At 38.2% G+C, this 56,533-nt stretch carries 63 protein-coding genes and 1 other annotated feature (1 of these 64 only partly in view); of the genes, 26 read left to right on the top strand and 37 right to left on the bottom strand.

All coding sequences use genetic code 11. From position 1 onward, the window contains the following. Positions 1-71: 71 nt before the first annotated feature. Positions 72-473 carry a globin gene (locus tag J2X07_RS04905; protein ID WP_310257149.1) on the top strand — a complete coding sequence of 134 codons (402 nt, stop codon included), beginning with the start codon at positions 72-74 and terminating at the stop codon, positions 471-473. A gap of 13 nt (positions 474-486) precedes the next feature. Further along, positions 487-1,365, top strand: a complete 879-nt coding sequence (locus tag J2X07_RS04900; RefSeq protein ID WP_310257147.1) for a ClpXP adapter SpxH family protein — start codon at positions 487-489, stop codon at positions 1,363-1,365. A gap of 113 nt (positions 1,366-1,478) precedes the next feature. Here the strand turns inward: J2X07_RS04900 and J2X07_RS04895 are convergent, their stop codons facing one another. After that, positions 1,479-1,973: a GNAT family N-acetyltransferase gene (locus J2X07_RS04895; RefSeq protein ID WP_310257145.1), complete on the bottom strand. Its 495-nt coding sequence runs from the start codon at positions 1,971-1,973 to the stop codon at positions 1,479-1,481. 112 nt (positions 1,974-2,085) lie between these two features. Here J2X07_RS04895 and J2X07_RS04890 point away from each other — a divergent pair, with 112 nt between their 5' ends. Then, positions 2,086-2,262, top strand: a complete 177-nt coding sequence (locus J2X07_RS04890; protein WP_310257143.1) for a hypothetical protein — start codon at positions 2,086-2,088, stop codon at positions 2,260-2,262. A gap of 202 nt (positions 2,263-2,464) precedes the next feature. Here J2X07_RS04890 and pepF read toward each other — a convergent pair whose 3' ends face one another. The 3 genes from pepF to mecA all read right to left on the bottom strand — a co-directional run bounded on the left by pepF (position 2,465) and on the right by mecA (position 6,368). Continuing rightward, positions 2,465-4,282, bottom strand: a complete 1,818-nt coding sequence (pepF, locus tag J2X07_RS04885; protein ID WP_310257141.1) for an oligoendopeptidase F — start codon at positions 4,280-4,282, stop codon at positions 2,465-2,467. A 76-nt stretch (positions 4,283-4,358) separates the two neighbouring features. Further along, on the bottom strand, positions 4,359-5,534 hold the full coding sequence (locus J2X07_RS04880) for a competence protein CoiA (protein WP_310257139.1): 1,176 nt from the start codon (positions 5,532-5,534) through the stop codon (positions 4,359-4,361). Between the two features lie 162 nt (positions 5,535-5,696). Beyond that, positions 5,697-6,368 (bottom strand): adaptor protein MecA, encoded by a 672-nt coding sequence (gene mecA, locus J2X07_RS04875; RefSeq protein ID WP_310257136.1) that lies wholly within the window; start codon positions 6,366-6,368, stop codon positions 5,697-5,699. Positions 6,369-6,691: 323 nt separating this feature from the next. Between mecA and J2X07_RS04870 the strand changes: the two genes are divergently transcribed. Continuing rightward, positions 6,692-7,360, top strand: a complete 669-nt coding sequence (locus J2X07_RS04870; protein ID WP_310257133.1) for a TerC family protein — start codon at positions 6,692-6,694, stop codon at positions 7,358-7,360. 206 nt (positions 7,361-7,566) lie between these two features. Here J2X07_RS04870 and spxA read toward each other — a convergent pair whose 3' ends face one another. From spxA to J2X07_RS04855, 3 genes are all read right to left on the bottom strand, one after another. Further along, a complete protein-coding gene (spxA, locus tag J2X07_RS04865; RefSeq protein WP_251312756.1) occupies positions 7,567-7,965 on the bottom strand; it encodes a transcriptional regulator SpxA in 399 nt (132 codons plus the stop codon). Positions 7,966-8,245: 280 nt separating this feature from the next. Next, a complete protein-coding gene (locus J2X07_RS04860) occupies positions 8,246-8,380 on the bottom strand; it encodes a hypothetical protein (protein ID WP_310257128.1) in 135 nt (44 codons plus the stop codon). Positions 8,381-8,416: 36 nt separating this feature from the next. Further along, a complete protein-coding gene (locus J2X07_RS04855; protein ID WP_310257125.1) occupies positions 8,417-9,031 on the bottom strand; it encodes a GNAT family N-acetyltransferase in 615 nt (204 codons plus the stop codon). Between the two features lie 125 nt (positions 9,032-9,156). Here J2X07_RS04855 and J2X07_RS04850 point away from each other — a divergent pair, with 125 nt between their 5' ends. From J2X07_RS04850 to J2X07_RS04840, 3 genes are all read left to right on the top strand, one after another. Further along, complete coding sequence (locus J2X07_RS04850) at positions 9,157-9,339, top strand: hypothetical protein (protein ID WP_310257123.1); 183 nt, start codon at positions 9,157-9,159, stop codon at positions 9,337-9,339. A gap of 91 nt (positions 9,340-9,430) precedes the next feature. Next, entirely contained in the window at positions 9,431-11,191 is a 1,761-nt protein-coding gene (locus J2X07_RS04845; protein ID WP_310257120.1) for a UbiD family decarboxylase, read from the top strand. Between the two features lie 106 nt (positions 11,192-11,297). After that, positions 11,298-11,837 (top strand): HD domain-containing protein, encoded by a 540-nt coding sequence (locus tag J2X07_RS04840; protein ID WP_310257117.1) that lies wholly within the window; start codon positions 11,298-11,300, stop codon positions 11,835-11,837. 23 nt (positions 11,838-11,860) lie between these two features. Here the strand turns inward: J2X07_RS04840 and J2X07_RS04835 are convergent, their stop codons facing one another. The 6 genes from J2X07_RS04835 to J2X07_RS04810 form a co-directional block, all read right to left on the bottom strand. Continuing rightward, positions 11,861-12,712 carry a DegV family protein gene (locus J2X07_RS04835; RefSeq protein WP_310257114.1) on the bottom strand — a complete coding sequence of 284 codons (852 nt, stop codon included), beginning with the start codon at positions 12,710-12,712 and terminating at the stop codon, positions 11,861-11,863. A gap of 139 nt (positions 12,713-12,851) precedes the next feature. Continuing rightward, positions 12,852-13,850, bottom strand: a complete 999-nt coding sequence (locus J2X07_RS04830; RefSeq protein ID WP_310257113.1) for an ABC transporter ATP-binding protein — start codon at positions 13,848-13,850, stop codon at positions 12,852-12,854. Then, entirely contained in the window at positions 13,850-14,869 is a 1,020-nt protein-coding gene (locus J2X07_RS04825) for an ABC transporter ATP-binding protein (protein WP_310257111.1), read from the bottom strand. Before J2X07_RS04825 ends, J2X07_RS04830 begins: the two co-directional genes overlap by 1 nt. A 17-nt stretch (positions 14,870-14,886) precedes the next feature. After that, positions 14,887-15,909: an oligopeptide ABC transporter permease gene (gene opp3C / locus J2X07_RS04820; RefSeq protein WP_310257108.1), complete on the bottom strand. Its 1,023-nt coding sequence runs from the start codon at positions 15,907-15,909 to the stop codon at positions 14,887-14,889. Further along, complete coding sequence (gene opp3b, locus J2X07_RS04815) at positions 15,909-16,838, bottom strand: oligopeptide ABC transporter permease (protein WP_310257106.1); 930 nt, start codon at positions 16,836-16,838, stop codon at positions 15,909-15,911. Before opp3b ends, opp3C begins: the two co-directional genes overlap by 1 nt. A 232-nt stretch (positions 16,839-17,070) precedes the next feature. Then, the gene (locus J2X07_RS04810) at positions 17,071-18,753 is read right to left on the bottom strand and encodes a peptide ABC transporter substrate-binding protein (RefSeq protein WP_310257103.1); all 1,683 of its coding nucleotides are present in this window, start codon (positions 18,751-18,753) and stop codon (positions 17,071-17,073) included. Between the two features lie 429 nt (positions 18,754-19,182). On the opposite strand from J2X07_RS04810, the gene J2X07_RS04805 reads away from it, so the two are divergent. After that, positions 19,183-19,560, top strand: a complete 378-nt coding sequence (locus tag J2X07_RS04805) for a DUF3899 domain-containing protein (protein ID WP_310257100.1) — start codon at positions 19,183-19,185, stop codon at positions 19,558-19,560. A 26-nt stretch (positions 19,561-19,586) separates the two neighbouring features. After that, positions 19,587-19,838, top strand: a binding site (T-box leader). Positions 19,839-19,895: 57 nt separating this feature from the next. Further along, the gene (gene trpS / locus J2X07_RS04800; RefSeq protein WP_310257098.1) at positions 19,896-20,885 is read left to right on the top strand and encodes a tryptophan--tRNA ligase; all 990 of its coding nucleotides are present in this window, start codon (positions 19,896-19,898) and stop codon (positions 20,883-20,885) included. Between the two features lie 264 nt (positions 20,886-21,149). On the opposite strand, the gene J2X07_RS04795 is transcribed toward trpS, so the two are convergent. The 3 genes from J2X07_RS04795 to J2X07_RS04785 form a co-directional block, all read right to left on the bottom strand. Then, a complete protein-coding gene (locus tag J2X07_RS04795; RefSeq protein WP_310257096.1) occupies positions 21,150-21,896 on the bottom strand; it encodes a YjbA family protein in 747 nt (248 codons plus the stop codon). 138 nt (positions 21,897-22,034) lie between these two features. Continuing rightward, a complete protein-coding gene (fabF, locus tag J2X07_RS04790; protein ID WP_310257093.1) occupies positions 22,035-23,273 on the bottom strand; it encodes a beta-ketoacyl-ACP synthase II in 1,239 nt (412 codons plus the stop codon). 43 nt (positions 23,274-23,316) lie between these two features. After that, positions 23,317-24,249, bottom strand: coding sequence for a beta-ketoacyl-ACP synthase III (locus J2X07_RS04785; protein WP_310257092.1), 933 nt, complete (start codon positions 24,247-24,249; stop codon positions 23,317-23,319). Positions 24,250-24,649: 400 nt separating this feature from the next. Between J2X07_RS04785 and J2X07_RS19960 the strand changes: the two genes are divergently transcribed. Then, positions 24,650-24,949: a YppG family protein gene (locus J2X07_RS19960; protein ID WP_396193565.1), complete on the top strand. Its 300-nt coding sequence runs from the start codon at positions 24,650-24,652 to the stop codon at positions 24,947-24,949. A gap of 228 nt (positions 24,950-25,177) precedes the next feature. Here the strand turns inward: J2X07_RS19960 and J2X07_RS04775 are convergent, their stop codons facing one another. The 3 genes from J2X07_RS04775 to J2X07_RS04765 form a co-directional block, all read right to left on the bottom strand. Then, positions 25,178-25,357, bottom strand: coding sequence for a ComZ family protein (locus J2X07_RS04775; RefSeq protein WP_310257086.1), 180 nt, complete (start codon positions 25,355-25,357; stop codon positions 25,178-25,180). 82 nt (positions 25,358-25,439) lie between these two features. Further along, complete coding sequence (locus J2X07_RS04770; protein WP_310257083.1) at positions 25,440-26,333, bottom strand: NAD-dependent epimerase/dehydratase family protein; 894 nt, start codon at positions 26,331-26,333, stop codon at positions 25,440-25,442. Positions 26,334-26,446: 113 nt separating this feature from the next. Further along, positions 26,447-27,187, bottom strand: a complete 741-nt coding sequence (locus tag J2X07_RS04765; RefSeq protein WP_310257080.1) for an alpha/beta hydrolase — start codon at positions 27,185-27,187, stop codon at positions 26,447-26,449. A 411-nt stretch (positions 27,188-27,598) separates the two neighbouring features. On the opposite strand from J2X07_RS04765, the gene J2X07_RS04760 reads away from it, so the two are divergent. After that, positions 27,599-27,778 carry a YjzD family protein gene (locus J2X07_RS04760; RefSeq protein WP_310257076.1) on the top strand — a complete coding sequence of 60 codons (180 nt, stop codon included), beginning with the start codon at positions 27,599-27,601 and terminating at the stop codon, positions 27,776-27,778. A gap of 47 nt (positions 27,779-27,825) precedes the next feature. Here the strand turns inward: J2X07_RS04760 and J2X07_RS04755 are convergent, their stop codons facing one another. Beyond that, a complete protein-coding gene (locus J2X07_RS04755) occupies positions 27,826-28,005 on the bottom strand; it encodes a YjzC family protein (protein ID WP_310257073.1) in 180 nt (59 codons plus the stop codon). Positions 28,006-28,098: 93 nt separating this feature from the next. Continuing rightward, positions 28,099-28,428, bottom strand: coding sequence for a hypothetical protein (locus J2X07_RS04750; RefSeq protein ID WP_310257070.1), 330 nt, complete (start codon positions 28,426-28,428; stop codon positions 28,099-28,101). Positions 28,429-28,596: 168 nt separating this feature from the next. Between J2X07_RS04750 and J2X07_RS04745 the strand changes: the two genes are divergently transcribed. Then, the gene (locus tag J2X07_RS04745) at positions 28,597-28,779 is read left to right on the top strand and encodes a hypothetical protein (protein ID WP_310257068.1); all 183 of its coding nucleotides are present in this window, start codon (positions 28,597-28,599) and stop codon (positions 28,777-28,779) included. Here the strand turns inward: J2X07_RS04745 and moaD are convergent. The 4 genes from moaD to J2X07_RS04725 are packed head-to-tail and all read right to left on the bottom strand — an operon-like array spanning position 28,766 to position 31,257. Continuing rightward, positions 28,766-29,005 carry a molybdopterin converting factor subunit 1 gene (gene moaD, locus J2X07_RS04740; protein WP_310257066.1) on the bottom strand — a complete coding sequence of 80 codons (240 nt, stop codon included), beginning with the start codon at positions 29,003-29,005 and terminating at the stop codon, positions 28,766-28,768. The two genes, J2X07_RS04745 and moaD, sit on opposite strands and share 14 nt — an antisense overlap. Further along, positions 29,005-29,469 (bottom strand): molybdenum cofactor biosynthesis protein MoaE, encoded by a 465-nt coding sequence (locus J2X07_RS04735; protein ID WP_310257063.1) that lies wholly within the window; start codon positions 29,467-29,469, stop codon positions 29,005-29,007. Before J2X07_RS04735 ends, moaD begins: the two co-directional genes overlap by 1 nt. Beyond that, positions 29,456-29,998 carry a molybdopterin-guanine dinucleotide biosynthesis protein B gene (gene mobB, locus J2X07_RS04730; protein ID WP_310257060.1) on the bottom strand — a complete coding sequence of 181 codons (543 nt, stop codon included), beginning with the start codon at positions 29,996-29,998 and terminating at the stop codon, positions 29,456-29,458. Before mobB ends, J2X07_RS04735 begins: the two co-directional genes overlap by 14 nt. Then, positions 29,938-31,257, bottom strand: a complete 1,320-nt coding sequence (locus J2X07_RS04725) for a molybdopterin molybdotransferase MoeA (protein WP_310257058.1) — start codon at positions 31,255-31,257, stop codon at positions 29,938-29,940. Before J2X07_RS04725 ends, mobB begins: the two co-directional genes overlap by 61 nt. 91 nt (positions 31,258-31,348) lie before the next feature. Between J2X07_RS04725 and J2X07_RS04720 the strand changes: the two genes are divergently transcribed. After that, a complete protein-coding gene (locus tag J2X07_RS04720) occupies positions 31,349-31,540 on the top strand; it encodes a hypothetical protein (protein ID WP_310257055.1) in 192 nt (63 codons plus the stop codon). A gap of 3 nt (positions 31,541-31,543) precedes the next feature. Here the strand turns inward: J2X07_RS04720 and J2X07_RS04715 are convergent, their stop codons facing one another. Further along, the gene (locus J2X07_RS04715; protein ID WP_310257052.1) at positions 31,544-32,320 is read right to left on the bottom strand and encodes a serine aminopeptidase domain-containing protein; all 777 of its coding nucleotides are present in this window, start codon (positions 32,318-32,320) and stop codon (positions 31,544-31,546) included. 142 nt (positions 32,321-32,462) lie between these two features. On the opposite strand from J2X07_RS04715, the gene J2X07_RS04710 reads away from it, so the two are divergent. The 3 genes from J2X07_RS04710 (at position 32,463) to J2X07_RS04700 (ending at position 33,980) form a co-directional block, all read left to right on the top strand. Next, positions 32,463-33,275 (top strand): Cof-type HAD-IIB family hydrolase, encoded by an 813-nt coding sequence (locus J2X07_RS04710; RefSeq protein ID WP_310257050.1) that lies wholly within the window; start codon positions 32,463-32,465, stop codon positions 33,273-33,275. Between the two features lie 238 nt (positions 33,276-33,513). Further along, positions 33,514-33,657, top strand: coding sequence for a hypothetical protein (locus tag J2X07_RS04705; RefSeq protein ID WP_310257049.1), 144 nt, complete (start codon positions 33,514-33,516; stop codon positions 33,655-33,657). Positions 33,658-33,659: 2 nt separating this feature from the next. Continuing rightward, positions 33,660-33,980: a DUF3813 domain-containing protein gene (locus J2X07_RS04700; RefSeq protein WP_396193564.1), complete on the top strand. Its 321-nt coding sequence runs from the start codon at positions 33,660-33,662 to the stop codon at positions 33,978-33,980. A 20-nt stretch (positions 33,981-34,000) separates the two neighbouring features. Here the strand turns inward: J2X07_RS04700 and J2X07_RS04695 are convergent, their stop codons facing one another. Beyond that, complete coding sequence (locus J2X07_RS04695) at positions 34,001-34,588, bottom strand: GDSL-type esterase/lipase family protein (RefSeq protein WP_310257046.1); 588 nt, start codon at positions 34,586-34,588, stop codon at positions 34,001-34,003. 152 nt (positions 34,589-34,740) lie between these two features. Here J2X07_RS04695 and J2X07_RS04690 point away from each other — a divergent pair, with 152 nt between their 5' ends. Then, positions 34,741-35,193: a GNAT family N-acetyltransferase gene (locus J2X07_RS04690; RefSeq protein WP_310257042.1), complete on the top strand. Its 453-nt coding sequence runs from the start codon at positions 34,741-34,743 to the stop codon at positions 35,191-35,193. Positions 35,194-35,213: 20 nt separating this feature from the next. Then, the gene (locus tag J2X07_RS04685; protein WP_310257039.1) at positions 35,214-35,474 is read left to right on the top strand and encodes a NifU N-terminal domain-containing protein; all 261 of its coding nucleotides are present in this window, start codon (positions 35,214-35,216) and stop codon (positions 35,472-35,474) included. Positions 35,475-35,574: 100 nt separating this feature from the next. Here the strand turns inward: J2X07_RS04685 and J2X07_RS04680 are convergent, their stop codons facing one another. Next, positions 35,575-36,393: a BsuPI-related putative proteinase inhibitor gene (locus tag J2X07_RS04680; protein ID WP_310257037.1), complete on the bottom strand. Its 819-nt coding sequence runs from the start codon at positions 36,391-36,393 to the stop codon at positions 35,575-35,577. 262 nt (positions 36,394-36,655) lie between these two features. Next, entirely contained in the window at positions 36,656-37,483 is an 828-nt protein-coding gene (locus J2X07_RS04675; RefSeq protein WP_396193591.1) for a YitT family protein, read from the bottom strand. Positions 37,484-37,684: 201 nt separating this feature from the next. Between J2X07_RS04675 and J2X07_RS04670 the strand changes: the two genes are divergently transcribed. Both J2X07_RS04670 and J2X07_RS04665 read left to right on the top strand, forming a co-directional pair. After that, positions 37,685-38,551 carry a DegV family protein gene (locus J2X07_RS04670; protein ID WP_310257032.1) on the top strand — a complete coding sequence of 289 codons (867 nt, stop codon included), beginning with the start codon at positions 37,685-37,687 and terminating at the stop codon, positions 38,549-38,551. Positions 38,552-38,609: 58 nt separating this feature from the next. After that, positions 38,610-38,747, top strand: a complete 138-nt coding sequence (locus tag J2X07_RS04665) for a hypothetical protein (protein ID WP_310257029.1) — start codon at positions 38,610-38,612, stop codon at positions 38,745-38,747. 53 nt (positions 38,748-38,800) lie between these two features. Here the strand turns inward: J2X07_RS04665 and J2X07_RS04660 are convergent, their stop codons facing one another. Further along, positions 38,801-39,937 (bottom strand): histidine kinase N-terminal domain-containing protein, encoded by a 1,137-nt coding sequence (locus J2X07_RS04660; protein WP_310257027.1) that lies wholly within the window; start codon positions 39,935-39,937, stop codon positions 38,801-38,803. A gap of 164 nt (positions 39,938-40,101) precedes the next feature. Here J2X07_RS04660 and J2X07_RS04655 point away from each other — a divergent pair, with 164 nt between their 5' ends. From J2X07_RS04655 to ligD (J2X07_RS04645), 3 genes are read left to right on the top strand one after another with little or no spacing between them, the layout of a single operon-like run. Beyond that, a complete protein-coding gene (locus J2X07_RS04655) occupies positions 40,102-40,992 on the top strand; it encodes a Ku protein (protein ID WP_310257025.1) in 891 nt (296 codons plus the stop codon). Beyond that, positions 40,992-41,954 (top strand): non-homologous end-joining DNA ligase, encoded by a 963-nt coding sequence (gene ligD, locus J2X07_RS04650; RefSeq protein ID WP_310257022.1) that lies wholly within the window; start codon positions 40,992-40,994, stop codon positions 41,952-41,954. Before J2X07_RS04655 ends, ligD (J2X07_RS04650) begins: the two co-directional genes overlap by 1 nt. Then, entirely contained in the window at positions 41,927-42,847 is a 921-nt protein-coding gene (ligD, locus tag J2X07_RS04645; protein WP_310257021.1) for a non-homologous end-joining DNA ligase, read from the top strand. Before ligD (J2X07_RS04650) ends, ligD (J2X07_RS04645) begins: the two co-directional genes overlap by 28 nt. Positions 42,848-42,886: 39 nt before the next feature. On the opposite strand, the gene J2X07_RS04640 is transcribed toward ligD (J2X07_RS04645), so the two are convergent. From J2X07_RS04640 to J2X07_RS04620, 5 genes are all read right to left on the bottom strand, one after another. Further along, positions 42,887-43,906 carry a LacI family DNA-binding transcriptional regulator gene (locus J2X07_RS04640; RefSeq protein ID WP_310257019.1) on the bottom strand — a complete coding sequence of 340 codons (1,020 nt, stop codon included), beginning with the start codon at positions 43,904-43,906 and terminating at the stop codon, positions 42,887-42,889. Positions 43,907-44,038: 132 nt separating this feature from the next. Beyond that, positions 44,039-45,562 carry an alpha-amylase family glycosyl hydrolase gene (locus tag J2X07_RS04635; RefSeq protein WP_310257017.1) on the bottom strand — a complete coding sequence of 508 codons (1,524 nt, stop codon included), beginning with the start codon at positions 45,560-45,562 and terminating at the stop codon, positions 44,039-44,041. A gap of 23 nt (positions 45,563-45,585) precedes the next feature. Then, entirely contained in the window at positions 45,586-46,422 is an 837-nt protein-coding gene (locus J2X07_RS04630; RefSeq protein WP_310257015.1) for a sugar ABC transporter permease, read from the bottom strand. Position 46,423: 1 nt separating this feature from the next. Then, entirely contained in the window at positions 46,424-47,686 is a 1,263-nt protein-coding gene (locus J2X07_RS04625) for a carbohydrate ABC transporter permease (RefSeq protein ID WP_310257013.1), read from the bottom strand. A 155-nt stretch (positions 47,687-47,841) separates the two neighbouring features. Beyond that, positions 47,842-49,107, bottom strand: a complete 1,266-nt coding sequence (locus J2X07_RS04620; RefSeq protein ID WP_310257010.1) for an extracellular solute-binding protein — start codon at positions 49,105-49,107, stop codon at positions 47,842-47,844. Between the two features lie 330 nt (positions 49,108-49,437). Between J2X07_RS04620 and J2X07_RS04615 the strand changes: the two genes are divergently transcribed. Both J2X07_RS04615 and J2X07_RS04610 read left to right on the top strand, forming a co-directional pair. Beyond that, positions 49,438-51,156: a glycoside hydrolase family 13 protein gene (locus tag J2X07_RS04615; RefSeq protein ID WP_310257007.1), complete on the top strand. Its 1,719-nt coding sequence runs from the start codon at positions 49,438-49,440 to the stop codon at positions 51,154-51,156. 105 nt (positions 51,157-51,261) lie between these two features. After that, positions 51,262-52,617, top strand: a complete 1,356-nt coding sequence (locus J2X07_RS04610; protein WP_310257005.1) for an MATE family efflux transporter — start codon at positions 51,262-51,264, stop codon at positions 52,615-52,617. 191 nt (positions 52,618-52,808) lie between these two features. On the opposite strand, the gene asnB is transcribed toward J2X07_RS04610, so the two are convergent. Continuing rightward, positions 52,809-54,656: an asparagine synthase (glutamine-hydrolyzing) gene (gene asnB / locus J2X07_RS04605; protein ID WP_310257003.1), complete on the bottom strand. Its 1,848-nt coding sequence runs from the start codon at positions 54,654-54,656 to the stop codon at positions 52,809-52,811. Between the two features lie 157 nt (positions 54,657-54,813). On the opposite strand from asnB, the gene J2X07_RS04600 reads away from it, so the two are divergent. Beyond that, on the top strand, positions 54,814-55,902 hold the full coding sequence (locus J2X07_RS04600) for an AI-2E family transporter (protein ID WP_310257001.1): 1,089 nt from the start codon (positions 54,814-54,816) through the stop codon (positions 55,900-55,902). Positions 55,903-56,220: 318 nt separating this feature from the next. Here the strand turns inward: J2X07_RS04600 and J2X07_RS04595 are convergent, their stop codons facing one another. Next, a protein-coding gene (locus J2X07_RS04595; protein WP_310256998.1) for a 1,2-dihydroxy-3-keto-5-methylthiopentene dioxygenase crosses the window boundary here: on the bottom strand, positions 56,221-56,533 show its 3' portion. The gene runs 224 nt beyond the window's last position; only the last 313 of its 537 coding nucleotides appear in the window; the start codon falls outside the window, past its right edge; it ends in the stop codon at positions 56,221-56,223.

The raw sequence follows: 56,533 nt of genomic DNA, 5'->3' as shown, positions 1-56,533 counted from the left end.
TTATTGTTTGCTTACAATTGAGGAACCTTGCTACAATAAAATTACAAATTAACGCAAGGAGCTTTTGCACCATGTTTGACGAAAAAAAAACACCCTATGAACTGATTGGACAAAGACACGGAATTGAGAAGCTTGTCACTTCCTTTTATGCATTAGTAAGTAAAGATCCTGTTCTGTCTCCTCTTTTTCCTGAAGACTTAACAGAAACAGCTTATAAGCAGACACTATTTTTAACTCAGTTTTTGGGTGGACCACCTTTATATACAGAAGAATTCGGACATCCTATGCTAAGAGCACGCCATATGCCTTTCCCGATTACTGATGTACATGCCGAGAGATGGCTTAGCTGCATGGAACGGGCGATGACAGGACAAAAGCTCGAATCACATCTTCAGGAATTTTTATTAAGCCGATTGAAAATGACAGCCTATCATATGGTTAATACAGAAAGGAGCGAGAACGCTGACACATAATAAGTCCAATTTTTTGTACGACGATCATGAGAAGTTTATCCGTCAAGTTAATCAAAAGCCATTGGAAATCTATTCTGTCATCGATCCGCTTTGTCCAGAATGTTGGTCATTGGAACCTGTTTTAAAGAAGCTGCAAGTTCATTATGGCCATTATTTTACACTGCGCCACTTTGTAAGTGGTAGTTTGGAATCATTAAATACGTATGTACCCAAAAATAGAAAAGGGTTAAAAACTGCAGAACAAATTGCTGACAAGTGGAAGAAAACAGCTTCTTTGACTGGCATGAGCTGTGATGGTGATGTATGGTTAGAAAATCCCGTTTCATCCCCCATTAAAGCTACTTTGGCGATAAAAGCTGCAGAACTTCAAGGGAAACAGCAAGGCATGAAGTTTCTCAGAAAACTGCAGGAAAATTTATTTTTAAATAAACGGGATATCGGAAATGAAGAAGTTCTCTGTGATATTGCACGCTCAGTCGGTCTTGATGAAGAGGAATTTTTAAAAGACTTATCATCGGCTGCCGCGATAAAAGCGCTGCATTGTGATTTGAAATTTTCAAAAGAGATGGATGTTACACAAATCCCAACATTGATTGTATTTAATGATAAAACGGACGATGATGGCATAAAAATATCTGGCCGCTATTCCTATGATGTTTATGTAGAAATTTTACGGGAGATGCTCGGTTTTCCTATCGAACCTGCTCCGCTTCCAGATCTCGAAGAGTTCCTTTCAATCTATACATTTGTTGCAACGAAAGAAGTATCTGTCGTATATCAAATCAGCAATGAAGAAGCTGAAAAACAGTTAAAACGACTCGTGTTGAAACAAAAAGTAGAACGTGTTCCATTTAAATACGGAACCTTTTGGAGATATGTTCAAAATCGCTAATTTGAAAAGAGGCCGATCCAGTAGTAGTTATACTTTGGATTCGCCTCTTTTTCGTTTTTGCTTGATTTTATTTGTTTGATTGCCTCAGCCATCACCTTTTGTCCATGGCAGTGTTATTGCTTCAGCATTCGTTGATAAAAATGCACATCCTGCCACTCATTAAATTTAAAACCTACCTCTTTAAAGCAGCCTACAAATTCAAACCCGAACTTTTTATGAAGGTAGACACTTCCTTCGTTACCGCCTGTAATGCCGCCGATTACCGTGTGATAGCCCAGTGTGTCTGCTCTATGCAGAATCTCTTTCATCAGCTTGTTACCAATTCCCTTACCTTGATGATTCCAATGCATGTATATGGATAATTCTGTACTTTTCGCATAAGCTGGCTTATCTCGAAATGGACTTAAACAGCTATAACCAATTACTTTATTTTCTTCGATAGCTACGATCAGCGGATACTTTTCGTTAAATTTAGTAAACCAGCTTAGTCTTTCATCTAATGTTTGTTCGTTTAAATCAAAAGTCGCTGTTAAATGCTTTATCGCATAATTATAAATCTCTAATATCTCGGGCAAATCGTGCTGCACTGCTTCTCTAATGTGTATCATCCTTGGTGACCCTCTTTCTAAACGATAGTTATCCATTTCATATAAGCATCTTTTGGACGTGCTTGCATATCCTCATTTTATCAGAATAAATATGTACAAAGGAGGAGTCACAATGTATTTAATACTTTTTCTCATCAGCTTAATTTCATTAGGGGGAAGTTTTTATTTCTTTGTCCTCTCCCTGTTAAATATGGCACCTAAAATCTTAGCGATCCCGCTGTTGTTTGTTGCAATTCTGTTTACTACGGTTTGCTATAATTATCGGTCTAAATTGAAAAAAATCGGATAAATAACATGAACAATTAGTTGGGTAATATCAGCAAAAAAGAAGCCTTTCTAGGGCTTCTTTTTTTGAATAAGCGTCTTCTTTGAAGTAATCTCGCTAAAATAGGCCATAATCTCGAGAGTCAACTCGATTCAGTTAAACCAAACTTACTGTTATGATACAAAAAAACCACTGACCTTAAGTTCCGTCAGTGGTTTTACCGATTTTACTTTTCAAAAAGCAATTCTTCCATTTCATCCAAAATAGATTCGAATACTTTAAGCGCGTTTTCAATCGGCTCTGGAGTTGTCATATCAACGCCAGCTTTTTTCAATACTTCGATCGGATAATCCGAGCTTCCCGCTTTTAAGAAATCAAGGTAACGTTCAACAGCTGGTTTTCCTTCTTCAAGGATTTGTTTAGATAAAGAAGCAGCTGCGCTGAATCCTGTTGCATATTGATATACATAGAAGTTGTAGTAGAAGTGAGGAATTCTAGCCCACTCCAATCCAATTTCCTCGTCGATCACAAGATCTTCACCAAAATATTTCACGTTAAGATCATAATAGATCTTCGTTAACAATTCGGGTGTAAGCGGTTCTCCATTTGCTGCACGAACATGGATTTCCTGTTCGAATTCAGCAAACATAGTCTGACGGAAAACTGTACCTCTAAAACCTTCTAAGTGATGGTTCAGCAAGTATAGTTTTTCTTTTTTGTCAGATGTTTTCTGCAGCATATAGTGATTAAGAAGTGCTTCGTTGCATGTAGATGCTACTTCTGCAACAAAGATGGAGTAATCAGCATAAGGATATGGCTGATTTTCACGTGTATAATGGCTGTGAACCGAGTGACCGATTTCGTGCGTCAATGTAAAAAGGTTATTAACGTTATCTTGCCAGTTCATTAAAATATATGGCATAGTCCCATAAGCACCAGAAGAATAAGCACCGCTTCGTTTGCCAGCATTTTCATGAACGTCAATCCAGCGTTTTTCATAACCTTCTTTTACAATCGCTTTGTACTCATCACCCATTGGATCCAAGCTATCTAGTACAAGCTGCTGTGCTTCTTTAAAGCTGACTTCCATCTTTGCATCTTTAACGAGCGGCGTATAAAGATCATACATGTGAAGTTCTTCTAGACCAAGCGCTTTTTTACGCAGACGTACATAACGGTGCAGGAGATGAAGGTTATCGTTTACTGTCTTAACCAAGTTATCATAAACAGCTTCCGGGATGTTGTTATTGTTCAGTGCAGCCTCACGCGCTGAATTAAAATGACGGACTTTGGCAAAGAAGTTATCACGCTTTACAGTACCAGCGAGGGTGCTTGAAAACGTATTTTTATAAGAGTCATATGTTCCATAAACGGCTTTAAAAGCTTCTTCTCTTACGCTGCGGTCAGAGCTTTCTAAGAAACGGATATAACGGCCATGGGTGATTTCAATCTCTTCACCATTCTCGTCTTTAATAACCGGAAACTTTAAATCAGCATTGTTCAGCATGCCAAAAGTATTGCTTGATGTATTGGCTACTTCTCTAAAATCAGCTAATAGTGCCTCCTCTTCTTTTGAAAGAACGTGAGGACGCTGGCGGTTAATTTCATCTAAAGCATGTTTATAAAGTTTTAACGGTTCATAGCTTTTTAAATACTCTGTAAGAGTATCTTCTGAGAGTGATAAAATTTCAGGAACAGCAAAAGATACTGTGCTGCTAACTTGTGTGGCTAGATTTGAAGCTCGATCGTTCAATCCTTGGTATAAAGAATTTGTAGTGTCCTGGTCATATCTCATATGAGCATATGTATATAGCTTACCAAGCTTTTTCGTAACTTCATCCTGCTTTTGAAAATAGGAGTAAAGCGTTTCAGCAGATTCGCCTAATTTTCCTTGATAGGATTTCAATTCAGGAAGAAGCTCTTTTGTTTCTGTAAATTCCTTTTCCCATACGTCATCCGTCGAATAAATCGCTTCTAAATCCCATGTATCAGCTACAGGAACTTCATTACGTTTCGGTAATGATTTGGTTTTTGTTTGAGACATACCCACACCTCCAAGTAAATTCAAAGAAAAATGCTAACATTCTCCTTATGTATATCTACATTTTACCAGAAAATGCTTATACAAAGTCAAAAAATCCGCCTTTTAAACTGAAAATTTTGTCTTGTTGAAAAGCTTCGTCCAAAGTTGCAGGGTATGGTGCTGTTGCTGACTTCTTATATAAGTTTTCATGAATTTGAATGATGAATTTTTCTTTTTCTAAATAGGTCAAATAAGCTTGCAGTGCTGCCGTATAGCTCTCTTTTAAATACGGAAAACTTCTGACAGAAAAAATACCTTTAGAAATCAATCTCATAAATTCTGTTTCGATCTGTGAAAAAGAAAATGGGCCAGGGAGTCTTTCTACATAATAAAGGAGATAAGACTGCCAAATAAAAGCGGCTGTTTCAAAGTGGTAAAAGTTTCGAGTAGGCATTCCTGCTAATGGTGAGTACAATGTTAGCGATTTATGGTGGAAATAAAGTATTTTTTTCAGATACATACTTGCTGGACTTTTGTTTTTAAATGCTGATTTTCTCCAGATGTACTTTTGGTTTATCCATTGATTTAAAACGTAATTATAATCCGCTGTTTTCTTATTTAATTGATCTAAATCGATTATCTCTTTTAATGAATATGATATTCCTTTACCTAAAATTTTGCTTGAAGTCACCGGCACAATATTCTCCACGACTAAAAATTGCAGCTGTAAAGGGCAAAAATAATAAAGATATAGTCTTCCTTGTGGATCTTTCTTGGCTGCTGTTAAGTCACGGTTCTGAATGGAAAAAAACTGATTGGATAACTTCTTTAAACGCCTTTTTCCGAAAATCCAATCTGATTGAATATGAAGAGATTGATATCCTTCAATTCTGCTATGCAATATATCTTTATTCATAGAAGCGCACTGAAATTCTAACGCATGATTTTTTTGTGGAAGATAGATATCGGGGCGCTGTTCAATCTCACGTAAGTAATGCTCTAAGATGGGAGCTCGTTTATTCATTTGCAGCCAATTAAATAATTGTTTTTTACCAAGTAAATGATATTCTGTTTCCTTTTCATGAAATGCCAGGCAGTTTGAATCAGCGGAATGAGCAAAATGCCAAACCTTTTTGTTCCCGCACTTTGGTATAACTTTCTTTTGACAAACGGGACACACCAGCAGAGCCGCTTTCATCTTTTCTTTCCATTCTTCTTTCGTAATTCTTCCGAGCATGTTTACCAACTGGTCTTTAAATAAAGCTACTAACAAATGAGATCCCTTCCTTCTTTTCATTCATTATTATGAAGGAACAAACCTCTTAGTACATGTTATGTAATTCTTAATAAATGGTAGTAGAATTCAGGAATTGCAGAATATTAGAAAGAAAAAAAACAAAAACCGATTTCAATTTTAGTTGAAATCGGCTATTTCTTATAATTTAAAATATTGTTGTACGTGATCTAATGCATTTTCGGAAACGATACTTTTTCCATACTCCTGAATCCGATAAATAGAAAGATCAGAGTCGTTACCGTATTCGAGAAGCTGTGCCAGTAAATCATCTTGCTCTCTGTCAGTTGCTTCTGCATTAAACGTCACGTAAAGAAAATATTTTCCTTCGAAATGATACAAAGAGTTTTCGAAGGATGAAGAATCAATCGTATGACTTAATAAAATAACATCTTCAAAGTCATTAAAAACAAACAAGAAGGATAGATAATCTTCATCTGTTTCTTCTAATTCATCATATTCTTCCTCTTCAACTTGAAATTGCTGATCTAGCAGCTTCTCAATATGCTGATCCACTGGGAGATCCAGCTTATCATCGCCGATAGGAAGTTCAATCTTTTTACCATCCTTAGACATTTGGGCTCTTGTAACGATTATTTCCAATCCCTTATCTAAAGCTTGGACTTGTATCCATAGAGGACCTTCTAAAGGAAATTGTTCTTGCTGATGCGCTTCATCCATCATTTCCCAAAAAAGTTCTTCTCCTCTTTCTCGATCAGACCAAATTTCTTCACGGTCAAAACCACGAGCTTCTATGTCACGGTACGTAATAAAAAATTTTATGGTGAACTCATTCACTCTTTCAATTTCCATGTCTGCTTCTCTCCCTTCTCTCCGGTTTGTTCGTGAAGGGATAAATACCCCTAGAAAAAAGCATTTTAAAGTTCCTTTAAGTTCTCATCCAATAACACGTCAATCACTATAAACCTCTTGTACCTTATTCTATGACAAATCAGCTAATATGGAAATAAAAAAGGCGTAAAATAACTGCCCTTTTTTCCACTCATAAAATGAAGGTTAATCCGGCTTCAAACTTGACGCAAAGTACAAGCTAGACTATAATTCATTAGGTCTTAAAGGTTAACATATTGTACCATAACTCACATGAAATTTCATTAATCACGGGGGGCTTAAGCTTGGAAACTGATTTTCTCATATCCCTTTTACAAATCATCGCAATTGATATACTGCTTGGTGGTGATAATGCCATTGTCATTGCACTGGCAAGCCGAAACTTACCTGAAACTCAAAGAAATAAAGCTATCTTTTTAGGAACTGGACTTGCAATCATTGTTCGTATCATCTTAACAGTCCTTGCTGTTTATTTACTTAATATTCCTTACTTGTACTTAGTGGGCGGCATTTTGCTAGTTATCATCGCTTATAAGCTTATCCTTGAAGAAGATGAAGACCTTAATGTAAAAGCTGGCAAAAGCTTATCTGACGCCGTGAAAACAATTGTCTTTGCCGATATCGCAATGGGACTTGATAATGTACTGGCAGTTGCTGGAGCTGCTCATGGAAATATTATTTTAGTCATGATCGGACTTTTAGTTTCTGTACCTATAATTATATGGGGCAGTAAAATAATATTACACTTTATGGAGCGTTTTCCATTATTAATTTATTTGGGAGCAGGCGTACTTGCCTTTACAGCAGCTGGTATGATTACAGAGGAAAAAATGATTCATTCTGTATTTGCGGATAATCCAATGCTTGAATACGGAGTATATATCTTCTTAATACTTGGTGTAATTTTTGGTGGTATTTTTACGAATAAGTTAAAAGGAAAAACAACAAAATAATTATTAAATCCTGCTCAATTCAATGGGCAGGATTTTTATTTTCTTTTAAGTTGAATTTACTAGCCCGTTCTTTCTATAAGGAAAGAACTTTTTTATAAATTTCACTTTAGGATGTTCGTTTTTATTAACGTATTCTAGCCTATCCCAAATAACGATAAATTACCCTAAATAAAAAACTTCCGTTGAAACTAACGGAAGTTTGTTTATTATTCATTTACAAGACGCTGTGCTTCCATGAGCTGGAATGTACGAACTTTTCTTGGTAAGAAACGGCGGATTTCATCTTCGTTATATCCGACTTGCAAACGTTTTTCATCCAAGATAATAGGACGTCGCAATAACCCAGGGTGGTCTGCAATGAGCTGATATAAATCCTGCAAAGGCATGGATTCAAGATTAATGTTTAATTCTTGGAACGTCTTGGAACGAGTAGAAATAATCTCATCAGTACCGTCCTCAGTCATTCGCAAGATTTGCTTTACCTCTTCAATTGAGAGTGGTTCTGAAAATATATTTCTTTCTTGATATGGAATTTCATTTTCTTTTAACCATGCTTTTGCTTTTCGGCATGATGTACAGCTCGGCGAAGTAAATAGTGTGACCATAATCGGATCTCTCCTTCCCCATCTTTTGATTTAGGTACTTTAAAAAAGTTATTAAATCATCATTCATAGTATACTACACTTTTTATCATTTAGGTAGGGGTTATACAAGCATTTATACAATTTCACGAATTTGACATACAAATGTAATACAACTTCGCTCATACCCGTATATACACAAACTGCAATTTACTATGTACATATATATAGACGTATTACCCAATAAAAAGTTTCATAAAACCTAAAAAATAAAAAAGAGTGGACAAAAGCCACCCGTTTATCATTATGCAATTGTTTTTTTCACCTGAGAAGCTGGACCTTTTCTTGGTATAGACGGATTTAGTTTCTTCAAGTTTTTCTTAAGCATTTCTTTCCAAAGTTCTCTTTTCGTTTTTTTCTTTTTGTCTTTTTGTTTCATAACACCTGATCCTCCTTAAAAGGAAAATGATCTAGACTACTCAGAAGCGGGCTCGCGTTGTGTATCATCCTTTATCAGCACTTCAGGCTCAGCTACTGCGGCTGCGTCCTCATCTTCAAGAACGAGCACTTCACCGGCTGGCTGATAAGACTTCCCATACAATTCACTATCTTTGTATGTGTGTATCTCATTATACGTCTTTTTCATGTTTTCATAAATAGTTTCCTCGGATTCTTTACCAGGCGCCCAATATAATATTTCCATTTCATTTATTTTATTCGTAGCAAGTGATCTTCTTCGATAACCAATGCTTGCTGCATGTTTGAAACCTTCTCGTTTATAGAAACGCTGTCTTTTTTCCGTATCCGTATCTTCATAATCAACAGGTTCTACTTCCAGAAGGATTGGTTTTCCTTTTTCCTTTAATTTCTCGATTAGTTTATGTCCTAACCCTTGTCCTCTCGATTCTTTTGACACAAATAAATAATCTATAAATACAAAATTAGGGAGTTCAACATACATCAATACATGATGCTTTCCTTCATCTTTGTGATAAATATCGCTTTTCTCATCGAGTAACAATTCCATGTGTTCCTTTGACTTCATTTCTTCAATCGGAAAATATTGATTTAATTTTTCATACCAATTCATCGTTTCCCCATCATCTCCTTATTTTTGTGAATAAATATAGTTTTCCCTCTTTCTTCCTTTGTTATCATTCGTTACAATAGAAGTTAGAAATAAATGAACCATTCTGGTAAAAAGGAGGAATCCTATTGGTTGCATTTTTTACCGATTTAATCCTTTTGGCTTTGTGCGTGGTTGGAATTACAGCAATGATGGGTACCATTTCCCAAGTAATCGCTGTCAAATTGTTTGGCGGCAAAAAAGTTTATCATTTCGTGGATAAATCGAAGTCCATTCAGCAAAATTGGAATCCAATTAAAAGAAGAACGTGATAAAACGACCCAAAATGGGTTGTTTTTTTACATTTACATAGTAAAGTGCCTTATAATAAATAGGGTAACATACGAAACCCGAGGTGTACAAATGCATAAAAACTTGAGAACATTCATTGATCAATTAAGAAAAGAAAAAGAAATTATAGAAATTAACGCAGAGGTAGACCCTTATCTCGAAATTCCAGAAATACATAGACGCGTTATTGCAGAGGAAGGTCCTGCCCTTTTATTTACAAACATTAAAGGAAAGAATATTCCCGTTGTAACGAATTTATTTGGAACGATTAAACGTGTTGATATGGCTTTTGGTCCAAAACCAGAAGCACTGGTAAAGGATTTGGTATCATCCTTAGATGAACTCATGCCTCCATCCCCATCAATACTTTGGAAGAAAAAAGGGATGATAAAAGATGTATTGTCCCTTGGTACAAAAAAGGTAAATAAAAACAAAGCGCCGTTGCTTGAAACATATACGACTAATGTCAATATGACAGACCTCCCTGCATTAACAGGCTGGCATCTAGACAGTAATCCTTTTGTAACATTGCCTCTTGTTTATACCGAGCATCCTGACAAGCATGAACATAATCTAGGAATGTACCGGATTGAAATAAAAGAAAAGAACAAAACGGGGATCCATTGGCAAATACATAAAGGCGGAGGATTCCACCATTATGAAGCTGAAAAGAAAAAGGAAGCACTGCCAGTAACTTTATTTTTAGGCGGTCCCCCTTCGTTGATGATCAGCGCGATTGCTCCTCTTCCAGAAGCTGTGCCTGAACTTATGTTTTCTTCGATGCTAATGGGTGAAAAGCTCAGCTTAACACATGTTGATGGTCATCCCCATCCGTTAATTGCAGAGGCAGAATTTGCATTTGGAGGTATTGTACCTCCAAATGTACGTGAACCTGAAGGACCGTTCGGCGATCATTATGGTTATTATTCTTGGGCACATGACTTCCCTGTCTTTAATGTTGAAAAAATGTGGAAACGAAAAGACGCTATTTATCCCGCCACAGTTGTCGGAAAACCAAAGCAGGAAGATTATTTTATCGGTGAGTACTTGCAGCGCTTAATGAGTCCGCTGTTTCCTGTAGTTATGAACGGTGTTCGTGATTTATGGACATATGCTGAAACTGGTTTCCATGCGCTTGCAGGCGCAGTAGTTCGAGAATCTTATTATAAAGAAGGACTTGCTCATGCCTTCCGAATCATGGGGGAAGGACAGCTTACATTAACGAAGTTTTTAATGGTAACAAACAAACCGGTAAATCTTCAGAACTTTGCCGAGTTGGCTGAAGGTGTATTAGAAAGATTTTTGCCAGAACGTGATTTATTAATTATTCATGATACTTCAATGGATACGTTGGATTATACTGGCCGTAAGTTTAATACAGGTTCTAAGGCTATTATGACAGGTCTTGGTGAACCCGTTCGAGAACTAAAACGTACGTATGAAGGAGGTACAATCTCCGGTATTGATCAAGTTGAAGTATTTTGCGGTGGATGTTTAACGGTGAGCGGACCTTCTTTTGATGAAGCTCCTGATTTTGCGGAACATTTATTAAAAAACAGCCATGAATCTTTTCACGATTGGCCGCTTGTTTTCTTAGTAGATGATGCTTCAATCGCATCTACTCAATCTGAATTTTTATGGACAACCTTCACGCGTTTTGATCCTGCATATGATGTTTATGCAAAGAGTACGATCGACCGAAACCGCATTAAGTATGAAGGAACAATTATTATTGATGCCAGAATGAAACCATTTTATCCGGATGTTGTTGAAACTAGGGAGGATATCGACCAGTTGGTTACAAACCGGTGGAATGAATACTTTCCAAGATAAAAAAGAAGCGGCTACTCGCTTCTTTTTTGTATTTTTAAGTTGATAACTTGTCTATAAGGTGGTATTGTATATAACAATATACATTTTTATAGAAAGGAGAAACCTTATGCGAAAAATAACCTTATTAGACTTATATAATCATCCGAATGTACAAAAATATGTGAAACGTTCAGGGATGGTCCATGCTATTTCTACTGCGTATCACGCTTATCATTTGGCGATTAAACTTGGAGTAAATCCTGACTTAGCGACTAAGGCAGCATTTCTTCATGATATCGGTCATTATACATGGTATAAAAACGGTCACTGGGACTATGATATGTATAAAGAAAACGATATACATGCCATTAAAGGGGCTGAACGTGCTCACAGAATACTCGTTTCCCTTGGAGAAGATCGAAGTAAGGCTAAAGAAATTGCCCTGGCAATCTTACTTCATACAGACTCTTATTTACCCGAAGGCACACTGGAATTAAATCCTTTACAAAAAGTTGTGGCACTAGCGGATGAAAAGGATGAAGAACCAGGTGGAAGCCATCATTACCGCACTATTACTGATCTAAAAGCACGTACAATGATCAAAAAATTAGATGAAATGGTAGATGAATATCATGCTGAAGAAAAAATAAAACACTCTGTTTCCTAATGGAAAAGAGTGTTTTTGTCAAATCAATATACCACAAACCCGATTGCTTTTTCGCTTGCATATGTTCCGATCGTACTCCCAAAACGAGTGTAAACTACTTTAGGAAAACTTGAAAATTCAAAAATGTCCTCAAACTCATTTTTTACTTCTTCAGTCGATGAAAGGCTATGAATAATATATAGTGCTTTTCCTGGGTTAGCCTTCTTCCATTCCAGAATCATTTCTTTCATTTTTGCGATTCCTTTTTTTGAGCCTCTAAATTTCCCAATCGTTTCGACTATGCCATTTTGAATGGAAATCATAGGCTTTATATTCAGCATCCCAGCAATAGCGCCCTGAACTGCTGATATTCTGCCGCCTTTTTTTAAATTCTCAATCGTTTCTATTAATAAATTCCCTTTTATTCTTGGTTTTATTTCCTCTATTTTGTTCAAAATATCTTGCAGTGAAGCATTATTTTGCAGCATATCATTTGCTTCATGCAGTAATATCTTTACACCGGCAGAAGCGATACCCGAATCAATAATGGTTACTTGTTCTTGTTCTTTCTCTGTTAACATTCCTTTTGCAATTGCTGCGCTTTGTACGGTCCCACTCAAATTTGATGATAAACCGATGTATAAAACGTGGTTACCATTGTCAACTTCCTTTTTGAATGTATCAAAAAAAGATTGTGGTGAGGGCTGACTTGTTTTCGGAAGTTCTGATTCTATAGCCATTCTGCTGTAAAATTCATCATCTGTAATTGTAACACCATCCAAATAGTGATCTTCACCAAACTGAACATTTAGTGGAACGACGATTAAAGGAACGGCTATTTGTTCTTCATCTATTTTAATGTCACTTGCACTGTCGACAACAAAACTTAGCTTCAATATCGCAACCTCATTTCTGCTTCTTACCTTTTCGTTTAAGACTAAAAATTTTTACAGCCTCATTTGTATCCGCTTTACATACATAAATAAGTTTAACATAAAAAACGATCTCCTGTAATCAGGAGACCGCTTGAAATGTTTAATTATTTTGTTTCATTGCTTCTTCATCATATAAGTGACAAGCCACCCAATGACCTTCGCGTGCTTCTTGCCATTTAGGGCTAACAGCAGCACATACATCCATCGCATGAGGACAGCGAGTACGGAACTTACATCCACTTGGAGGGTTAATAGGACTTGGTACATCACCTTCCAGGATAATACGTTCACGGCTGCGCTCTAATTCTGGATCTGGTACAGGAATTGCAGACAATAAAGCTTGTGTGTAAGGATGCAGCGGCTCTTCATACAGTTCATCACTGTTCGTAAGCTCTACAATATTACCTAAATACATAACACCGACACGATCAGAAATATGTTTAACCATAGATAGATCATGGGCAATAAATAGATAAGTAAGACCGCGTTCTTCTTGAAGCTTCATCATCAAGTTAACAACTTGTGCTTGAATCGAAACGTCAAGAGCAGAGATTGGCTCATCGGCAATGATAAAATCAGGATCTACTGCTAGTGCACGGGCGATACCGATACGCTGACGCTGCCCGCCCGAGAATTCATGCGGATAACGGTTTGCGTGTTCGCGGTTCAAACCAACAGTTTCAAGCAATTCAACTACACGCTCATTACGCTCTTTGCTCGTTTTTGCAAGACCGTGGATATCAATACCTTCTGCGATGATATCTTTAACAGTCATACGAGGATTAAGTGAAGCGTAAGGATCTTGGAAAATCATCTGCATTTTACGATTGAATTTCTTCAGCTCCGAACGTGATTTACTTTCGTGAACATCTTCACCTTCGTAGCGTACTTCGCCATCAGTAGCTTCATATAAACGGATAATTGTACGTCCAGTTGTAGATTTTCCACAACCAGATTCTCCAACAAGCCCTAATGTTTCACCTTTATATATGTCAAAGGATACACCATCAACTGCTTTTAGTACGGCCTTTTTTCCAGCTGGAAAATGTTTTTTTAAATTTTTTACTTCAAGTAATTTTTCTCTTTCAACTACTGCCATTATTGCGCACCTCCAACAACTGCAGCTTCAGGCGGTTCTACTTTTGGAGCACGCTCATCTAACAACCAGCAAGCGGCTTTATGTGAAGAAGAAACATCTTTTGCTTCAGGCATATGCTCTAAACAAACTTCCATTGCATAAGGACAACGCGCTGCAAATGGACAACCTTTAGGCGGGTTCATTAAATCAGGCGGTGTTCCCGGAATTGCGATCAGTTCTTTCGATTCAGCATTCAGTTTAGGCATGGAAGCCAAAAGTCCCCATGTATATGGATGCTTCGGTTTATAGAAGATTTCATCTACTGTTCCCGTTTCAACAATGATTCCGCCATACATAACGGCTACTCGCTGAGCTAAGTTAGCAACAACCCCAAGGTCATGTGTAATTAGAATAATTGCTGTACCTGTCTTATCTTGCAGATCTCGCATCAAGTCAAGAATCTGTGCTTGAATCGTAACATCAAGAGCGGTTGTTGGCTCATCAGCAATCAATACTTTCGGATTACAAGCAAGTGCAATTGCGATTACAACACGCTGACGCATTCCACCAGAAAATTGATGCGGATATTCTGTAACACGAATTTCAGGGTTCGGAATACCAACAAGTTTTAAAAGATTAACAGCACGTTCTTTCGCTTCACTTTTAGACATGTTTTGGTGTTTGCGAAGACCTTCCATGATCTGCTTACCAATTGTCATCGTCGGATTCAAGGATGTCATCGGGTCCTGGAAAATCATTGAGATTTCAGCACCGCGAATTTTTTCCATTTCACGTTCTGAAGCTTTAGCTAGATCTTTTCCTTCAAAACGGATTGAACCTTCTTTAATAGAACCAATTTTATTTGGCAATAAGCGCATAATCGCTTTAGAAGTTACAGATTTTCCAGAACCTGATTCACCAACGATTGCAAGGGACTCGCCTTTTTCTAAACTAAAGTTAACACCACGAACGGCTTTAACTTCTCCCCCATATGTCTGGAAGGAGACATGCAGGTTATCTAATTCTAATAGTTTTTCCATAATATAAAATCCCCTTCCTATCGTCTCATCTTCGGATCTAGTGCATCACGCAATCCATCCCCGATCAGGTTAAAGCTGATCATTAGAATACACATAACGGCTGCAGGATATAATGCCAGATGCGGGAAAATACGCAATGATTTGAACCCATCACTGATCAATGAACCTAGTGAAGCGGTCGGTGGCTGAATACCTAGTCCGATAAAGCTAAGGAAAGATTCAAAGAAAATTGCGCCTGGAATTGTAAATGTTGCCGAAACAATAATTGCAGCAAGCGTGTTTGGCAATAAGTGTTTTGTAATTAAACGTCCATTTGGCGCCCCTAATGTTTTAGAAGCAAGGACAAACTCTTGATGCTTTAATTTTAGTACTTGAGCACGTACGATACGTGACATCCCAATCCATCCAGTAATACAAATGGCAAGCGTAATGGATAATATACCTGGATCTAATATGATAATAAACAAAATGATTACGACCAGATTTGGAATACCGTATAATACTTCAACTAAACGCTGCATCAAATCATCTGTTCTTCCGCCATAAAAAGCAGAAATACCGCCGTACGTAACTCCTACGATTATATCGATTGCAGCAGCAAGAAAGGCGATGTAAAGAGAGATTTGCGTCCCTTTCCAAACACGAACCCATTGATCACGTCCTAAACCATCTGTACCGAACCAGAAGTATTGATCTTTTGGAACGTTTTTCAGTTCATATGGGTTTGTGCCGCGAATATCTACGCCATTTACACCTAAAAATTCAATTTTTTCTAACCCTTGAATTTTAGGCGGTAAATTGGATCGCATTAATTCTTGATCATCAATACCATATTTACTGAATAATGGTGCAATAAAAGAGAAGGCGATGATAAAAATGATAGCGAATAACGCAATCATAGCTCCTCTGTTTTTTCTTAATCGACGCAGCGCATCTTGCCAAAAACTTATACTAGGTTTCGTAATTTCATCGCTTTTTTCAGTGCCTTGTTCTGCAGGGCGGAATAAATCAGGTGTTAATTGTTTTTCTGTTACATTCATTATGATTTACCTCCTGCTACACGGATTCGTGGATCAATGATTCCGTATAAAATATCTACGATTAAAATAATTACTACGATTAGGAAGCTGTAGAACAGCGTAGTTCCCATAATCATAGGGTAGTCATTTACTTGAATGGCTTTTACGAATTGTTCACCAATCCCAGGGATTGCAAAAATGTTTTCGATTACAAGTGCCCCAGTAATCAAGTTGATCGCCATCGGTCCTAAGATTGTAACAATTGGTATTAAACTGTTACGTACACTATGTTTAATGATAACGGACATTCTGCTTGCGCCTTTAGCACGCGCCATTAAAATGTAATCGGTTCCTAAAATCTCCAGCATTTCTGTTCTCATAAAACGAGCTATTGTAGCAATAACGAATACGGATAGCGAAAACGCCGGCATAATGTGATATTCCGGTCCGTTCCAAAAAGCAACTGGCAGCCATTGAAGCTTAACACCTACGTAGTATTGCAAAAGTCCCGCAAAAACGAAAGAAGGTATCGCAATACCAAAAACTGCAATGATCATGGCGCCGTAATCAATGAATGTATTGTGTTTTAAAGCAGCGGCTATACCAAAAATCAAACCAACGAGTGTACCAAAAATCAGTGCTTCGACCCCAATTGTGGCTGATGGCCCCATACCATTTACGATCATGCTATTAACGGTACGACCATTAAACTGGAATGTTAATCCTAAATCACCCTGTGCCAATTTACCTAAATAATTAATGTATTGAACAGGCACCGGGTCATTTAACCCGTATTTTTCGTTAAGAGCATACTTTTGGGCTTCCGTTAACTTATCTTGATTCTTAAATGGAGAACCCGGTAAAAGCTTCATTAAAAAGAATGTAATAGTTGCAATGATCAAGAGTGTTAAAAGCATAGCGAACACTCGTTTAGTTATATAACGCAACATTACAAACACCTCCCCCAATGTTTCAAACTAGAATGTCTTTGAAATCTTTCTGTAATATTTATTCTAAGGGACAAAATATTTTATATCAATAGAAAATATTCTTTTTTCGACATTTTCTGATTTCTTTCATCATATAAATATTTCCATCGGTAAATTCATGGCAAAAAAGAGAGCACATGTCAGGAACACATGTACTCTCCTGAGAACTTCTATTTACCGTTTTTCAAAAAACTTACTTTTGCTTACCGTCGATATAGATCCACTTGTAAGAAGTATCAGCTCCGAATAAGTGGTTAACTACACCTTTAACGTAAGGCTTACGTAGTCCAACTACACCTTTTTGGTACATTGGAGAGATCGCTTGGTCTTCGAAAAGAACTTTCTCAGCGTCAAGCATCATTTTCCAACGCTTATCTTGGTCAGCTTCTTTCTTAGCATCGTTGATCAATTGATCATACTTAGGATTTGAGTACTCCATTTGGTTATGAGATCCTTTTGTTACGAACATATCAAGGAACGTCATTGGATCTTGATAGTCAGGTCCCCAACCAGCGAATGAGAAGTCATAATCCCCAGCTGATTCAAGGTCAAGCTTTTGTGCGAAAGGCTGTGCTTTAATGCTAACCTTCATACCAGGTAGGTTCTTTTCTAATTGGTTCTTGATGAACTCACCGATCTTCTTAGAAGACTCAGAGTCATAGTTCAATAGTTCAAGTGAAACTTCTTTCTTGCCAATTTCTTTTAGACCTTCTTCAAAAAGCTTCTTAGCGCCTTCTGGATCGAATTTACCGAAGTTACCGTTTGTTTTACGGAAATCTTCTCCGTCTTTGCTAAACGTGAAATCTTTTGGTACTAAGTAGTAAGCTTCTGTTGAACCGTTGTTATTGATAACATCGTTCATAGATTTCTTATCGTAAGCCATGTCAAGCGCTTTACGGATTTTTACGTTTTTAAGAGCTGGGTTCTTTTCGTTTAAACGCAGGAAGTATACAGCTGCGTCACCGCGTTTGTACATATCAGGGTTATCTTTGTATTGATCTACGAATTCAGCATTTAGGCCAGTAGTATCAACTGCACCAGTTTCGTAAAGGTTAACACCTGTAGCTACGTCTTTAACAATCTTAACGTTGATTTCATCTAATTTTACTGTTTTAGCATCCCAGTATTTATCGTTCTTTTTAAACTGCCATCCTTCGTTGTGCTTCCAATCAGAAAGTACGAAAGGACCGTTGTAAAGAAGGTTTGAAGCTTCTAAAGCGTACTTGTCGCCTTGAGATTTAACATACTCTTCTTTTTGCGGGTAGAAAGTTGCGAATCCAGTTAATCCTAAGAAATAAGGAGCTGGAGCTTCAAGCGTTACTTTAAGAGTTGCATCATCAACTGCTTCAACACCTAATTGATCAACTTTTCCGTATAATGGGTCACCATCAGTTTGGATTGCGTTAGCATTCTTAACTGGCCCCATGATATAAGCGTACTCAGAAAGTGTTTTTGGATCTAACGCTTTTCTCCAAGAGTAAACGAAATCTTTTGCTGTTACTTGAGACCCGTCACTCCATTTAGCGTTTGGATTTAAGTGGAACGTGTAAACCAAACCGTCATCACTTAGGTCGTACTTTTCAGCAACACCTGGAGTTGGCTGGTTATCTTTATCTAGACGATATAGACCTTCCATAACGTTGTTCATAACTTCAAATGATACTTGGTCTGTTGCTTGTGAAGAATCCATTGAAGGAATCTCAGAACCATCTGTTAAGTTAAGTACTTGCGGCTCACTTGGTTTTGCGGCTGCTTTGTCACCATCTCCATTACCGTTATCCTTAGTTTTTCCACCGTCTTTACCGCTACACGCAGCAAGGAACATGCTCAAAACTAGGACTAGAGTAAGAAGTAATGACCATTTTGACTTCTTCATGAGTCGACCTCCCCTTTTTATCCCATTAATTTGTTAGCAGATAAAAGCATCAAGAATTATCAGATATTTTCATCTACAAGTTCGATTATACAAGTTTTCAAAAAATTGTGCATTTGTTTTTTTTAAGACTTTTACAAAAATCCCACTATATTTACTTTTCCTTAACAAAAAATAGGAATAAAGACCTATATATAACTAGTGTGTTTTTTCTGATTATTCTACAAATTTTACCAATAAAAGGGGATAAATAGCATGAATATTACATTCTCGATGAAGTCTTTAAACTTACAGGTCATGATTCTCTGTTAAAATTCGTCATTTTTATATTTCATTTGTTACAATAGGCGTAAAGTCGGACGGTATACTTTCAATAATGTGTTACATTGAAAGTAGTTTTGATGTAATTTTTACTAGTTGGAGGATTTATATATGAAAGATGAGTTAAAAAAGTCCCTTATCATTTCGGGAATTGCTATATTGAGTGCTGCTGTTATTACGTTAATAACCGGTAATGAATCCAAATCCTTTCTGGAAGCTTTCATCACGATGCTATTTTATATCTCACTTCCAATTGCCATGCTTGGGGTTGCTTTGTATGTAGGAAAAAGCGGATTTTTTGATTTTTTCGCATACAGTTTCAAAAAAATGACGAAAGTATTATCCAGAAACCCTGATTACGATGAACAAACACAGTTTGCTACTAATTTCAGAATTTCTGAGCGGATCAAAGGAAATTACATGAGACCCTTTCTTTTCTCAGGAATCATCTTAACTATTTTCTCTATTACCGTTGCATATACGCTTTGATTTGTGTATACTACTAAAAAATAAATGTTAATGTGATGATAAAGAAGAGTACATAAAGAGAAGCTTTTAGAGAGCCTGTGGCTGGTGAAAACAGGCAGTAGATCTTTATGGAATGGGCTTTGGAGCATTCTGACCGAACACTTATTAAAGTAGGCTCAGACGTGTAATGTCCGCACGATATAAATGGACACCGTATCGGATGATTCCTGTACGTTTTGAGTGATTTTCATTTTTTCTGAGAATTATAAGGGTGGCACCGCGGTCCATTCGTCCCTTGCATAAGGCGACGAGTGGGCCTTTTTGTATTGATTTTATTCATAAAGGAGAGATGTATCATGTCTGTAATCTTTTCAGGCATACAGCCGAGCGGAAACATTACAATCGGCAATTATATTGGAGCATTAAGGCACTTTGTGGAGCTCCAGGATGAGCATGAATGTTATTTCTGTGTTGTAAACCAGCATGCTATTACAGTTGCACAAGACCCTGCTGCATTAAAAAAGAACAGCCGAAACTTAGCAGCTCTTTACTTAGCAGCTGGAATCGACCCAGAGAAGTCAACACTTTTCATTCAATCAGATGTCCCGGCGCACACGAAAATGGGCTGGATGCTGCAATGTGTGACATATATCGGTGAATTGGAACGCATGACACAATTTAAAGACAAATCAACTGGCAAAGAAGCAGTTTCAGCCGGCTTGTTAACGTATCCCCCGCTTATGGCAGCAGACATCTTGCTCTATAACACGGGAATCGTACCTGTAGGTGATGACCAAAAGCAGCATCTAGAGCTTACTCGTGATATTGCAGAACGTTTCAATAAAAAATACCGTGATATTTTTGTTATTCCTGAGCCTCGCATCGCTACAGAAGGTGCTCGAATTATGTCACTAGTGGATCCAGAAAAGAAAATGAGCAAATCGGATCCAAACCAAAATTCATTTATATCTATGCTCGATGATGAAGCTGTTATTTTGAAGAAAATCAAGCGCGCTACTACTGATTCTGATGGTGTTGTAGCATATGATAAAGAAAATAAGCCTGGTATTTCTAACCTGCTCACGATTTACTCACAACTAACCGGAGAAAGTATTTCTTCAATCGTCGAAAAATATGAAGGCAGAGGGTATGGAGATTTCAAACAAGGTGTTGCAGACGTTATTATTAACACATTAAAACCGATTCAAGAACGGTATCACGAATTTGTATCGTCTACAGAGTTAGATGACATTCTTGATCGCGGCGCTGAAAAGGCAAACCGCGTAGCGAATAAAACGTTAAACAAAGCAGAACGTGCTATGGGCTTGGCTCGTAAACGAGTTTAGTCTAAAAACAAGAAATACACTTAAACCAGCTGGCTCATGATGTACTGAATTTTACATCATTTGAGACCAGCTTTTTTGATGCCGGCTACGGTAACAGGATGTCGTTTTTTTGTCGGCTCGGGAGTATGTAAAACATTCTCGGTGGATTACTGGTAAAAGTCGGTGTAATATGGGTAATTCTCGGTGGATTATTGCCAAAACCCGGTGGATTAATCTCATTAAAGAGCAACAAAAAATCCAGCGGAAATCTTCTCCGCTGGTTTTTTAGTTTACATGTGTTCCGTTTTCAAGTTCCCAAATTTTTTCGAAATAAGGCTGTCCTTTTACAAGACGTTCGCACATATCCAAATGCTGTTTGGACCAGCCGCTTTTCAGTTCACCATACAGAGCTTCCCATGCTTCATCAAAATCCATTCTTTGGATTTTCCCATAGGCTTCAGGCATCCATTCTGTACACCAATAACGCATTTCCGCGGCATTTTTTGTAGAATGAAGCTGATCGAGTGCCATGAATAATAGCTGCTTTAATTGCCTTTCTTTTCTCGTTAAGCCTCTCATGCTATCAGGATTAGGAGATAGGATGTGATATTCCTTGTCTAGCTGCCTTTGACTGAATGTGAACACTTTTGTATCCGTTTGTTCTGCCATTTCAAATACAAGCTGCTCTTGTCTAGGAATAAGTCTGCTTTTTCGAATCGGAATTCGGTAGCCCATCGTATCAACGATAAGAGATTTTTTCATATCTGTGATGATGAAACAATGCTCCAGCTGTACGCGTTGATTATTTTTTCTGACATACGCTTTTTGATGTACTTCTTCTAATAAGGCATCAGGGAGGTCGTTTAAATCATTTTCAATATAATGAAAAAGTGTTGATTCTATTTTTAAGATTGGCACTTGATCCAACAACTCAATATAGTCGTCTTTTCGCCATTCATGAAACTCACAAACGTTATAACCGTTTTCCTCTCCTTCAAACCAGTTGACCCAAACATCACGCAAGTATAACATTTGTACCCCTCACTTTTTTACCGATTTGTATTTAAAATCAGTATAGTCAGAGGTTGTCCTTTTTATTCTAAAACATGGCAATTAACAAACGAAAATAAAACCCCGCTGCTGGATCCAGCAAACGGGGTTATGCATGAATTATTCTACAATTTTCTTAAATACGAGCGATGCATTATGCCCGCCAAACCCTAGTGAATTACTAAGAACAGCGATTACTTCAGCACGGCGAGCCTCGTTTGGTACATAGTCCAGATCACACTCTTCATCTGGAGTTTCATAATTGATGGTCGGAGGGAGAATGCCCTCTTGAATTGCTTTTACAGAAAAGATCGCTTCAATTCCGCCAGCAGCGCCCAGTAAATGACCAGTCATTGATTTTGTTGAGCTGACAGGAATTTTATAGGCTTGCTCTTTAAACAGCTCTTTAATCGCAGCAGTTTCAAATTTATCGTTGTAATCTGTACTTGTTCCGTGTGCATTAATATAGGAAATCTCATTTAATGCCAACCCGCTGTCTTCTACAGCTTGTTTCATCGCGCGAACGCCGCCTTCTCCGCCAGGAGCAGGCTGTGTAATGTGATAAGCATCACCTGTAGCACCATAACCAACAATTTCAGCTAAAATTTTTGCTCCGCGCTTTTTAGCAAATTCATATTCTTCGAGGACTAAAATCCCAGCACCTTCACCAATGATAAAACCAGTACGGTTCTTATCAAATGGACGGCTTGCAGTTTTTGGATCTGGATTTGTAGATAATGCTCCTGCCTGGCAGAAACCAGCTAATGCCATATCAGTAATGGGTGCTTCTGTACCGCCTGTTATCATTGCATCTGCGTCACCGCGCTGGATGACTTTAAACGCATCACCAATCGAGTTTGCACCTGATGCACAAGCTGTTACTGTACAAGAGTTTATTCCTTTTGCACCGATTGCAATCGATACTTGACCAGAAGCCATGTCAGGAATCATCATTGGTACGAAGAACGGGCTTACACGTCTTACACCCTTAGCTTCAAAAATACGAAACTGTTCTTCATGCGTATCCATTCCGCCAATTCCAGAACCAATCCATACACCAACTCGAGGTGCGATTTCATCCGTAATCTCTAAATTCGCATCTTTTACAGCCATAAGAGAAGCGGCTACTGCGAATTGAGTAAAACGGTCCATTCGTCTTGCGTCACGCTTATCCATAAAGTCTTCTGGATTGAAATCCGTTGCTTCTGCCGCAACTTTGACAGGGAATTTATCTGGATTTCTTCTTGTGAGGGGACCAACACCGCTTTGTCCTTCTACGATTTTCTTCCATGTTTCATCCACATTATTTCCAAGGGGAGTAACTGCTCCCATACCCGTTACTACTACTCTTTTTTTCATCGTAAATCAACTCTCCTTTATGCTGCGTAAGTTCGTTTAGGGATTATCTTCCCCACTTCATGGCTAGAGCACCCCAAGTGAGTCCCCCGCCGAATCCAACAAGTACGATTGTGTGATCATCTTTTATTTTACCATCTTTTAGGGCTTCTTTTAATGCCATCGGTATAGAGGCAGAAGAAGTGTTGCCAAATCGGTCAATGGTCATAATCATTTTTTCTTTAGGCAGCTCTAATCTTTCTCTAGAAGCTTCCATAATTCTTATATTCGCTTGGTGCGGAATCAAGAAATCAACATCTTCCTTCGTTAATCCAGCTTTGTGAACTACGTTTAAAGATGATTCTCCCATTTGTCTTACCGCAAATTTAAATACTTCTCTTCCATTCATATGGATAAATTCATTTTGATAAAGATGCTTTGCGCCGGTACCGTCTGATCCAAGTTCAAAAGATAAGATACCTCTTCCTTCACTTACAGTAGAAAGTACTGCCGCTCCAGCTCCATCACCGAATAATACAGCAGTGTTTCGGTCTTTCCAGTCTGTGATTCTTGAAAGTTTTTCAACGCCTACTACTAATACATTTTTATAAGTCCCAGATTCAATAAATTGTTTGGCTACTACTGTTGCATAAATGAAACCAGCACAAGCTGCACTTACATCCATTGCAACGGCCTTTTTTGCTCCTAAATAATCTTGAAGTTGACAAGCTACTGATGGGAACGGATTGTCTGGTGTTACGGTAGCAACAACGATTAAATCGATATCTTCTCCCTTAATGCCTGCATCTTCTAATGCTTCTTCTGCTGCATGTCTTGCCATATGTGATGTATTTACTGATTCGTCTGCTATTCTTCTTTCTACAATACCTGTTCGAGTTCTGATCCACTCATCACTTGTATCTACCATTTTTTCCAGGTCTGAGTTCGCCAAAATTTTCTCTGGGATGTAGCTGCCCATCCCAATGATTCCTGCTTTCATATTATTACCCCTTTGGCTAAAGTATTTTAAAGAGTATTCGCTATCCTTGTTGCTTTCAAAAGCTTGTTAATTTCCGTTTCAGAGGCTCGCTTTCCGCAGGGCGTGCGGTGAACCCGCTTGTCACCTTGTGACATAAGTGGTCTCACATGTTCCGCTAATCCTACAGGAGTCACGACCTTCCACTCCAATTAACTTTTCAATGAAGGACTTCTCCAAAAACTTTTAAATAAAGAATTCAAAGATTTTATATCAAATATTATGACCTGGTACTAATTTTATGTGAAATTTATGATTTTGTCTAGTTAAAAGTGGTATTCTTTCACCAACAAACGCTTGAAGGCATATCCTGTAAGGAAGAAAAATGTAAGTTTAGTGAAATTGACTATAGGAGTGGTTCAACATGTACAATTCTCAGTATCGACAGCAGCCAATGTATCCTCCACAGTTTCCTGGACGATTTCAGATGGGCCCTGGCCAGCAGCCAATGCAACCGGGTATGCATCCTCAAAATTTCGGAAACCCGATGTTTCGCCAGATGCCGCCAATGCCTTTTCAGCAGCCGTTCCCCCGTCCATTTTTACACTCTTTCAGAACGCAGGAAGGATCACTGGATTACAATAAAATCTTTTCAGTAATTGATCAATCCGTAAAAGTCGCTCAACAAATATCACCTATTTTTTCTGCGTTTAAAAAGAAGTAGAAAAAGCCAACCGGGTAAGGTTGGCTTTTTTGCTTTGGCTCTTTTCTGAAAGATTGTTGCTTTTAGGGCACTTTCATAATGAACCTTCATTGATGAGTTTATTGAAGTTTAATGTGCGAGACAGGTTAGACACTTAAAAGTGAAACGTACAAATGCGCCTCACTGCCTGCCCCGCGGAAAACGAGCAACCTGGAACGTAAATCAACCACTTCTTAGAGCTTTGGCTTTTTACTTATTCTCTTCTTTTCCAAGTTTATACGCATCGTTCATTACATTCATTAACAGCTGCATCATTGGCTGTATGTCTTCCATCCCAAGTTCAATCCCTTTATTCTCTAAAAAAGCTTTGGCTTCTGGAAGATGTGACATCGCAATCTGCATAAGTTTCATATTACGTTCGTTATCCATTAGAAGGTCCTCCTGTAATTAAATCTAAGCACCCTCTAATTATAAAGAAAATGGAACGAATACGAAATCATTTTAACTCCAACTATTTTTTTGAATCAGATTTTCTGCTCATAAAATCAAAGATTTGTTTTTGAATTCCTTCTTTAATCTTTGTTTTAGCTCTGAATCCTAATTCGTTTTCTGCTTTTTCCCCTTTGATCCGCATTTTTCTTTTTTCGGTAAAGCTTATTTTCTCAGCTTTTAATTCTTTAAGACCTTCCTGCCAGTGATCCGGATTGCCGCTTGAAATATTATAGATTTCATTTACAGACGCAGATTTTCCAGCAAGGAATAACGCCTCTGCAGCATCATCAACAAATAGGAGATCCTCCGTAACGGAATCCTTTGTTATCTTTTCTTTTCGTTCGGTGGAATGAGTTGAAGAAATAACCTGATGATACGTATTGTGTTCAGGCTGCCCTGGCCCATAAACAGTAGGAAGCCTCATTATGATAAATGGAAAGGAATGTTTTTCAGCAAGCTGCTGAATCATATTTTCCTCGGTTAATTTTATTAGACCGAAAAGGGACTCTGGGTTTTTCGGTGACTTTTCAACAACATCTCCAGATCTCTTACCATAAACATCATACGAAGATACGTAGATGATTTTTCTATTTTCACCTGCGTATGACAGCAATTTTTTTAAAACAGAAACATGGCGTTGTACTTCATCCTCTATATTCGCCCATTGAGCAGTAGGTTTAACGGAACATGCTAGGTGGAAGATAACATCGCAGCCATGCATATATGGTTTTAAATCAACATCGTTGATATCAGAAGCAACATATTGAAATCCAGCATGGCGTGCAATAAAATCAATGCGGTCTGGTGACTCTGCCATGTCTATACCGATAACATCAATTTCTTCATTTAACAACCGGCTGCATAAATGAAAGCCGATAAATCCTGCCGCTCCGGTCACAAATGCTTTTTTCATATATGGGCCTCCAGTATCTTTTTTCTCTTCTTATTATCCTATGGGGTTAAGTGTGAGATTACGATACTTTTTTACATAATAAAACCTCATTACATCACTTTCATGTAATGAGGTCATAGTACTTTTTCGTGTTCTTTAAAATATTCGCTGAATGCATAGGCAGGATTAAACGTTCGTTCAGGAACATGAAGGGATAAAGAAATGGCAGCATTGATTTCTAATCTTCTTTTTTCATATACTCTGCTATGTTCCCTAAAACCGAAAAAAACACCTCTTGCCGCATGAAATATTTTAACTGGCGTTCTAGCCTGCCATTCACTAATATCTGTTATTGTATCTATAAATGCAGGAACTTCTATTTCGGTTATTTTGTAAGCAAAACTTAGTTCTCGGACGAGCCTCTTAAAAAATAGCCGGTTTTGTTTTTCATGATTAAAATGGTATTTCAAGTCAATACACGGATTAATAAAAAGCGCTGAACGAATCTGCCCTTCCATCTCTTCCATTAATTGAAGAGCTACAAGTGCTCCCATACCTTCGGCGATCACATGAATATTCGGATTTAGAATTTCATGCTTCATCACATAATGATAAAGCCGTTTTGCTAAAATGACGGCTTGAGGACTTCCCCAATGCCGGCCGTAAAGGTTTGAATAAAAAATGGTATAGCCTTGCTCTTTCAAGGATTGAATGAGATGGGCGCGCTCGGTGTTTTGTTTCCAAAGACTTGTATGTTCATCAACATAATGGCTGCAATCGCCAATGATCATAACAGCAAAACCATTTGGCCGATATGGCAGATGGATGATGTTCCATTGATTGTCTATTTGGAAGCAGCGTTTATCGATACTCACAGTTCTCCCCTCTCATTAGCGGTTCTTAACTAATGTATGCAGGGGAAAATTTTTAGCTAAAGTTATTTGCCTAGGTTGCTAAGAATTTAGTTCTTTTTTTAATTGATCCAGTGTTTCTTTTCCCTGTGGAGTAAGATTTTTTTCATCTTGTTCTTCCAGCGCTTTTAGTTCTTCCCATTTTTGATCCATGTGAAAACCCCCATGTTTTCAAATTAAAATGGTGCTGTTATGTATCACATTCTTTATATGAAGTTTACTTTCCTGTTAAGCTTGAACATTTTATGAAATTTCATAACTAATATGCTTGTTTTTCTGTATAATTCCTTAAAGCTTCTTTTCCTTTTCCCAATCTTTTGTTACTATACAGATGGGAAGTAAAGAATTCGTTTACATAAAGAGGTGAATGTGGACATGCGTTACATTTGGACGTTTATCTGGTCATTATTGTTAAGTAATATGATGTATTATGTTTTAGTATCCATGCAAGGCGGTACTTATGATCTTGTTAAAGCTTCGATTTTCGGTGTGATATTTGCAGTTGTTATTTCCATTCTTGGAGAAATTTTACCTTCACAAACTGAAGAAGTCTAAAATAAGAAACATGAAAAACCCGGGTTTTTAGATCCGGGTTTTTTTCGTTAAGGTTTTCTTTTATATGTCCAAACCCGATTATGGTTGGTTGTTTCCGGAAACCGGTCACCTGCTGATAAATGAATTTCTTGTGGATCATTTACCATGCTTCCTGTTTCACCAATCTCCACATACATACCATTATTCGGTGCTTTTTGTCCGTGCTTAAAATGCTTGTGCTGACCCATTCGGTATGCCTCCTTTCTTTTATAGGTTACCCGTCGATTGTCTGATAACACTTGCTAAAAAAAAGAAAAGATGCATTTTACTCATGAATCGAATTAAAACGCTGGATTAACCCCTGCAACAGCATGCAGCGGAATCATACACCGGTGTATCTGATAACCAGTAACATTGTATTGAGCTTCTGAATCACGCATGTTATTCAATTGATTTTGCATATAGGGTATTGCAAAATAAACATTTTGCTGATCAACATACTCAATAAATCCGTTATATGAGATACCGTCGATTAACATAATCTGTACGTGCTGATCTTTATTTTTCAAACACGTTTTATACATTTTTTTAAACGGTGATTTGCTGCTCCCGAAACCAAACTGTCCCCCAGATGATTGTCCTTGAAAATTCCCCATTTGATATGGATACATAGCACACCCTCCTTTTAACCTATCCTATTCACTGAGAAAAGAGTTGGTTCAATTGTCTAGATCATGAAGACAGAAGGGAATGAAAGCTGATTGTAGAAAACATATGTATGAGAAGGCTTGTGCACGGGTGAAGAACACTACGCTCTTATGAGAAAAGGGGACATAAAAATGATGGAATTAGCAGGGCATTGTTTCCACTGTCAAAAAGAAGTTTTTTGCATGAATGGTTTTTTCCAAGGAGAAGTCAGTGACTCAGGGGAAACGCTCTGTTTTATTTGTGCAGAAAAAAAGGAAAAGGAATCCAACGATGAAACAGCGTCAAATTCCGAAGATGGTATTAACCTCCGCTAACTGGCGGAATAAATGCTAGCGTATCTCCTGCCTTAACCATTGATGATTCATTGGCATATTCCTCGTTTATAGCTGTAAGGCAATTATCCAATCCATTTAAATGACCGAATTTTTCTTGAAGCTTTTTTTTCATTTCAATGATGCTAATAGGAGTATTTACATTTATTGATATGTCTTGGGTTCCCGCTTGCTGTGCAAGACCTGCAAATAGTAAAATACGTACCATTATTTATTCTCAATCCCTTCCGGATAACCAGACAAATACTGCTTCGTCCCCTTTTGATTCCCAACCCATTCTTCCCCGTCTATATAATGCTCTTTTTTCCAAATCGGCACTATTTCCTTAATTCGTTCAATTGCATAACGGCTCGCTTCGAACGCATCTTGCCGGTGTGGAGTTGACACAGCAATCGTTACGGCAACATCTGAAATTTGGAGGGTTCCGATTCGATGGGTGATAGCTGTTTTTGCGTTCGGCCATCTATCGCTAATCTCTTCCCCAATCTTTTCAAGCTGTTTTTCTGCCATGGGAATATATGCTTCATATTCTAGGTACTTTGTTTGTTTGTCCCCTGTCATTTCTCTGACAGTCCCTATAAAAACGGAAACCGCACCAGCATTATGATGAATGACTTGGTCAATCACTCGTTGATTATCAATGGGTTCTTTACAAATGTTAAAGTATTTCATAATTACCCCTTTTCCCTTTACTTATTCCCTTTTCAATATGATCCACTAAAAAGTTCATCCATTTGTTTTGATCTTGATATAAAAAGCTGGGAAGATGATATTTTTCTCGCACATTTTCTTCACTTATAATCGCCACGGGGTTGACTGCATGCTCAATTAAAAATTCGTCTTCCTTATTTCTGCAAAGTATAACCCTCGGATATTGAATTTCTTTATATCCTTCGATCAAAATACAATCAGTATCTAATAATTTGTACAATTCAATTGTTTTTTCAAGTGATAAGGCACTGCCCATGGACAAGATCGTATTTCCAGCTGATGATACAGTTGTAACAATCGCTCCTGCATTTCTGTGACGCTCTGTATCTTTTCCCGAGTCATTGAAAGGAAGGCTGGCTTCATGTCCATGATGCTTGATAACACCTGAACGAATCCCCATCTTTGTTAAAGATTCCAATAATGTATTTATTACCGTAGTTTTTCCGCTGTTTTGATAGCCGATGATTTGGAGAATAACGGGGAATCCCAAGGCCACTCACTCCCTTCTCCATCCCATGAGAGAACGCCAACCTGACTGCCTTTCTCCCATCCTCTCGTTCCGCCTGGCAAGACGATTAAAGCATTGGCGGCCAAGAGCGATGAAACAGAACTTGATTTATCCAATCCTGCCGGTATAACAACGTTTTCATCGAGACCAATGGATAATGAAGCACGAACAAACCGGGTAAAAGGATTCGCCTTTGAAAAATCAGCACCTAATGTCGCTTTATACAATGTACAATGCGGTTTTTTATCATTCATGCCTCCCAAAATAACTGGACGTACAAAAAGCTCACAGCCTACAAAGCAGGCTGAAGGGTTTCCAGACAGTCCGAAAAGCCATTTCCCTTTGTATGATGCGACAGTCGTAACACTTCCTGGACGCATGGCAATTTTATTGAATAATACAGCTGCACCTAATTTTTTGTAGATTGCAGGAAGATAATCATAATCGCCAACTGAAACGCCACCTGTTGTAATAACAAGATCAGATTCGTTGAGAATAGCTGTAATTGACTCATACAAGGATTCAAAATCATCTTCACGGTGCTGATATAGCTTAACTTTTGCGCCCATTGCCTTTACTTGAGCCGCTGCCATATAGGCATTGCTGTTTCTAATTTTACCAGGCACTAATTCTTCATGTACATCTAATAGTTCTGTTCCAGTGGATAAAATTCCAACGACCGGTTTTTTGAAAACAGAAACGGAATGATAACCGAAAGTTGCCAGCAATGCGACAATTCCTGGTGAAATCACCGTTCCTTTTTCTGCCAGCAGCTCGCCTTCTGTTGTATCCTCGCCTTGAAATGAAATATTGTCATTTTTTTTGACTTTTCTCTTGATCTCGATGTAGGGTTGTCCATTCTCGGTTGTTTCTTTTACTAATTCGAGCATAATTACAGCATCAGCACCGACTGGAATTTGTGCTCCCGTCATAATTCTGACTGCTGTTCCGCTCTTCACTTTTTGCTGTGCCACTTGTCCTGCACCAATTGTTTCTAAAACAAGTAATTTGATTGGCTTATTTTCCGATGCCCCGTTTGTATCATCCGAAAAGATCGCAAATCCATCATATGGCGAACGGTTAAAAGGAGGCACATCATTTGTTGCTATAAGGTTTTCTGCTAATATCCGCTGATCACAATCTGTAATTGCAACATTTTCAGTTCCCCAAGTTTTAGTCTGCTGCACGATTTTTTTTACCGCTTCCTCAACGGGAATGGGCGTTCTTTTCTCAACAGGCATATGAATCCTCCTTTAAATAGTCAGAATATATTTACTTTTCTGATTATATTTGATATGATTTATTTAATTCAATAGAAAGGATGTTGTTTTTATGAAAGTTTCTTACGAGTATTACCATCGAAGCGGCAATAAAATAACCATTACCGACATCCCTGAAGAGTTTAACGAATACGGAGTCTGGACATTACGAATCATGCACTCCCTGCAAAAGCAAATTGATGAAATTGACCATATGTATCAACCAAAAAAAACATACCGGCTTAAACTGGAAGAAACGGGGTAATGACTACACCGTTTCTTTTGTTTTTTTTATATTTTCCGAGACCCACTCTACAGCATTTAAGTAAGCAGGGCGTGAAACTTTATGACCTGAAGTTTTGTCGTTCATATAAACGGACTTCTTGTTTTGTTCAATCAAGCTCTCAATAAATGGTTTTGCAAAATCATAAGGAACAACTTGATCTACTTCACTGTGCCAAATAAACAAAGGACGTTTGTTCAATTTCTCGTAATTCTGTGTAAGATCGAAGCTTCTTAAAAACTCATAAGTCTTAGTCAATTCTTCATCAGAAAATGGCAGCTTATAGCCCGCTTTTTTGATACTTTCAATTTGCCATTTCGCAAAAGCTTCATGAGCAGGCGTGCCCATTAATGCTACAGCAGCGTTGATCTCAGGATATTTCACGAGTGAACCATAAGTGATAATCGCACCCATCGATGTCCCGCCTAATGCAATCTCTTCATTATAAACAAGTTTGTTTTCCTTCGCCCAATTAACAAGGACTCCTACGTCTTGTATCCCTTGAGCAACAATATTCCAAAAATCGTAATCATTTCTTTTCCCTGAATGTGCATCTAATCTTTCCCCATGATGCATCATATCTGGCAGTAAAACACGCATGCCTAATTCGGCGAGTGTATAAGCAAAATGAAGGTTATGTTCTTTAGCGCTCGTATACCCATGTATAAAAATGAAAAGCGGTAAAGGTTTCCCGGCGTTTTCATCTTTTTCAGCCATTAAAAAGGGAATATTCTCAACTGCTTCTTTTTTAATCGAAATCACTTGTATCTCCTTCTCTCTTTCTCATTTTTTCCATCTTATCATGCCACCGGTTCTTTTTCATGAAAGACGTTTTATATCATTAGACTTTTTTCAGGGAAAATATTACACTTTATGTATTCATATATAAAAGGCAGGTACTTTCGTGACACAACCATACTTAATTGCACTAGACCTTGATGGAACTTTATTAACGGATAATAAGAAAATTTCGAAAAAGACAAAAAAAGTATTATTTAAACTGATGGAAAAAGGGCATCATGTTTGTATTTCCACTGGCAGACCTTACCGCTCTTCTACGATGTACTATGAGGAACTGAAATTAAATTCTCCGATCGTAAATTTTAATGGTGCTTTTGTACACCATCCCCATGATGCGAAATTCGGTATTCATCATGAACCGCTTGAACTGGATGTAGCCAAGAGAATCATTAAAGCGTGTGAGTCGTTTCATGTTAAAAACATCATGGTTGAAGTTTTAGATGATGTCTATTTAAAGAAACATGATGAAGTGATTGTAAACACCTTTATTATGGATGAAAATCCTCTTCATATCGGTGATCTTCACAAAACGTTAACGGAAAATCCGACCGCCATTCTCGTTCACCCAGAAGATCACCATATAAGTGACTTAAGATCCATGCTGGAAAAAGAGCATGCTGAAGTCATCGACCAGAGGGTATGGGCTGCTCCATGGAATATTATTGAGGTCATTCGCTCAGGCATTAATAAAGCAAGAGGTCTTGAAAAAGTAGCCGCTTATTACAACATCCCTCAAGATCGAATTATTGCTTTTGGTGACGAAGACAATGATTTCGAAATGATTGAATACGCTGGACATGGTGTTGCAATGGGGAATGCGATCGACGAATTAAAAGAACGTGCGAATTATGTCACTTTAACAAATGAAGAAGACGGGGTCGCTCATTATTTAACAGAAGTTTTGGCACTTCTTTAATTTCGGAACTGTATTCTTCTTAAAGAATTTGCTATAGCACGAGTTTTAATACTCATCATTATTAATGAGTATCCGCAGCGGAAAGCAACTACATGCAAGAGCAATATTATATGGGAATCTTCGGTAAACATTACCGGAGATTTTTTTATTTTATCCCAGCCGTTCCAATTACTTATCTTACATAATGTCTTTTTATCGGTAAAAACTAAGGACACGGGAGAAAAGGAGGTATTTTCACATGAGCAAAAAAAGCCGTTCAAAACGTTCGGTCAAGCAAGGTGCTGATATGGTAAGCCAAGAAACGACGATGGCGTTCAGCAAAGATGAGCAAGAAGATAGAAAACGTGAAAAAGAAGAAAAAAACTCTTTAGGAGGTATATAAAAATGGCAAACCGATTATTTCAAATGGCTAGAAGTGCCGTACAAAATGCAGTAGGAAAATTTCAAGGTTCTTCTCATGAAGAGAAATCACATTCAGAAACGAGCTCTAGCTTTTCAGGTCATGATATGGAGATTGCACAAAACGCACTTTCCTCTGCAATGGCCAATTCTTCAGATGCGGAACGTGCTCAGCTTGCAGAACTTCAGCAAGAACTAGATGCACACTCTGGTACATCACAAGCAGGTACTGCTGCAGCTTCGATGATGCAAGATGAAGCTGGAACGAATTCAGTAGAAGATCTTTTTGAAAATAATCAGCAATAAATGTAAAACAGCTTTCTCTGTTAAGGAGAAAGCTGTTTTTTAGGATTGGCTATACCAGTTAATAACAGTATTTTCCGTAATACAAGTTCGTAGAGTTCTTCATATCCGAACTTATTAAAATGCAATCCATCCTCGACTAAATAATGATGGATATCTTTTGTGTGCATTGTTTCAAATAGTGGTACATATGCAGTGCCTTCATGCTTAGCAACCTTTTTAACAATTTGAGCATAGCTTTTCATGCGCTTATTATTTCTGGCTTTTTGTTTCTCTTCATATACTGGCGCTGGGCTAATTAAAATAACTTTTTGAGGACCAATTTTATTCACCATATACGTTAAGTTTTTTTCGAATTCTTTTAGCGGTATGAGCCGGTGATCACTGGAATCGTTTGCACCAAACAATATAGTTACGTAATCAGGCTCGTGACGTAATACGTCGTCTTGCAGCCGGACAAGTGCAGCTCTCGTCGTTTCAGCTGGAATGCCTGCGTTCATTACTACCCATTCTGATAGCTTTTGTCTTAAACGAGATGTTAGCCTTAAAGAGCCATCTTCACTCTTTTCTTTTGATGTTATACTATCTCCAAAACAGACCAGTGTCTTCATACCCACACATCTCCTCTTTTGTTATCCTTTTTACAGTATTCGAAAGAAAATTCCATTTCTCAAACGTCATAGGGTGAATAAATTTGATATAATGACTAAGGTATGTTTTTGTAGAAGTATATTTCATGTTTTAAGCAATTTGGGGGCATTGTATGAAAATTTATCGTGTTACGAATGACGTAGAATCGAATCACATAGAGGAAATTGCACAGCTCTTTTTGCAGCAGCGTACCATGAATGGTGAACCTGAGGAATATTCTCGAACCATTACTGGGATCAAGCTGGCGTTGGAAAACCCAGACAAAAGCGGCATCATAGTAGCTGAAGATGAAGGTTCCATTATCGGCTTAGCCTTTTTTAACTTAGGTGTAAGCATACGAATCGTCGGACCCTATCTATGGCTAAATGATCTTTTTGTTCATGAAGAGCACCGTAATAGAGGTATTGCCCGCAAGCTTCTTCTTCATCTGATCTACTGGGCTGAGAGAGACGGCATAAAATCTATCGAGCTGGAAACAGGTATTAATAATTCAGTTACTAAGCATTTGTATAATTCTCTTGATTTTCATGATATCATCTCAAAAAGGTATGCATTTCATTTTTAATAATAGAAGGAGTGTTAATTATGGCAGTTGAATTTTCAATCCAGCCAACACCAAATCCAAACGCAATTAAGTTTGATGCATCTGAAAAGTTTTTAGAAGGGCGATTATCTGCGCGTGTTGGCGATGATTCCGATTCCCCTTTGGCAAAGGCTTTGTTGTCAATTGATGGAGTAGAATCTATCTTCGGTTTCGAGAACTTTATTACCGTTAACAAAACGAACGACAGCGATTGGAACGAACTAATGCCAGAGATTCAAAAAGCTCTAGAAGAAAATGCGTAAGAAAAAGCATCCCTTTTGAATTTACTCAAGAGGGATGCTTTTTTTGATGAATTAATCGAAGGGGCTCGTATTTCTGGAATTGGGCTCGTATTTCGTTTTATTATTTAAAGGTCTGCAGCGGAACAGCTAAAACATCTGTTTTTGTTCCGTCTTTTGGACTGAAATAGTACAATTCCAACATTAATGTTCCATTAATCGGCAAATCACCTTTTGATATATGAACATCAAATGTAAAAGGTGCCCATGCTGGTGCGCCTGCAGAAGCCATTTCGCTCTGTTCCTCAAAAACATGATGACCATCAGTCACGGTATACGCAAAAGCAGCTTCAAATACCCTTGCCTCCCCAGAAACCTTATACTTTCCATCAGATCCTGTGAGATGAATATGTCTAAACGAATTGTTCTCTAGTTTTCCTGATGGTGATTGAAGTGTTAAGGTATCCTCCATCGTTAATTTTTCTGTTTTTAAAGAACCAGGAGAAACTTTGCTAGGTGTAATCGTTGCATTTACTCTATAAATCCCGCCTTTTCGGCCAGGCGATAGTTTCCAGTCCGATGTCCATAAATGACTGTCTCCAGCTTTAATTTCAACTTTTTCGGGACTTTTATTATATTGCTTATTACTCGAATGCCTAAACTGTTCCTTGCCGTTTGCATCTGTTACAGTAATATCAAACATTTTTGCGGTCGGAAACGTTAAGGTAACAGTATGATTGCTCTTGTTTTCAATAGCAATTAAAAAAGATATTTCTTGATTTTTTTGCTGAATTGAAAGTACTGGACTTAGCTGTGAAATAACTTGTTGTTTGTGGCTTGATTTCTTTTCTTTATCCTTGTTTACACATCCAGAAAAAATAGTAAACAGTACAACTAATAGAAGGATTGGAATGATCCTCTCTAAGCTTCCCCAACGCTTCATACAAATCACCGCCTTTATATTCATTTTTACCTTTATATGGCCATTTTAACGAAAAGATTCATAAAGAAAACTTGTCTGACGCCAAACCTTATCCTTCAGCCATAGTTGCACGTATACTTCAAACCGTAACTTGTTACTGAATCACACAATTCATCCTGCTAAAAAGTGATACTTTCTTAAAGTAAAAGAAATACGTGGCACGGACCTTTTGTCCGTGCCACGTGTACATATGCGGGATTTGTATTTGTATGGGGTCTGTCCCCTAGCCGTCATTGCGGAAGAAGCCGAAGATGCCTGTGGTGTGAACGATGTTTGTGAAGGCATTAGGATCCACTTCTTTTAAGACTTGCTCCAAATCATACAATTCATAGCGAGTAATGACGATGATGAGCATTTCTTTCTCTTGTTTCGAAAAAGCACCTTTTGCCGGGATTATCGTAATACCACGAACCATTTGTCCATGAATGGCTTCTTGAAGTTCCTTCCCTTTCTTCGTCACGATCATTGCTGTTAATTTCTCATGACGGGTATGGACGGTATCTATCACCCTGGAAGAAACATAAAGTGCAACAAGTGTATATAGCGCTTTTTCCCAACCAAATAAATAACCTGCTGCTAAAATGATCAACCCGTTTAAAATGAAAAAGTAGCCACCGATCGGCTTGTTTTTCATACGCGATAAGACCATTGCGATAATATCCAATCCGCCAGTTGAAGCACCATATTTTAAAGTGAGACCCACGCCTAACGCAGCAATAACACCGCCAAATACGGCGTTTAATAATATGTCTGTTGATACTTCGGTAATCGGTATAACTTGCAGGAAAAATGTAATCATAAGTACACTGAAAAAACTATAAACCGTAAAAGACTTTCCAACCTTAAACCATCCCAAGATTGAAACTGGAATGTTAAAAATAAAATATAAAATACCTGTTGTTATCGGAAAACTTGTATTCTCCAATAAAGATGAAATGAGCTGGGCTATCCCTGTAAATCCGCTTGCGTAAACTTTTGCAGGAATTAAAAATATGTTTAATGATATTGCATTCAACAATGCCCCAACGATTATAAAAAAGATTTTCTTCATTTCAGTGATTCCAAGTTCAGAAATACGAAAACGATCTCTTATCATATGGGTCCTCCTTTCGACATCCAAGATTCATTTTTACCAGATAAACAAGAAGCTCGTCAATAGCCAGATTGCCTATTTTAAAAACATGAACATTGCCTTTTCATTCCAACACAAGGTAAACTATAAAAAAAGCCAAATAAGCAGGTGAAAATGAAAATGATACATATTATTACCGATACTGGTTCTGATCTTCCAAAACAGGTCATGGACGACCTCGATATTATCATGCTTCCTTTAGTGGTGCAGGTCAATGATGAAGAGTATTTCGATCGTTCAACCATCGAACCAAAACAGCTTTATACATATATGAAAGAAGGAGCCGCCCCTAAAACTGCACAGGTCCCTCCATCTTTAATTAAAGAAACACTGGAATCTATTGCAAAAAAAGGTGAATCAGCGATATACATCACCTTATCTTCCGGAATAAGCGGTACTTACCAGACAGCTGTCTTGATGAAAAATGAAGTTCTTGAAGATTATCCTGATGCTAAAATCGAAATCTTTGATAGTCAAGCTGCGTCTCTGGGATACGGATTAATGGTTTATGAAGCAGCTAAACAAGCAAAAGATGGAAAGACGCTTGATGAAATTATACATACGCTTAAACATTACGTAGAGCATCTGGAACTTATTTTTACCGTTGATGACCTTGAATATTTATTACGCGGTGGAAGAATAAGCAAAACTGCAGCAGTCATGGGGACCCTTCTGAAAATCAAACCTGTATTGCATATGGAAGACGGTAAGCTCTTCCCACTTGAGAAGTTACGAGGCAAGAAAAAAGTGCTTGGCCGCATGGTTGAAATCATGAAAGAACGAATAAAAACATCCGATCCTATTTCAACGATCGGAATCAGCCATGCTGATGATGTTGAAACGGCTCAGGCACTTAAAGAACTGATCATTGAAGAGACGGGCAATAAAAATATTTTGATTACGATGATCGGATGCGCAATAGGTGCACATGCCGGACCTGGCACAATTGCATTATTCTTTTTAAATACACCATTAAAAGAATCTTAAAACATATGTATAAACGATTTCCTTCTGACAGATGTTATTGACAGGAGGGATTCAAACTATGACACATCGAAATACGAAAGACAATAATAAAAGGCCCGATGACAACCAGGCTATGAACCAGCTGAAAAATGAAGCTGAGATGGCGATCAAACAAAAAGGCAAACAGCCTTATTCTAAAAAACCTGACCATTTATAATGTTTCGGGGGATACTTAAAAAAGAGCTCCCAACAGCGGGAGCCCTTTTTCGTTTATTCAGCAATCGGAAATGTAATCGTAAAGCACGTAAATTCTTCTTTTGATTTAACCTCAATGGTACCGTTATGTTTTTCGACAATTTGTTTGCAAACAGACAGCCCTAGCCCCGTACCAAGCGATTTGGTTGTTACAAAAGGCTGGAACACATTTTCTAATAAATACTCTGGAATCGGGTTTCCGTTATTGCAAATCGAAAGTTCCACATGGCTGTTTTTCTCGATTAAAGATACTTCGATCTTTCTTTCACCCTTCCACTCGCTTAACTCTTCTACTGCATTCACTAATATATTAAGAAGGACTTGCTTGATTTGTGAACTGTCTCCCTCAATATATACGTCTTCTTTTATTTTCAGCTGAACGATAATATTTGCTTCCGTAAAACGCGGATACATAAATTCAAACATCTTTTTAATCAGCGCTGTAAAAGGGACTTTAACAAGGTTATCTTCAAGACCTCTCATTTTGGATAAATATAAAAACTGGCTGATTTTTTCTTCGAGACTTAACATCTCATTTTGAATGATTTCAAAATAATACTCGGACTGCTCAGTCTTTTCCAATTCTCTTTGCAGTAAATAAATGAAACCTTTCACTGATGTGAGCGGATTCCGAAACTCATGAGCAAAGCTTGCTGCGATCTGGCCAAGCATCGTGAGTCGATCGTGATGCATCTCTTGTATAAACTGATTTTTATTTTCAATGATGGAATCCTTTAAAGCCGTGTAATGTTCAACACTTAACAATAATAAATGGTCGAAATAGCGCTGCATGAGAAGAACGCCTTCCCCTTTTTCTTGCTCGTTCAATAATGAACACATCAAGAGCTCATATACAATGCTTCTGCCGATATTTATGTTATGTACAAAGTCCCCTATGTTGGCTTTCGCCTCTATACGTTCTTTAGCTATTTTAGTCGTCAGCTTTACTACATGTTCCAGAGATCCGCTTTCTAAAAAATAAATCAGTTCATCAATGGTTTGATAGCCGTTCAATTTTACTTCTGTATAAAAAGGGTCATTCTGCGGCAGCAATACGTGGCCGATCCACATGTCAACGATGTTGGATTTCTGCTCTTCCAAAAACTGAGCAAGCTTCTTATTCCCTTTTATTTGAGTACTGATCTCTGCCAATGCATTCACCCTCTAACCATACAATCTCTCATCCATTATGAAGGATTTTTACAAATTCTACAACGAATTGTCGAAATATGTATACACATGGAAAAATATACATGAGAAGTAAATTCCATATTTTCAAACACTATGTAATAAAAGACCGAGAAAGGATGAACGACATGCACACAATGTGGAAAGGCGCAATAAGCTTTGGTTTAGTCAATATTCCGATTAAGCTATTTGCAGCTACTGAAAATAAAGACATTAAGATGAGATATTTGCATGAAAAATGCCATACACCTGTTCAATATGAAAAAATTTGCCCTTCTTGCGAGGAAACAGTGGATTCGAAGGAAATCGTAAAAGGATATGAATATGAACCAGGCAAATTTGTTGTTGTAGAAAAAGAGGAACTCGAGGAACTGGCTGGTGTTTCGGACAAATCAATTGAGATTATCGATTTTATTCAATTAGAGGAAATCGATCCTATCTTTTATAACCGTTCCTATTTTATCGGTCCTGGGGAAAACGGAACAAAGTCCTTCGCACTTCTCAAAAAAGCGATGGAGGATACCAATAAGATCGGGTTGGCCAAGTTCACGCTTCGTTCTAAAGAGCATTTGGCAGCGGTTCGTGTATACAAAAACGGCTTAGTTCTTGAAACGATTTTTTATCCAGATGAGGTTCGAAATGTGGATCATGTGCCAGGGTTAACAGACGAAGTTTCGCTCAATGACAAGGAATTAGAGATGGCGAAACAGCTTATTGAGCAATTAACCGCTCCATTTGAACCCGAAAAATATGAAGATGAATATCGGGAAGCTGTACTCGAATTAATCAACACAAAAATTTCTGGCAACGAAGTGAAGATCGCAAAAGAAAAACCGAAAACAAATGTAGTTGATTTGATGGAAGCTCTACAAGCTTCAATTAATGAAAATAAAGGGAAAGAAAAAGAAACAAATAAGAAAGAAACGAAAACAAATGAAGCAAAAGAACAAAAAGAAACTTCAGAAAAGAACACAAAAAAGAAAAAATCTGCGAACAAAAAGAAAGCATCTAGCTCTTGATGAACCAGCATTTTTTAAAACCAATGCTCCCCACCTTATCAGAAAACCTGCCAGAGGGCGATAATTGGGTTTACGAGGTGAAATATGATGGTTTTCGGTGCCTGCTGTATTGGGATGCAGAATCCATCATCATGACATCTAGAAACGGACATCCCTTACATCATATCTTTCCGGAAATAGCCACATTCCTTATGAATCATAAAAATAACGTATCACCTTACTTTCCTTTATTAATGGATGGGGAATTGTGCGTATTGGACAATCCGTTCAAAGCAAGTTTCGAAAACATTCAAAAAAGAGGAAGGCTTAAATCTTCCGAAAAGATTAAACAAGCTTCTTCTGCTTTCCCTTCTTCCTTTTGTGCGTTTGACCTTCTTAAGGTAAACGGGAAAAGCATTTGCAATGAACCTTTTTTAAAAAGAAAACAAGTACTCAATAAGGTATGTAAAGAAATAGGAATTCCCATACAAAACGTATCCCTTAATTCACCATTCAATTATATTCCTTTCACTCATGATCTAAATCACATACAGGAAACAGTTGTTCACCATCTTAGTGAAGGAATAGTAGCAAAAAAAACTACGAGTAAATGGTCAGCTTCCATCCGAACGTCTAATTGGATCAAAGTAAAAAACCTTATGATCGGAACGTTCTTTCTCCTTGGGGTCGATACGGAAAATGGATTCTTTCATGTAGGTGTTTTAAAAGAAAATAGCGTTACTTTTATCGGATTGTTTGCACATGGAATCAGTGATCAAGAAAAAGAAGCTTTAATTCAGATCGTGAAGAATAACCAGAGCGGACAAAAAGGGTCTTTGATAACGATAGCTCCCTCCATATGTGTAGAACTTTCTTATCTGGAAATGTATAAGAACCAACTCAGACAGCCACGCTTTTTAAGGTTCCGTTTTGATGTAAAATGGGAGGATTGTACATGGGAAAACCTGCAAAAGAACAATTAAATGTTCAAGTGAATGGTGATGTCGTTACCATTACGAGTCCCGATAAACCATTATGGCCAACAGTCGGTGTAAACAAAATTGAATATATCAATTACCTTTCTAAGATGGCTTCCTATATTCTTCCGTTCTTAAGAGACAGAGCTTTAACTGTAATCCGTTATCCGCATGGAGTCGGAGAGGAACGATTTTATCAAAAAAATTGTCCGGATTACGCACCTGAATATGTACGAACGGTTCGTGAAGAAGACATTGATTATATTGTTTGTAATAACCTTCAGACTTTATTATGGCTAGGAAACCAGCTAGCTTTCGAATTTCATATTCCGTTCCGTTTCACACATAACACTTATCCATCAGAAATCGTTATGGATCTCGATCCACCTTCCCGAAATGATTTTATTTTATCTGTTGAAGCTGCTCTTATGATTAAAGAAGTTTGCGACAATCTTCACCTGAAGAGTTTTGTCAAAACGAGCGGCAATAAAGGGATGCAAATCTACATTCCGCTCCCTGACAATCAGATTTCGTTTGAGGAATCACGGCTATTCACAGAATTTTTAGCTCACTACCTAATTGAACGCGAGCCTCGGTGGTTTACGATTGAACGATTAAAGAAAAATCGTGGCAACAAATGTTATATTGACTATATTCAGCATGCAGAGGGAAAAACCATCATAGCCCCCTACTCTGTTAGAGGAAATGATGATGCACTAGTTGCAGCACCATTGCATTGGCAAGAAGTTTCTCAATCTTTAAAGCCAGAATTTTTCCCGTTGCCCGTTATGGAACAAAGAATGAAGGAAAAAGGAAACCCTTTTGAAACCTTTTTCACTTCAAAACACTCCCAGCCTATCACCGCTGTAATCTCAGCTCTTAAAGAAAAAAGCCTTTAGCCATTTGGTATGCGTAAAACAAGGCTAAGGGCTTTTCATTTATACTGTTCTGCATGATTGCCGTTCTACTAGCTTATACGGTACGGTAACACGCTTTGGATTATGTTTAGGACTTTGAATGCAATCTAGCAATCCTTTTGCAGCTTCATATCCTAATTGAAAAATATTGATATCTACTGAAGTTAAGGATGGGGAGGATAACTCCGATAACATAACATTGTTAAAACTTACGATTGAAATATCATCTGGCACACTTAACCCAAGCTCATTTAACGTGTGCAAAATGCCAAATGACATTAGATCATCCATAACAATTAATGCTGAAGGTGGGTTTTCCAGCGCAAGAAGTTCTTTGATCGCTTCTTGTCCGCCCTCTTTTAAGAACTCTTCATGCACGATATATTCATCTTTTAATGGCAGTTTTGCTTTTCGGATCGCTTTTTCATAGCCTAACAATCTGTCAATGGTTACGACTAAATTCAAATTCCCTCCGACAAAACCAATTCGTTCATGCCCCTTTGATAGCAAATACTCTGTCATTTCCTGTGCCGCTTTAAAATTATCATTATCGATATGTGTTATTTTTTCAGCGTTCTTAAACGGTTTTCCAATTACCGTAAACGGGAAGTTTTGTTCTTGCAAGTATGCCATGATATTGTCGTCCACACGAGAGTAGAGCATGACAATTCCATCTACACGCCGGCCTTGGACCATGCGTACAACACCTTCGAAGATTTCTTCCTCTGTATTACCTGTAGACATGTATAAGGCATATTCCTGTTCATGAGCCATTGTGCTGATTCCACGTATGACTTCTGGAAAAAAAGGATTCTGCATCGTCTTATCCGCTGAGCTTGGCATAACAAGTCCAATGGCTTGTGTAGACCGGTTTGCAAGGCTCCGTGCGTTAAAGTTCGGATGGTATCCGAGATAGTCCATTGCCTCTTTCACTTTTCTCTTTGTTTTTTCTGAAATGCGCGGATTGTTGGCAATAACCCGCGAAACAGTTGAAGGAGCAACATCTGCTAATTTTGCTACGTCTTTAATGGTAACTGACATTTATGAGACCCCCTTTCGAAATGCTTAAAAACACTCATAAACCCCATTGTATCCGCTTTCTAAATCCATTCATTATTGTTTAGAATCAAAACCAAAAAAGAAATGGTTTTTGGGAAGTTTTGTAAAACATTATTACTTTTTCTTTTTCCGTTTAAAAAAGAGAAACAAGAGGCTAACAAAAATAAGTCCTATACCGATTTCAGCATACAGGCTCAAGTTCATTTTGTTTTCTTTCAAAATATAAACCTGAGCTGTTTCACCCTTCATCTCTACCGAAACTTTGTTGTCTTTCGCTTTAATCTCTTCATCTTGTAAAAGGTTAACAAGTTTATGCTTCTTCAAATCCTGTCCCGAAAATTTTATCATATGCTTCTTTTTATCGTTGTTGTAGACAATATAGATGGTTTCATTTTTATATTTTCTTTTAAATACAGCTTTCGGACCATCATCAATTATCATCTGCTGTTCTCCTCGTCTGAGTGCGATGTGCTTTTGACGAAGATTTGCCAGTTTTGCCGTGAATGTTTCGATCTTTTTATTTTGATTAAAGTCCATCATTCTTCGGTTATCCGGGTCCTGTGCACCATCCATCATATGTTCAGTTCCTTGATACAAAATGGGGATTCCCGGTGCTGTATACAAATATGTGAGTGCTAGTTTGAGTCTTTTTTCAGGATCTTCTTGTTTAAGCAGCGCTTCTCGAACAAATCGAATATTATCATGATTATCAATAAAGTTTCCCAATGTGTAAGGATCTTTGTAATAATATTTGTTCCGCTCCCAAACCGCTTGAAGCTCTGATAGGGATTGTCCGCTTTCCCTAAATGTACGTACCATTTCATTGTACAAAGGATAGTCTACAAACGATTGAATACCTGCTTTGTTATACTCCGCTATATATCGGGGATCATTGTGCCATACCTCACCGATCAAATAGAAATCCTTCTTGGTCTCATGCACTTTTTGTGAAAATTCTTTCCAGAAGTCTTTGGGCACATGCTTTACCGTATCCAGTCTGTAGCCATCAATATCTGTTTCCTTAATCCAATATTGCGCAGCATCCAGGAGGTACTTTCTCGTTTCGGGATTTTCTGTATTCAGATCCGGTAAACCTGCCAGCCAGCCGTTCTCCACATTTTGCTGATCATCCCAGTTTGTGATTTCCATATAAGGATGAAACCAGTTCTTTTTGCTCGGGTCTTGCAGCCACGGATGATGATAGCCTGTATGGTTCACAACGAGATCCAAAATGATTTTAATATGACGGTCATGAGCTTCTTTCACGAGCTGCTTCAGTTCATCCTTCGTCCCAAAGTGCTCTTCAGTCTTATAAAAGTCCTCTGTCCAATATCCATGATAGCCTTTAGGTTCATTTTTAACGACAGGTGTCATCCAAATAGCGGTAACACCTAAAGTTTTTAAATAATCCAGCTTTTCCATGATTCCTTTGAAATCCCCGCCTTGATAGGCGGAAGGATCGCTTGGATCTGCTTCAAAGTCATTGCTTTTATCTCCATTATTAAAACGGTCAATCATTAAAAAATAAATGTTTTCATCTTTCCAGTTCCGTTCTTCCTTTTTCTCTGCAAGCGCTTTATTTTGTACAGATAAAAAAAGAAGAAACGAGACAGCCAAGAGAATCATTCTTTTGCCCATCACATTTCCTCCTATATGACTTCTTACCCTTTTGTTCCTCCAGCTGTCAGACCAGAGATAAAGAAGCGCTGCAGTGACAGGAAGAGTAGTCCGATTGGAATGGCTACTAAAACTGAACCTGCGGCAAAAAGTGTAAAATTATTACCAAATTTGTTAGAGATCATATTAAACAATCCAACGGCAAGCGTTTGTTTTTCATCTGAACTGATCAGAATAGAGGCTAAGATAAAATCTCCGAACGGTCCGATAAAAGTAAATAGTGCGATTACAGCTAGTATTGGTTTAGACAGCGGCAAAATGATCTGCCAAAAAATACGGAAGTGTCCTGCACCATCGATGCGGGCTGACTCATCCAACTCTTTCGGGATCGTATCATAATAACCTTTAGCCAGCCATGTGTTCATCGGAATACTTCCGCCTACATATACAAGAATCAATGCAAGATGAGTATCAAGAAGACCAACTTGATTAGCTAGAATATAGATGGCTAGAATCGCAACGAATTGTGGAATCATTTGCAAAATCAAGAATGTCATTAAACCGTTTTTACGGCCAATAAATCTGTATCTTGAAAAAGCATAACCAGTAAGTCCAATAAAGATAACTGACAAGACCATCGTGCAGAAACAGATTTTTAAAGTATTCCAATACCACGTTAAATACTCGGTTTCAGCAAATAATTTTTTATAGTGATCCAGTGTTGCATTTGTAGGAATAATTGTTGAACTTGATAAACTGTTACCGGGGTTGAGCGATGAGCCTACTACCCAAAGAACTGGATAAACGACAATAGCAATCGCAACCATAAGAACCAGATAGGATAAAGTTAAGCGGATATATTTTGCTCTTTTAATACTCATATTAAACCATCCCTTCATCCTTAAATGATTTCGTCTTTCTAAATTGCCATAACGCAATGATAATAATGATTACTGACATCATTACGGTTACTGCTGCAGCTTTACTATATTGAGCAGATGTCATCGTTAAATTATAGATCCATGAAATTAAAATATCTGTACCGCCTGCATTTTGATCAGGAACTGCAGGACCACCATTGTTGAACAAGTAAATAACGTTAAAGTTATTAAAGTTGAACGTATATTGCGTAATCAAGATTGGTGCAATTGCAAACAGAATCATAGGAAGTGTAATTTTTCTGAATTTATCAAACGTTGAAGCACCATCAACAGTCGCTGCTTCGTATAATTCACCTGGTATGGATTGGAGTACGCCTGTCGTCATGGCCATTATAAACGGAAACCCTAGCCAAGACTGAATCATGATCAATGCAATCTTAGTAAAGAATGGATCTGTCATCCAAGGTATGGGATCGATTCCAAACGTTCCTAAAATATCCGTATTAATTGCTCCGAACGTATCATTGAACAATCCACTGAAAATCAAGATTGAAACGAACGCTGGCACAGCCCAAGGAAGAATTAATAGTGTTCTTATAATTCCTTTAAAGCGTAGATCTTTTTGATTAATGATCACCGCAAGAAGAATACCGATTGAAACTTGCAAAGTAGTTGCTGTAAACGTCCAGATTACCGTCCATGCAAAAACGGAGACAAAAGTTTCACGCCAAATATCCAGCGAGAAGATCGAAGTAAATGTATCAAAACCTACCCAGTCTACTAATTTAGCAGGCGGTGAATGATATAAGTCATAGTTTGTAAAGGCTAAAAGGAGCATAAATAAGATTGGAAAAATAACGACGAATATTAATAATAAGAATCCTGGTCCAATCATTAAATAGGGAAAACCTTTATCTATTACATTGTGATATTGTTCTCTTAACGTATTTAACGATAAGCCCATATCACGCTTCTTTCCATTTTGGTACGCATCATAAATGTTTAGGGCATAAAATCCAATACCAAGTGCAACCACTAGTAATGAAATAACACCTTGCACAAGAAGAAAAATGGAGTGATCGCGCGGAACTTCAGTACCTAATGTAACGATTCCCCAAAGACCCATATTTAGAAAATCAGAAAACGCAATGACATAGCATGCTGCCAAAAATAAAAACGCTATTCCTTTAACCCATTGTTTATTAAAAAACTGACCAATGCCTGGAATGATAGACAGAATACCTGCCGTCTTTCGATATGTCATTTCAGGTTTCTCCTTTCTATACCTCACATAAGTTTTGGTGCTTTGTTCGAAAGATTTCAGGACCCTTACCAGCAAAATCTTTCCAACAAACACCATAAGTGAGAGAAAGCAGTACCCGGGCGACGATTGGGTACCGCTTTCCTGCCATTACTTTATTATTTGCTGTGGTTAGCTTTAATGTTATCGTTAATTGTTTTTACTGCGCCTTCTAATGCAGCTTGTGGCTTAGATTTTCCTGTTGCAGATAATTGAAGTGCGTTTGCAGCTGGAGCCCAAACTTCTGCCATCTCAGGGATGTTAGGCATTGGTACACCGCGCTCAGATTGAACAGCTACTGCTTTTGCAGCTTCGTTGTCAGCAATAATTGGATCCTTCATTAGAGATACAACTGGAGGAATTTCTGCTGTTTTTTCGAAACGAGTTTTAGCACTTTCTTCGTTCGTGATATACTCAACAAGTTTAGTAGCCCATTCTTTGTTTGCAGAGAATGCACTTACGTTATAACCTTTAACTCCGATGAATGTTTTAATATATTCACCATTTGGAAGTTTAGGCATTGGTGCTACACCGATGTCGATACCAGCATCTTTATACCCTTGGAAAGACCAAGGTCCATTCATTACAGATGCAGCCTTACCTTCAGTGAACAAGCCATCGATTGTAGAACCAGCTTTTTCACCGATGATTCCTTTAGGGAACAAACCATCTTTGTACCAGCTAGTGATGTATTCTAATCCTTTTACAGCACCTTCGTTAGCTAGTCCAACATCTTTAGGATCTAAAGTACCGTTGTCATCTTTAAATACATATCCGCCAAAACCAGAAAGGATTCCGTGAGCGAAGTAAAAATCAGTCCAGTTCGCTAAGTAACCGTATTGAGCTCCGCCTTTATCACCTTTAGAGAAAGCTAGCAAGTCATCAAGAGACTCAGGCGCTTTATCCATCATCTTTTTGTTATAGATGAATACTGGTGTTTCAGTCGATTTTGGAAGACCGTAAAGTTTTCCGTCGTATGTTAATGCATTAATAGAAGATTCAGTGTAAAGTTTTGTTGTATCGCCAGCCACTTCGATTGGCGCAATCAATCCTTCAATCGCTAATGGTCCAATACGATCGTGTGGAGTCGTAATAATATCTGGTCCTTTTTTAGCCGGTCCGTCTAGACGAAGCTTTTCTTGCTGATCAAGCATCGGAATTTCTTTAAGTTCAACTTTGATGCCGTATTTCTCTTCAAACTTTTTGATAGCATCTTGCGTTCCAACACCTTTTTCTTGGTCTTCCCAAATAACCAGCTTGTCCGGCTTGTCACCAGCAGCTTCTTTTTTCCCGCCAGTTGACTTGTTGTCATCTTGTGGTCCGCAAGCAGCTAGAGCACTTGCAGCAAGAGCAAAAGTTAAAGGCAAAGCTAATAACTTTTTCATGATTGTACCCCCCATAGAATATAAAAAATCAAAAGCATACAAACGTTTGCACAATGATTCAAAAAAATAGATTTCAAACTGAAATATGTACTTTTTTGTCGTTTATGAAAACGATTGCATTGGTTGCTCAATTTCATTATACATCGCTGTTGAATTTTTACAATAGTTTTTTATTTTTTTTTGAATTCGCTTTCATCACTCTTGATTTACACGATGGAACTGTTTATACTACAACCATTAACAATTTGAAGGCAATGTACACTTTTGTGGGGGTACAACCTAAGTTCGATTAGGTTGTGCCCTCTTTTTATTTGAAAGGAGAGTTATCCGATGTTAAAAGAAGCGATTTATCACAGACCAGGCAACAGTTTTGCCTATGCATATGACGAAGAGACATTGCATATCCGCTTACGAACAAAAAAAGGTGATGTACAAAAAGTTTCCTTATTATATGGTGACCCTTATAACTGGACTAAAGACGGCTGGCAGACTTCAACTGCTTCAATGGTGTTAAGCGGAAGCGATGAATGGTTTGATTATTATTTTATTGAAATAAAACCTCCTTACCGCCGTTTACGCTATGGCTTTGTCCTAGAAAGCCAAAGTGAAACCATTTGCTACACTGAAAAAGGCTTTTATGATGAAGCACCTTTAGATGATACCGGTTATTATTTTTGTTTCCCTTTTCTAAATGCTATTGATGTATTCCGCGCTCCATCTTGGGTAAAAGACACGGTTTGGTATCAAATTTTCCCTGAGCGTTTCGCGAATGGCGATGCAAGTATAGATCCTGCAGGCACGCTTCCATGGGGCAGCGAAGAACCTAAGCCGGCTAACTTCTTTGGAGGAGATTTCCAAGGAGTCATCGATCACATCGATTACCTAGTTAAACTTGGGATAACAGGAATTTACTTCACTCCTATTTTTAAGGCTAAATCAAATCACAAATATGACACGATTGATTATTTGGAGATTGATCCTCAGTTTGGTGATAAAGAAACATTTAAAAAACTCGTAAAAATCTGTCATGAAAACGGCATTAAAGTAATGCTGGATGCCGTATTTAACCATAGCGGCTTTTATTTTGAACCTTTTCAAGATGTCCTGGAAAATCAAGAAACTTCCCGTTATAAAAACTGGTTCCATCTGCATGAATACCCTATCGTAACAGAACCACGTCCAAATTATGATACATTCGCTTTTGAAAAATCGATGCCTAAATTGAACACGGAGAACCCTGAAGTTCGAGAATATTTACTGAAAGTCGCACGATACTGGATTGAAGAGTTTGATATTGACGGCTGGAGACTTGATGTAGCGAATGAAGTGGATCATTCATTCTGGAGAGATTTCAGAAAAACAGTTAAATCTGTGAAACCAGATGCTTATATACTTGGTGAGATCTGGCATGATTCCATTGGATGGCTTCAAGGAGATCAATTTGATGCAGTCATGAACTATCCATTTACAGATGCTGTTCTTGATTTCGTTGCAAAAGAGAAGATTGATGCAAAAACATTTACCGAAAAAATTACAGCTGTAATCAACATGTATCCCGAAAATGTGAATGAGGTGGCGTTCAATCTGCTTGGTTCACATGATACCGCACGCCCATTAACATTTTGCGATGACAATAAAGATAAGTTAAAACTGCTCTTTTTAATAATGCTAACTTTCAAAGGCACACCATGCATTTATTATGGTGATGAAATCGGTATGAGCGGTGTAAGAGATCCAGGATGCAGGGCATGTATGGAATGGGATGAGGAAAAGCAAGACCTTGTTTTGTTTGATCACGTTCAAACCTTGCTATCACTTCGAAAGGAATATCCTGTTTTAGCAAATGAAGGGGCATTAAATTTCTTATTTGCTGATGGTCAATCGGTTGCGTATGAGCGGACGTCTAACGAAGAGAGCTTGCTCATAGTATTAAATGCAGGAGCAGAATCAGCTATTCCGTTCGGAATTCCAGTAGACTATAAATTAATTTATGGTATGGATTGTTCGGAATCATTGCCGGCTTATGGATTTAGCATCTATAAAAAATAATCTTTACTCCCCTTACCAAATAAGTAAGGGGTTTTCCTTTCACAGCACCCAATTTATTGTACAATAGGAAAATAAATTCGAAATTATAGATGGAGAGGGATTTACATGAAAGGAAACAAAGCAGTCAAGCTTTCCCTTTTTGCCATTACGTGGCCCATTTTCATAGACATTATGCTTCACATGCTGATGGGCAATGCAGATACACTCATGCTCAGTCAGTACTCGGACCATTCCGTTGCTGCTGTAGGTCTTACCAATCAGCTTTTATCAATCGTTATTGTTATGTTTGGATTTGTTGCAACAGGGGCTACAGTCGTTATCGCCCAATCTCTTGGTGCCAAACTTCAGAAAACAGCTGCAGAAGTGGCTGTTGTCGCAATACTGGGAAATTTGATATTCGGTTTAATCATTAGTGGTGTATTAGTGATCTGGGGTGACGTATTTTTAAAATGGATGAATACTCCCCCGGAACTGATGGATGAAGCCACTAGTTACTTAATGATTGTAGGCGGTTTTGCTTTTATTGAATCAGTCATCATGTCAGCGGGAGCTGCTATCCGCAGCAATGGATTTACAAAAGACGCCATGTTTGTAACGATCGGAATGAACATATTAAACGTAGTTGGAAATTACCTCTTTATTTTTGGCGCATTTGGCTTTCCTGTTTTAGGTGTAGAAGGGGTAGCTATCTCCACTTCTTTCAGCCGTTTTTTAGGACTGATCGTTATCTTGTTTTTGCTGTTTAAACGTTCGCCGTTTCCATTACCTTTTAAGCAATCATTCAAATTATTCCCGACTCATATTAAGAGTGTACTTAAAATCGGACTGCCTTCTGCTGGCGAGCACCTTTCTTACAGCGGTTCGCAAATGATCGTTACGTTATTTATCACGATGCTGGGTACAACCGCTCTTACGACAAAAGTGTATACATTCAATATTATGATGTTTATTTTTCTGTTTGCAGTTGCCATTGGTCAAGGTACTCAGATCATCATCGGTCACTTAATCGGTGCAAAATCTTATGACAAAGCGTATAAAACCTGTTTGCGCAGTCAGACATATGCCATGATCATCAGTTTCTTGATGGCTGGTGTGGCATCCTTATTTGCGAGACCTCTATTGTCCATTTTTACGGATAACCCGGAAATTTTACACGAAGGAACGAAGCTTCTATATTTAACGCTGTTGCTTGAGCCTGGCCGTTCTTTTAATCTGGTCATTATTTCAAGCTTAAGAGCGGCGGGTGACGTAAAGTTCCCTATCATGATGGGAATTATCTCCATGTGGGGAGTGAGTGTACCGCTAGCATACTTACTTGGGATTGTGTTCGATCTCGGTTTAGCTGGAATCTGGATTGCCTTTGCAGCTGATGAATGGCTGCGCGGTCTCTTCATGCTCTGGAGATGGAAGAAACGCGGCTGGGAGAGGAAGTTTTTGATTAAAAGAGAAGCTACCGCTTGAAGATCGTTTCAGAGCTGACTTAAAGCTGTGCCTGCCGCCATGAGTCAGTTCTTTTTTTGCTGTTTTATAAAAGCGTGGAGATCACCCCCTTACAAGACCGACAAAGTATGCGAAAACATTTTTCTCTTTGTGAACAATAATAAAGACCCAAAACTAAGTTTTAGAAACTTTTTTGGGTCATTTCCTACCTATTAATCTATGATGTTCACATTATAATCGGTCAGCCAGCTGTCGATCTGAGCTAAGTGTGCCATGAGCTGCGGCCCCGTCATTAACTGGCCAAACCATGGCTCTTTAAACGCTTCTCCATTTGTATCAATAATCTCTTGCACTTTATTACGATTCAGCACTTCAAACAACGGAGAGCTTTTTTTGTTTACAATGTTTTGTAGCCATTCTTTTACGCCGTTTGTATATTCAGGATGAAATGTTTTTGGATAAGGACTTTTCTTACGATACAAAACATCATCGGGCAGAATCCCTGTTAATGCTTTGCGAAGAATCCCCTTTTCCCTGCCCCCGAGCATTTTCATTTCCCACGGGATGTTCCATGCATACTCTACAATTCTATGATCTGCAAAAGGTACACGCACTTCCAAGCTTGCGCCCATACTCATGCGGTCTTTACGGTCTAATAGCGTGGTCATGAACCAAAGCATATTTAAATAGAAGATTTCACGTCTTCGTGCTTCTACCTTCGTTTCTCCATCTAACACAGGTGTTTCGTTCACTGTTTCTTCATATCTCTGCTGAACGTATGATGATAGATTCAATTTTTTAGCCCATGAATCGTGTATTAGGTTTTGTCTTGCTTCAGTCGATCGCATCCAAGGAAACATTGCCCGGTTCATAAGCTCTTCTTTATGAAACCATGGGTATCCTCCAAAAATTTCATCCGCACATTCTCCTGATAACGCTACGGTAGACTGCGGTTTAATCTGCCTGCAAAACCAAAGCAATGAAGAGTCCACGTCTGCCATGCCAGGAAGATCTCTAACGGTTACAGCTTCACGAAGATGATTGATTAACAGCTCATTATCTATAACACATCGGTGGTGTACAGAACCCGTTGCGGCTACCATTTTTTCAATCCATGGTGCGTCTGAGTTCGGCTGATAATCACTCGCTTTAAAGTATTTTTCATTATCGACATAGTCAACGCTGAACGTATGAAGTTCACCTTTATTTTCTTCTTGAAAATATTTAGCTGCTATTGCGGTTATCGCACTTGAATCGACTCCGCCAGATAAAAATGTACAAACCGGAACATCCGCGACAAGCTGACGTGTTACCGCATCGTTTACAAGAAACCTCACTTTATCAATGGTATCTTCTAAAGAATCTTGATGAGGCTTGCTTTCAACGTTCCAATAGCGCCATATTTTTAAACCGTTTTTCGTATACGTTGCGGCATGTGCAGGACGCAATTCCTTTATACCTTTATAGATGCCCTTGCCAGGTGTTCTTGATGGACCTAGCCCGAACACCTCTTGTAACCCTTCGCGATCCACTTCAGCTTTAACATCAGGGTGTGAAAGAATAGCTTTCATTTCAGAACCAAAAAGCAGCATTCCCCCTCCTTCGTAATAAAAGAAAGGTTTTACCCCTAGACGATCACGTGCTAAAAACATCTTCTCTTTTTCTTCATCCCAGATAGCGAAAGCAAAGATTCCATTAAACCTTTCTATACATGCTTCTCCCCATTCGATATAAGAAACAAGCAGCACTTCTGTATCTGAATGACCTTCAAATGCATACCCTCGCTGCAGCAGTTCTTTTCTGATGTCTTCAGTGTTATACAACTCCCCGTTATAGCAAAGCGTGTAAGTCTTCCCGTTCTTTTGTCTGGTCATCGGCTGAACTCCGCCTTCAATATCAACGACCGCAAGACGTGCATGGCCAAATCCTGCATGAATCGTACTCCAAACATTTAATGCATCCGGACCTCTTTTAGATAAAGGTGTTGCCATTTTAATTAATATGTTTTTTTCTCCATTGAGATTTCGATTCCAATCTGCCCAACCGGTTATTCCGCACATTGGTTTCATCCTTTCTCTTCAAGCTGCAAGTTAATTACTTTTGCCCATTACTTAACATATGCTTTCCTTCTTGTACCAGTGTGCAACTAATATTTGTGCAAGTTCTTCTATCCTGTGTATAATGTATCTATATTTTGTGAATACAAGGGGTTTTGGGATGCCACAGTCAAAGTTTTTTCGAATTTGTTACGGATTGCTGCTCATATTTCTAGTCATTTTAGTTGGAACAAAAATTGATTTTATTTTCCGGCCCGTAGTTGTTCTAGTGCAAACATTGTTTTTCCCTTTTTTATTAGGCGGAGTTTTGTACTATCTGTTCCGTCCAATCGTACAATTTCTCCATAAAAGAAGAGTCCCTAAAGTGATTTCGATTCTTCTGATTTACATGCTTGCTATCGGATTGTTCGTATTACTGTTTTATTCCATCGGTCCGATTCTACAAAGGCAAATAAGTAATCTAGTTGAAAACACGCCTGCTTTAATCGATTCTATCCGCGGAAAAGTAAATGATCTTCAGCAGAACGAATGGGTTAATCGTTTTCAGCAAAGCGATCAATTTGATGTAAAACAAATCTCTGATAAAATATCTTCTTACTTGTCGCACAGTGTACAGACAATTGGAACAAACATTGCTAATTTCATTGGAATCATTACGAATATAATTATGATTTTTGTTACGGTACCGTTCATTTTGTACTACATGTTAAAAGAAGGCGAAAAGGCACCGCAGATGGTGCTGCAAACATTGCCTGAAAGACAGCGCAACAATGGATGGAAAATTTTAAAAGACATGGACATTGCGTTAAGTTCATACATCCAAGGCCAGATTCTTGTTAGTGTATGTGTAGGAACGATGCTCTATATCGGTTACTTAGTTATCGGTATTGAATATTCTTTAATCCTAGCGATTATTGCTATGTTTACGAACGTTATTCCTTTTTTAGGACCGATTATCGGTGTCGTACCCGCTCTTATTGTAGCTGTCGTCGACTCTCCTGCAATGGTCATTAAAGTACTGATCATCATGGTCATTGCCCAGCAGATTGAAGGAAACTTAATTTCACCGCAAGTTATGGGGAAAAAGCTTGATATTCACCCGCTTACGATCATCTCGATCTTGCTCGTTGCCGGAAGTCTTGGCGGTTTACTCGGATTGATACTTGCAGTGCCAGTTTACGCAGTTTTAAAAGTTATCGTACTGCATACGTACAGATTGATTAAACTAAGAAAAGGACAGCAGCAATAAAGAAAACACCGGGCAGCCGGTGTTTTTAGTTTTGTATTTTGTATGGCGCTTGTTTTTCTTATGGCGCGCATATTTCCCGTATGGCGCGCATAATTTCCGTATGGCGCGCATAATTTCCGTATGGCGCGCATAATTTCCGTATGGCGCGCATAATTTCCGTATGGCGCGCATATTTTTCTGATTCCGCTCGTATTTTTCTGATTCCGCTCGTATTTTTCTGATTCCGCTCGTATTTTTCTGATTCCGCTCGTATTTTTCTGATTCCGCTCGTAAAAACAGCCCTGCTGAAGTTTCCAGCGGGCTGTTTTTACTTTTCAGCTATTTTACTTGCTGCGGTTCTTTATCATAAATCGGAACCCAGCCTTCTTTTGCTTTAAAAATACGGACAGCTACAACTTTTCTGTCTTCTTGCAGTGTAAAATAGTGACGGTAATTTTCTGGTACGGAGATAAGATCACCGGGCTCCAGCTCTACATCAAAAAATCTTCCGTTCGTTCCTTCAATCGCAAAAATTCCGTGCCCCGATACGATAAAACGTACTTCATCGTCCGTATGATGATGTTCTGCCAAAAAGTTTTTCAATAGTTCATCCAGGTTAGGCGTAGCATCAGATAAGGAGATTACATCTTCC

It is taken from the genome of Fictibacillus barbaricus (genome assembly GCF_031457135.1).
GTDB lineage: Bacteria > Bacillota > Bacilli > Bacillales > Fictibacillaceae > Fictibacillus > Fictibacillus barbaricus_A.
The sequence above is the reverse complement of the archived record's forward strand: the minus strand, read 5'-3'. Positions and strand labels throughout refer to the sequence as shown.

What these genes read in the sequence shown, in the direction of transcription:
- J2X07_RS04905 (WP_310257149.1), top strand. Translation starts at nt 72, where the DNA reads ATGTTTGACGAAAAAAAAACACCCTATGAACTGATTGGACAAAGACAC.
- J2X07_RS04895 (WP_310257145.1), bottom strand. Translation starts at nt 1,973, where the DNA reads ATGATACACATTAGAGAAGCAGTGCAGCACGATTTGCCCGAGATATTA.
- J2X07_RS04890 (WP_310257143.1), top strand. Translation starts at nt 2,086, where the DNA reads ATGTATTTAATACTTTTTCTCATCAGCTTAATTTCATTAGGGGGAAGT.
- pepF (WP_310257141.1), bottom strand. Translation starts at nt 4,282, where the DNA reads ATGTCTCAAACAAAAACCAAATCATTACCGAAACGTAATGAAGTTCCT.
- mecA (WP_310257136.1), bottom strand. Translation starts at nt 6,368, where the DNA reads ATGGAAATTGAAAGAGTGAATGAGTTCACCATAAAATTTTTTATTACG.
- spxA (WP_251312756.1), bottom strand. Translation starts at nt 7,965, where the DNA reads ATGGTCACACTATTTACTTCGCCGAGCTGTACATCATGCCGAAAAGCA.
- J2X07_RS04860 (WP_310257128.1), bottom strand. Translation starts at nt 8,380, where the DNA reads ATGAAACAAAAAGACAAAAAGAAAAAAACGAAAAGAGAACTTTGGAAA.
- J2X07_RS04855 (WP_310257125.1), bottom strand. Translation starts at nt 9,031, where the DNA reads ATGAATTGGTATGAAAAATTAAATCAATATTTTCCGATTGAAGAAATG.
- J2X07_RS04845 (WP_310257120.1), top strand. Translation starts at nt 9,431, where the DNA reads ATGCATAAAAACTTGAGAACATTCATTGATCAATTAAGAAAAGAAAAA.
- J2X07_RS04840 (WP_310257117.1), top strand. Translation starts at nt 11,298, where the DNA reads ATGCGAAAAATAACCTTATTAGACTTATATAATCATCCGAATGTACAA.
- J2X07_RS04830 (WP_310257113.1), bottom strand. Translation starts at nt 13,850, where the DNA reads ATGGCAGTAGTTGAAAGAGAAAAATTACTTGAAGTAAAAAATTTAAAA.
- J2X07_RS04825 (WP_310257111.1), bottom strand. Translation starts at nt 14,869, where the DNA reads ATGGAAAAACTATTAGAATTAGATAACCTGCATGTCTCCTTCCAGACA.
- opp3C (WP_310257108.1), bottom strand. Translation starts at nt 15,909, where the DNA reads ATGAATGTAACAGAAAAACAATTAACACCTGATTTATTCCGCCCTGCA.
- opp3b (WP_310257106.1), bottom strand. Translation starts at nt 16,838, where the DNA reads ATGTTGCGTTATATAACTAAACGAGTGTTCGCTATGCTTTTAACACTC.
- J2X07_RS04810 (WP_310257103.1), bottom strand. Translation starts at nt 18,753, where the DNA reads ATGAAGAAGTCAAAATGGTCATTACTTCTTACTCTAGTCCTAGTTTTG.
- J2X07_RS04805 (WP_310257100.1), top strand. Translation starts at nt 19,183, where the DNA reads ATGAAAGATGAGTTAAAAAAGTCCCTTATCATTTCGGGAATTGCTATA.
- trpS (WP_310257098.1), top strand. Translation starts at nt 19,896, where the DNA reads ATGTCTGTAATCTTTTCAGGCATACAGCCGAGCGGAAACATTACAATC.
- J2X07_RS04795 (WP_310257096.1), bottom strand. Translation starts at nt 21,896, where the DNA reads ATGTTATACTTGCGTGATGTTTGGGTCAACTGGTTTGAAGGAGAGGAA.
- fabF (WP_310257093.1), bottom strand. Translation starts at nt 23,273, where the DNA reads ATGAAAAAAAGAGTAGTAGTAACGGGTATGGGAGCAGTTACTCCCCTT.
- J2X07_RS04785 (WP_310257092.1), bottom strand. Translation starts at nt 24,249, where the DNA reads ATGAAAGCAGGAATCATTGGGATGGGCAGCTACATCCCAGAGAAAATT.
- J2X07_RS19960 (WP_396193565.1), top strand. Translation starts at nt 24,650, where the DNA reads ATGTACAATTCTCAGTATCGACAGCAGCCAATGTATCCTCCACAGTTT.
- J2X07_RS04775 (WP_310257086.1), bottom strand. Translation starts at nt 25,357, where the DNA reads ATGGATAACGAACGTAATATGAAACTTATGCAGATTGCGATGTCACAT.
- J2X07_RS04770 (WP_310257083.1), bottom strand. Translation starts at nt 26,333, where the DNA reads ATGAAAAAAGCATTTGTGACCGGAGCGGCAGGATTTATCGGCTTTCAT.
- J2X07_RS04760 (WP_310257076.1), top strand. Translation starts at nt 27,599, where the DNA reads ATGCGTTACATTTGGACGTTTATCTGGTCATTATTGTTAAGTAATATG.
- J2X07_RS04755 (WP_310257073.1), bottom strand. Translation starts at nt 28,005, where the DNA reads ATGGGTCAGCACAAGCATTTTAAGCACGGACAAAAAGCACCGAATAAT.
- J2X07_RS04750 (WP_310257070.1), bottom strand. Translation starts at nt 28,428, where the DNA reads ATGTATCCATATCAAATGGGGAATTTTCAAGGACAATCATCTGGGGGA.
- J2X07_RS04745 (WP_310257068.1), top strand. Translation starts at nt 28,597, where the DNA reads ATGATGGAATTAGCAGGGCATTGTTTCCACTGTCAAAAAGAAGTTTTT.
- moaD (WP_310257066.1), bottom strand. Translation starts at nt 29,005, where the DNA reads ATGGTACGTATTTTACTATTTGCAGGTCTTGCACAGCAAGCGGGAACC.
- J2X07_RS04735 (WP_310257063.1), bottom strand. Translation starts at nt 29,469, where the DNA reads ATGAAATACTTTAACATTTGTAAAGAACCCATTGATAATCAACGAGTG.
- J2X07_RS04725 (WP_310257058.1), bottom strand. Translation starts at nt 31,257, where the DNA reads ATGCCTGTTGAGAAAAGAACGCCCATTCCCGTTGAGGAAGCGGTAAAA.
- J2X07_RS04720 (WP_310257055.1), top strand. Translation starts at nt 31,349, where the DNA reads ATGAAAGTTTCTTACGAGTATTACCATCGAAGCGGCAATAAAATAACC.
- J2X07_RS04705 (WP_310257049.1), top strand. Translation starts at nt 33,514, where the DNA reads ATGAGCAAAAAAAGCCGTTCAAAACGTTCGGTCAAGCAAGGTGCTGAT.
- J2X07_RS04700 (WP_396193564.1), top strand. Translation starts at nt 33,660, where the DNA reads ATGGCAAACCGATTATTTCAAATGGCTAGAAGTGCCGTACAAAATGCA.
- J2X07_RS04695 (WP_310257046.1), bottom strand. Translation starts at nt 34,588, where the DNA reads ATGAAGACACTGGTCTGTTTTGGAGATAGTATAACATCAAAAGAAAAG.
- J2X07_RS04690 (WP_310257042.1), top strand. Translation starts at nt 34,741, where the DNA reads ATGAAAATTTATCGTGTTACGAATGACGTAGAATCGAATCACATAGAG.
- J2X07_RS04685 (WP_310257039.1), top strand. Translation starts at nt 35,214, where the DNA reads ATGGCAGTTGAATTTTCAATCCAGCCAACACCAAATCCAAACGCAATT.
- J2X07_RS04680 (WP_310257037.1), bottom strand. Translation starts at nt 36,393, where the DNA reads ATGAAGCGTTGGGGAAGCTTAGAGAGGATCATTCCAATCCTTCTATTA.
- J2X07_RS04675 (WP_396193591.1), bottom strand. Translation starts at nt 37,483, where the DNA reads ATGAAGAAAATCTTTTTTATAATCGTTGGGGCATTGTTGAATGCAATA.
- J2X07_RS04670 (WP_310257032.1), top strand. Translation starts at nt 37,685, where the DNA reads ATGATACATATTATTACCGATACTGGTTCTGATCTTCCAAAACAGGTC.
- J2X07_RS04665 (WP_310257029.1), top strand. Translation starts at nt 38,610, where the DNA reads ATGACACATCGAAATACGAAAGACAATAATAAAAGGCCCGATGACAAC.
- J2X07_RS04655 (WP_310257025.1), top strand. Translation starts at nt 40,102, where the DNA reads ATGCACACAATGTGGAAAGGCGCAATAAGCTTTGGTTTAGTCAATATT.
- ligD (WP_310257022.1), top strand. Translation starts at nt 40,992, where the DNA reads ATGAACCAGCATTTTTTAAAACCAATGCTCCCCACCTTATCAGAAAAC.
- ligD (WP_310257021.1), top strand. Translation starts at nt 41,927, where the DNA reads ATGGGAAAACCTGCAAAAGAACAATTAAATGTTCAAGTGAATGGTGAT.
- J2X07_RS04640 (WP_310257019.1), bottom strand. Translation starts at nt 43,906, where the DNA reads ATGTCAGTTACCATTAAAGACGTAGCAAAATTAGCAGATGTTGCTCCT.
- J2X07_RS04635 (WP_310257017.1), bottom strand. Translation starts at nt 45,562, where the DNA reads ATGGGCAAAAGAATGATTCTCTTGGCTGTCTCGTTTCTTCTTTTTTTA.
- J2X07_RS04630 (WP_310257015.1), bottom strand. Translation starts at nt 46,422, where the DNA reads ATGAGTATTAAAAGAGCAAAATATATCCGCTTAACTTTATCCTATCTG.
- J2X07_RS04625 (WP_310257013.1), bottom strand. Translation starts at nt 47,686, where the DNA reads ATGACATATCGAAAGACGGCAGGTATTCTGTCTATCATTCCAGGCATT.
- J2X07_RS04620 (WP_310257010.1), bottom strand. Translation starts at nt 49,107, where the DNA reads ATGAAAAAGTTATTAGCTTTGCCTTTAACTTTTGCTCTTGCTGCAAGT.
- J2X07_RS04615 (WP_310257007.1), top strand. Translation starts at nt 49,438, where the DNA reads ATGTTAAAAGAAGCGATTTATCACAGACCAGGCAACAGTTTTGCCTAT.
- J2X07_RS04610 (WP_310257005.1), top strand. Translation starts at nt 51,262, where the DNA reads ATGAAAGGAAACAAAGCAGTCAAGCTTTCCCTTTTTGCCATTACGTGG.
- asnB (WP_310257003.1), bottom strand. Translation starts at nt 54,656, where the DNA reads ATGTGCGGAATAACCGGTTGGGCAGATTGGAATCGAAATCTCAATGGA.
- J2X07_RS04600 (WP_310257001.1), top strand. Translation starts at nt 54,814, where the DNA reads ATGCCACAGTCAAAGTTTTTTCGAATTTGTTACGGATTGCTGCTCATA.